44 protein-coding genes and 1 tRNA gene (1 of these 45 only partly in view) are annotated in these 47,852 nt (G+C 56.3%); 22 read left to right on the forward strand and 23 right to left on the reverse strand.

The genetic code is table 11. The features are described from left to right. Window positions 1-436, forward strand: partial view of an ExbD/TolR family protein gene (locus tag ACKVOS_RS11015; protein ID WP_409212052.1) — the 3' portion only. 20 nt of this gene lie to the left of the window's left edge; only the last 436 of its 456 coding nucleotides appear in the window; its start codon lies off the left edge, out of view; the stop codon is at window positions 434-436. Between the two features lie 344 nt (window positions 437-780). Here the strand turns inward: ACKVOS_RS11015 and glnA are convergent, their stop codons facing one another. From glnA to ACKVOS_RS11040, 5 genes are all read right to left on the reverse strand, one after another. Next, window positions 781-2,193, reverse strand: coding sequence for a type I glutamate--ammonia ligase (gene glnA / locus ACKVOS_RS11020; RefSeq protein WP_409212053.1), 1,413 nt, complete (start codon window positions 2,191-2,193; stop codon window positions 781-783). Window positions 2,194-2,239: 46 nt separating this feature from the next. Beyond that, on the reverse strand, window positions 2,240-2,578 hold the full coding sequence (locus tag ACKVOS_RS11025; protein WP_125231011.1) for a P-II family nitrogen regulator: 339 nt from the start codon (window positions 2,576-2,578) through the stop codon (window positions 2,240-2,242). 386 nt (window positions 2,579-2,964) lie between these two features. Next, window positions 2,965-3,579, reverse strand: a complete 615-nt coding sequence (locus tag ACKVOS_RS11030) for a phasin family protein (RefSeq protein ID WP_409212054.1) — start codon at window positions 3,577-3,579, stop codon at window positions 2,965-2,967. Between the two features lie 220 nt (window positions 3,580-3,799). Continuing rightward, window positions 3,800-4,939 (reverse strand): acyl-CoA dehydrogenase family protein, encoded by a 1,140-nt coding sequence (locus ACKVOS_RS11035; protein WP_409212055.1) that lies wholly within the window; start codon window positions 4,937-4,939, stop codon window positions 3,800-3,802. A gap of 143 nt (window positions 4,940-5,082) precedes the next feature. Further along, the gene (locus ACKVOS_RS11040; protein ID WP_409212056.1) at window positions 5,083-6,276 is read right to left on the reverse strand and encodes an acyl-CoA dehydrogenase family protein; all 1,194 of its coding nucleotides are present in this window, start codon (window positions 6,274-6,276) and stop codon (window positions 5,083-5,085) included. A gap of 209 nt (window positions 6,277-6,485) precedes the next feature. Between ACKVOS_RS11040 and ACKVOS_RS11045 the strand changes: the two genes are divergently transcribed. After that, on the forward strand, window positions 6,486-7,253 hold the full coding sequence (locus tag ACKVOS_RS11045) for a CsgG/HfaB family protein (RefSeq protein WP_409212057.1): 768 nt from the start codon (window positions 6,486-6,488) through the stop codon (window positions 7,251-7,253). 96 nt (window positions 7,254-7,349) lie between these two features. On the opposite strand, the gene ACKVOS_RS11050 is transcribed toward ACKVOS_RS11045, so the two are convergent. Beyond that, window positions 7,350-9,017, reverse strand: a complete 1,668-nt coding sequence (locus ACKVOS_RS11050; RefSeq protein WP_409212058.1) for a PHA/PHB synthase family protein — start codon at window positions 9,015-9,017, stop codon at window positions 7,350-7,352. Window positions 9,018-9,089: 72 nt separating this feature from the next. On the opposite strand from ACKVOS_RS11050, the gene ACKVOS_RS11055 reads away from it, so the two are divergent. The 4 genes from ACKVOS_RS11055 (at window position 9,090) to ACKVOS_RS11070 (ending at window position 13,397) form a co-directional block, all read left to right on the forward strand. Beyond that, window positions 9,090-10,913: a DEAD/DEAH box helicase gene (locus ACKVOS_RS11055; RefSeq protein ID WP_409212059.1), complete on the forward strand. Its 1,824-nt coding sequence runs from the start codon at window positions 9,090-9,092 to the stop codon at window positions 10,911-10,913. 81 nt (window positions 10,914-10,994) lie between these two features. Beyond that, window positions 10,995-12,206 (forward strand): LL-diaminopimelate aminotransferase, encoded by a 1,212-nt coding sequence (locus tag ACKVOS_RS11060; RefSeq protein ID WP_409212060.1) that lies wholly within the window; start codon window positions 10,995-10,997, stop codon window positions 12,204-12,206. Between the two features lies 1 nt (window position 12,207). After that, the gene (locus ACKVOS_RS11065; RefSeq protein ID WP_409212061.1) at window positions 12,208-12,660 is read left to right on the forward strand and encodes an acyl-CoA thioesterase; all 453 of its coding nucleotides are present in this window, start codon (window positions 12,208-12,210) and stop codon (window positions 12,658-12,660) included. Then, window positions 12,657-13,397, forward strand: coding sequence for a class I SAM-dependent methyltransferase (locus tag ACKVOS_RS11070; RefSeq protein WP_409212062.1), 741 nt, complete (start codon window positions 12,657-12,659; stop codon window positions 13,395-13,397). Before ACKVOS_RS11065 ends, ACKVOS_RS11070 begins: the two co-directional genes overlap by 4 nt. Before the next feature lie 893 nt (window positions 13,398-14,290). On the opposite strand, the gene ACKVOS_RS11075 is transcribed toward ACKVOS_RS11070, so the two are convergent. Beyond that, a complete protein-coding gene (locus ACKVOS_RS11075) occupies window positions 14,291-14,827 on the reverse strand; it encodes an adenine phosphoribosyltransferase (protein ID WP_409212063.1) in 537 nt (178 codons plus the stop codon). 141 nt (window positions 14,828-14,968) lie between these two features. Here ACKVOS_RS11075 and ACKVOS_RS11080 point away from each other — a divergent pair, with 141 nt between their 5' ends. Continuing rightward, window positions 14,969-15,499, forward strand: coding sequence for a DUF2975 domain-containing protein (locus ACKVOS_RS11080; protein WP_409212064.1), 531 nt, complete (start codon window positions 14,969-14,971; stop codon window positions 15,497-15,499). Then, the gene (locus ACKVOS_RS11085) at window positions 15,499-15,711 is read left to right on the forward strand and encodes a helix-turn-helix domain-containing protein (protein ID WP_409212065.1); all 213 of its coding nucleotides are present in this window, start codon (window positions 15,499-15,501) and stop codon (window positions 15,709-15,711) included. Before ACKVOS_RS11080 ends, ACKVOS_RS11085 begins: the two co-directional genes overlap by 1 nt. Before the next feature lie 169 nt (window positions 15,712-15,880). On the opposite strand, the gene rplL is transcribed toward ACKVOS_RS11085, so the two are convergent. Both rplL and rplJ read right to left on the reverse strand, forming a co-directional pair. Then, window positions 15,881-16,252: a 50S ribosomal protein L7/L12 gene (gene rplL, locus ACKVOS_RS11090; RefSeq protein ID WP_409212066.1), complete on the reverse strand. Its 372-nt coding sequence runs from the start codon at window positions 16,250-16,252 to the stop codon at window positions 15,881-15,883. Between the two features lie 74 nt (window positions 16,253-16,326). Further along, window positions 16,327-16,842, reverse strand: coding sequence for a 50S ribosomal protein L10 (gene rplJ, locus ACKVOS_RS11095; RefSeq protein WP_409212067.1), 516 nt, complete (start codon window positions 16,840-16,842; stop codon window positions 16,327-16,329). A 445-nt stretch (window positions 16,843-17,287) separates the two neighbouring features. On the opposite strand from rplJ, the gene ACKVOS_RS11100 reads away from it, so the two are divergent. From ACKVOS_RS11100 to ACKVOS_RS11115, 4 genes are read left to right on the forward strand one after another with little or no spacing between them, the layout of a single operon-like run. Beyond that, window positions 17,288-17,701: a ketosteroid isomerase-related protein gene (locus ACKVOS_RS11100; protein WP_409212068.1), complete on the forward strand. Its 414-nt coding sequence runs from the start codon at window positions 17,288-17,290 to the stop codon at window positions 17,699-17,701. Further along, window positions 17,698-18,288, forward strand: a complete 591-nt coding sequence (locus ACKVOS_RS11105) for a GNAT family N-acetyltransferase (protein WP_409212069.1) — start codon at window positions 17,698-17,700, stop codon at window positions 18,286-18,288. The genes ACKVOS_RS11100 and ACKVOS_RS11105 overlap by 4 nt, the downstream gene beginning before the upstream one ends. After that, window positions 18,285-19,190 carry a carbon-nitrogen hydrolase family protein gene (locus tag ACKVOS_RS11110; protein WP_409212070.1) on the forward strand — a complete coding sequence of 302 codons (906 nt, stop codon included), beginning with the start codon at window positions 18,285-18,287 and terminating at the stop codon, window positions 19,188-19,190. The genes ACKVOS_RS11105 and ACKVOS_RS11110 overlap by 4 nt, the downstream gene beginning before the upstream one ends. A gap of 39 nt (window positions 19,191-19,229) precedes the next feature. Next, window positions 19,230-20,138 (forward strand): EamA family transporter, encoded by a 909-nt coding sequence (locus ACKVOS_RS11115; RefSeq protein WP_409212071.1) that lies wholly within the window; start codon window positions 19,230-19,232, stop codon window positions 20,136-20,138. A gap of 53 nt (window positions 20,139-20,191) precedes the next feature. Here ACKVOS_RS11115 and rplA read toward each other — a convergent pair whose 3' ends face one another. From rplA to secE, 6 genes are all read right to left on the reverse strand, one after another. Then, the gene (gene rplA, locus ACKVOS_RS11120; protein ID WP_158900449.1) at window positions 20,192-20,887 is read right to left on the reverse strand and encodes a 50S ribosomal protein L1; all 696 of its coding nucleotides are present in this window, start codon (window positions 20,885-20,887) and stop codon (window positions 20,192-20,194) included. Window positions 20,888-20,891: 4 nt separating this feature from the next. After that, window positions 20,892-21,323: a 50S ribosomal protein L11 gene (rplK, locus tag ACKVOS_RS11125; protein ID WP_409212072.1), complete on the reverse strand. Its 432-nt coding sequence runs from the start codon at window positions 21,321-21,323 to the stop codon at window positions 20,892-20,894. Between the two features lie 181 nt (window positions 21,324-21,504). Further along, window positions 21,505-21,720: a DUF2283 domain-containing protein gene (locus tag ACKVOS_RS11130; protein ID WP_409212073.1), complete on the reverse strand. Its 216-nt coding sequence runs from the start codon at window positions 21,718-21,720 to the stop codon at window positions 21,505-21,507. Continuing rightward, window positions 21,717-21,917, reverse strand: coding sequence for a hypothetical protein (locus ACKVOS_RS11135; protein WP_409212074.1), 201 nt, complete (start codon window positions 21,915-21,917; stop codon window positions 21,717-21,719). Before ACKVOS_RS11135 ends, ACKVOS_RS11130 begins: the two co-directional genes overlap by 4 nt. Before the next feature lie 99 nt (window positions 21,918-22,016). Then, a complete protein-coding gene (gene nusG, locus ACKVOS_RS11140; RefSeq protein WP_143774815.1) occupies window positions 22,017-22,553 on the reverse strand; it encodes a transcription termination/antitermination protein NusG in 537 nt (178 codons plus the stop codon). 27 nt (window positions 22,554-22,580) lie between these two features. Next, complete coding sequence (gene secE / locus ACKVOS_RS11145) at window positions 22,581-22,781, reverse strand: preprotein translocase subunit SecE (RefSeq protein ID WP_143774816.1); 201 nt, start codon at window positions 22,779-22,781, stop codon at window positions 22,581-22,583. Window positions 22,782-23,001: 220 nt separating this feature from the next. Here secE and ACKVOS_RS11150 point away from each other — a divergent pair, with 220 nt between their 5' ends. Then, on the forward strand, window positions 23,002-23,907 hold the full coding sequence (locus ACKVOS_RS11150; protein ID WP_409212075.1) for a DUF808 domain-containing protein: 906 nt from the start codon (window positions 23,002-23,004) through the stop codon (window positions 23,905-23,907). A gap of 27 nt (window positions 23,908-23,934) precedes the next feature. On the opposite strand, the gene ACKVOS_RS11155 is transcribed toward ACKVOS_RS11150, so the two are convergent. The 5 genes from ACKVOS_RS11155 to ACKVOS_RS11175 all read right to left on the reverse strand — a co-directional run bounded on the left by ACKVOS_RS11155 (window position 23,935) and on the right by ACKVOS_RS11175 (window position 31,241). Next, window positions 23,935-24,010 (reverse strand) — tRNA-Trp (locus ACKVOS_RS11155). Window positions 24,011-24,176: 166 nt separating this feature from the next. Continuing rightward, entirely contained in the window at window positions 24,177-26,528 is a 2,352-nt protein-coding gene (locus tag ACKVOS_RS11160; protein WP_409212076.1) for a TonB-dependent receptor, read from the reverse strand. A 305-nt stretch (window positions 26,529-26,833) separates the two neighbouring features. Further along, a complete protein-coding gene (locus ACKVOS_RS11165; RefSeq protein ID WP_409212077.1) occupies window positions 26,834-28,207 on the reverse strand; it encodes a glutamate--cysteine ligase in 1,374 nt (457 codons plus the stop codon). A 49-nt stretch (window positions 28,208-28,256) separates the two neighbouring features. Further along, the gene (locus ACKVOS_RS11170) at window positions 28,257-29,168 is read right to left on the reverse strand and encodes a proprotein convertase P-domain-containing protein (RefSeq protein WP_409212078.1); all 912 of its coding nucleotides are present in this window, start codon (window positions 29,166-29,168) and stop codon (window positions 28,257-28,259) included. A 138-nt stretch (window positions 29,169-29,306) separates the two neighbouring features. Further along, window positions 29,307-31,241: a proprotein convertase P-domain-containing protein gene (locus ACKVOS_RS11175; RefSeq protein WP_409212079.1), complete on the reverse strand. Its 1,935-nt coding sequence runs from the start codon at window positions 31,239-31,241 to the stop codon at window positions 29,307-29,309. A gap of 188 nt (window positions 31,242-31,429) precedes the next feature. Here ACKVOS_RS11175 and ACKVOS_RS11180 point away from each other — a divergent pair, with 188 nt between their 5' ends. Beyond that, window positions 31,430-33,295 carry a CshA/CshB family fibrillar adhesin-related protein gene (locus ACKVOS_RS11180; protein WP_409212080.1) on the forward strand — a complete coding sequence of 622 codons (1,866 nt, stop codon included), beginning with the start codon at window positions 31,430-31,432 and terminating at the stop codon, window positions 33,293-33,295. Window positions 33,296-33,304: 9 nt separating this feature from the next. On the opposite strand, the gene ACKVOS_RS11185 is transcribed toward ACKVOS_RS11180, so the two are convergent. Next, entirely contained in the window at window positions 33,305-34,045 is a 741-nt protein-coding gene (locus ACKVOS_RS11185) for a 16S rRNA (uracil(1498)-N(3))-methyltransferase (RefSeq protein WP_409212081.1), read from the reverse strand. 93 nt (window positions 34,046-34,138) lie between these two features. Between ACKVOS_RS11185 and ubiA the strand changes: the two genes are divergently transcribed. Together ubiA and ACKVOS_RS11195 are read left to right on the forward strand one after the other, a co-directional pair. Beyond that, window positions 34,139-35,050 (forward strand): 4-hydroxybenzoate octaprenyltransferase, encoded by a 912-nt coding sequence (ubiA, locus tag ACKVOS_RS11190; protein ID WP_409212082.1) that lies wholly within the window; start codon window positions 34,139-34,141, stop codon window positions 35,048-35,050. 9 nt (window positions 35,051-35,059) lie between these two features. Next, window positions 35,060-36,079 carry an aldo/keto reductase gene (locus tag ACKVOS_RS11195; protein ID WP_160352274.1) on the forward strand — a complete coding sequence of 340 codons (1,020 nt, stop codon included), beginning with the start codon at window positions 35,060-35,062 and terminating at the stop codon, window positions 36,077-36,079. A 140-nt stretch (window positions 36,080-36,219) separates the two neighbouring features. On the opposite strand, the gene ACKVOS_RS11200 is transcribed toward ACKVOS_RS11195, so the two are convergent. Beyond that, the gene (locus ACKVOS_RS11200; RefSeq protein WP_409212083.1) at window positions 36,220-37,686 is read right to left on the reverse strand and encodes a Ppx/GppA family phosphatase; all 1,467 of its coding nucleotides are present in this window, start codon (window positions 37,684-37,686) and stop codon (window positions 36,220-36,222) included. Beyond that, the gene (locus ACKVOS_RS11205; protein ID WP_409212084.1) at window positions 37,683-39,833 is read right to left on the reverse strand and encodes an RNA degradosome polyphosphate kinase; all 2,151 of its coding nucleotides are present in this window, start codon (window positions 39,831-39,833) and stop codon (window positions 37,683-37,685) included. The genes ACKVOS_RS11200 and ACKVOS_RS11205 overlap by 4 nt, the downstream gene beginning before the upstream one ends. 179 nt (window positions 39,834-40,012) lie before the next feature. On the opposite strand from ACKVOS_RS11205, the gene ACKVOS_RS11210 reads away from it, so the two are divergent. The 6 genes from ACKVOS_RS11210 to mmsB all read left to right on the forward strand — a co-directional run bounded on the left by ACKVOS_RS11210 (window position 40,013) and on the right by mmsB (window position 47,683). Further along, on the forward strand, window positions 40,013-42,379 hold the full coding sequence (locus ACKVOS_RS11210; protein ID WP_409212085.1) for a TonB-dependent receptor plug domain-containing protein: 2,367 nt from the start codon (window positions 40,013-40,015) through the stop codon (window positions 42,377-42,379). Continuing rightward, a complete protein-coding gene (locus ACKVOS_RS11215) occupies window positions 42,379-43,410 on the forward strand; it encodes a phytase (RefSeq protein ID WP_409212086.1) in 1,032 nt (343 codons plus the stop codon). The genes ACKVOS_RS11210 and ACKVOS_RS11215 overlap by 1 nt, the downstream gene beginning before the upstream one ends. 44 nt (window positions 43,411-43,454) lie before the next feature. Continuing rightward, the gene (locus tag ACKVOS_RS11220; protein ID WP_409212087.1) at window positions 43,455-43,892 is read left to right on the forward strand and encodes a hotdog fold thioesterase; all 438 of its coding nucleotides are present in this window, start codon (window positions 43,455-43,457) and stop codon (window positions 43,890-43,892) included. An 84-nt stretch (window positions 43,893-43,976) separates the two neighbouring features. Continuing rightward, the gene (locus ACKVOS_RS11225; RefSeq protein WP_409212088.1) at window positions 43,977-45,212 is read left to right on the forward strand and encodes an alpha/beta fold hydrolase; all 1,236 of its coding nucleotides are present in this window, start codon (window positions 43,977-43,979) and stop codon (window positions 45,210-45,212) included. 99 nt (window positions 45,213-45,311) lie between these two features. Continuing rightward, window positions 45,312-46,808, forward strand: a complete 1,497-nt coding sequence (locus ACKVOS_RS11230; protein WP_409212089.1) for a CoA-acylating methylmalonate-semialdehyde dehydrogenase — start codon at window positions 45,312-45,314, stop codon at window positions 46,806-46,808. A 5-nt stretch (window positions 46,809-46,813) separates the two neighbouring features. Beyond that, the gene (mmsB, locus tag ACKVOS_RS11235) at window positions 46,814-47,683 is read left to right on the forward strand and encodes a 3-hydroxyisobutyrate dehydrogenase (protein ID WP_409212090.1); all 870 of its coding nucleotides are present in this window, start codon (window positions 46,814-46,816) and stop codon (window positions 47,681-47,683) included. The last annotated feature ends 169 nt before the right edge of the window (window positions 47,684-47,852 follow it).

Here is a 47,852-nt window from a genome sequence, read left to right on the forward strand (position 1 = left end):
AGATGATGGCGAGCCGATGATGGAAATGAACACGACGCCGTTGATCGACGTCATGCTCGTTCTTCTCATCATGCTTATGATCACCATCCCCCCGGTTTCGCACGCCGTAAACATTGACCTTCCGGTCAACGATCCTAATGCGCTTCCACCGGAAATTCCGATCGATCCGGTGATCAACAAGATCATCATTCTTCCGGACAGCACGATTCAGTGGAATGGCACGCCGGTAACATTGCAGCAGATGGAACAGTTTCTGGTCCGGACGACTTCGATGAATCCGGAGCCCGAGCTTCAGTTCCAGCCCGCGCCGACGGCACCTTATGACACGGTGGATAAAGCCTTGGTTGCGGTGAAGCGGAGCGGAATTACCAAATTCGGTTTTGTCGGCAACGAACAATATCGCGTCTTTGGCAAGGCAGCGCGCGAGGGCCGGTAGCCCTCCGTTCTAAAGCATAATCGACACAGAAGGGCGGTACCGAAAGGTGCCGCCTTTTTCGTTGGTGGGCATAGGCAAATTAATGTCGGTGAACCAACCCCAATATCCGATTTGCAGCGCAAAGGGGGTGCGTGACCGATGCAGGGTCGGATCAGAATGCCGGGCTGTTACAGAGGGTCCGCAGAGTAAGATATCTACAGGTTCAAAGAACAAGTGACATTATCAGGCCGAAATGCGCTGTTCCAAATCAAATCCTACTTTGCAAGCAGTCGTAAGCGAAAGCGCAAAAAAGGCCCGGCGGTCCCCCAACCACCGGGCCTTCAGCTATGATCGGATGCGTTCGATCAGTAGCTGTAATACATGTCGAACTCGACCGGCGAAGGCGTCATTTCCCAACGGGCAACGTCTTCCATCTTGAGGTCGATATAGGAGTCAATCTGATCCTTTGTGAACACATCACCCTTGAGCAGATAGTCATGGTCAGCCGCGAGGCATTCCAACGCTTCACGCAATGATCCGCAAACGGTCGGAACTTCCGCAAGCTCTGCTGGTGGCAGGTCATACAGGTTCTTGTCCATGGCTTCGCCTGGGTGGATCTTGTTCTGGATGCCGTCGAGGCCAGCCATGAACAAAGCCGCATAAGCGAGATAGGGGTTGGCCATCGCGTCGGGGAAGCGCACTTCAACGCGCTTGGCCTTTGCGCCTGCGCCATAAGGAATGCGGCATGATGCCGAACGGTTGCGCGCCGAATAAGCGAGCAGAACGGGTGCTTCATAACCCGGGACCAAACGCTTGTAGCTGTTGGTCGTCGGGTTGGTGAAAGCATTTACCGACTTTGCATGCTTGATAATGCCACCGATGAAATAGAGGCACATTTCCGATAGACCGGCATAACCGTCACCTGCAAACAATGGCGTCTTGCCGTTCCAGATCGACAGGTGGGTGTGCATACCCGAACCATTGTCTTCCTTGATCGGCTTCGGCATGAACGTCGCGGTCTTGCCATAGGCATGGGCTACCTGATGCACGACATATTTGTAAATCTGCATCCGGTCGGCGGTTTGCGTCAGTGTGCCGAAGGTCAGGCCAAGCTCATGCTGCGCGGCTGCCACTTCATGGTGGTGCTTGTCACACGGCAGGCCCATTTCGAGCATGGTCGAAACCATCTCGCCACGGATATCCATGCAGCTGTCAACAGGAGCGACAGGGAAGTAACCACCCTTGGCGCGCGGCCGATGACCCATGTTACCACTGTCATATTTGGTGCCGCTGTTGGTCGGAAGTTCGATATCGTCGATCTTGTAATAAGACGTGTTGTAGCTGTTTTCGAAGCGCACATCGTCGAACATGAAGAATTCGGCTTCAGGACCGACATAGACGGTGTCGCCAATGCCTGTGGTCTTCAGATAGGCTTCGGCGCGCTTCGCGGTTGAACGCGGGTCGCGGCTGTAAAGCTCGCCAGTCGACGGCTCGACGATGTCGCAGAAGATAACGAGCATCGGTGTCGCTGAAAATGGGTCGACATAAACCGCATCGAGATCAGGCTTTAGGATCATGTCAGATTCATTGATCGCCTTCCAGCCTTCGATCGAAGAGCCATCAAACATCAAACCATCTTCGAGCTCGTCTTCGCCGATAACACCCGAGCACATGGTCAGATGCTGCCATTTGCCCTTTGGATCGGTAAAGCGGACATCAACCCACTCGATCTCTTCATCCTTGATACGCTTGATAATATCTTTGGCGCTCGTGCCCATGATGATTTCCTTCTTTGACTTGTCTTTCTTGGATGGCTTTGACTTTTTAGACGGCATCGTTGTCGCGCTCGCCGGTACGGATGCGAAGTGCGGTTTCGACAGGGATGACGAAAATCTTGCCGTCGCCAATGCGGCCTGTCTGGGCGGCGGCGGCGATGGCTTCGACCACGCGGTCAGCCAATCCATCTTCAACCACAACTTCCAATTTCACCTTGGGTAAAAAGTCGACAACATATTCGGCACCACGATAGAGTTCCGTGTGGCCTTTCTGGCGGCCAAAGCCCTTGGCTTCGGTGACCGTAATTCCCGACACGCCGACCTCGTGCAAAGCTTCTTTCACTTCGTCGAGTTTGAATGGCTTGATGATCGCTTCGATCTTTTTCATGGTTTTCCCCTGTATGGCGCGGCGATTTCGGAAATCCGCGCTCTCGGATTATGACATTTCTTTATCAAGTATCGTGCCAGTTGAAATACGCGAATTTGCGGGATTTGCAGGGTAATTCGGCGGGTTTCTCTGCTTAAAAAATAGGCAATTGTGTGATTTGTGGGCAGCATGTTTTTTGGGTCGAACTGCGTTTGTTGACTCGGCTGAAGCTTCGGAACGAAAAAAGGGGTGTTGGTCGGGCGCGAAAAAGCCGCCCTTTCCGTGGAGGAAAGAGCGGCTTTTCTATTTCATTGCGCCGGTTCGCCTTTGGCTTCCTGCCGCCTTTGGGAGGAGGAGAGAGGGCGGCAGGTGCACGTTAGCGCACCGGCACAATATTCAAGCGGTGCTTACGCAGCCTTCTTGAAAAACTCGGTCGTTGCCGCGATGCGGTTCGAAATTGGCTGGAACATGTCGCTTACCAACTTGACCATTGCTTCGGTGTTCTTCGAACCCTGGGCAACTGCAGTGTCAAAGCCCTTGCGAGCCAATTCACCTTGCAACTTGACGAAATCGGTTGGCGACTTGACTGCGGTCAATTCCTTGACGGCAACCTGTACTTCTTCGAAGTTCTTCTTGGCATAATCCATGTTGGTTTTGCCCATGTCCTGAGCGCCCTTGGCAACAATCTTGCCGGCTTCGATCATGGCTTCAACATTGGCCTTGTTGAATTCAACGGCATCAGCAGCCATCTTCTTGCCTTTTTCAGCAGCTTCGGTTGCCTTTTCACGGATGTCTGCGAAGAATTCAGTCGCTTTTTCAGTGGTAGCTTTAACGGTATCGGTCATTTTTGTTACTCCTTGAGCAATCGGGGTTGTTTCAACAGAAACGATCTTTGTAACCAAAGTCTCGGGCTTGGCTGCCGCAACCGGTGCAGGCTTTTCAGCTTGAACCTTAGCAGCAACAGGAGCAACTTTGGCAGGCGTAGCTTTTGGAGCCGCGGGTTTCGCAGGTTTGGAAGTCACGGGGGTAGTTGCCTTGCTGGCCATAATGGGCACCATTTCTGTTGTGTTGCACTGCACAATAATGAGTCGCGTGCGCTATGTCAACAAAAAATGTTGCACTGCACAATAATGGGAAATGGGGGTCAAAGATAAGGGGACAGTCCCTGGAGGGACAGTCCCCGTTGTTGCGCTATCCGGGGACTGTCCCTCCAGGGACTGTCCCTAACAGCTCGGAATAAAATTATGCCGCCAAAGTCAGCTTTTCAAACCGGTCGAAATGGTAATCGGCGGAACCGAACTGGCCTTCGATCATTGTGGCGCGTTTGAAATAATGGCCGATCGCCAGTTCCTGCGTTATGCCGATACCGCCATGCGTCTGGATGGCGTTCTGGCCAACAAAATTGGCGGCCCGCGATACCTTTGCCTTGCAGGCGGATACCGCCGCCATGCGTTCTGCGGCAGGCAATTCGAGCTTCAATGTCGCCATGGTCGTCATGGATTTGCTCTGTTCAACTTCCATGAACATATCGACCATGCGGTGCTGCAGCACCTGGAAGCGCGAGATGGGTTGGCCAAACTGGTTCCGCTGGCGCGCATATTCCAGCGTGCCCTGATGCAGCTTGAATGTGACGCCGCAGGCTTCGGCGCAGACCGATACCGTTGCTTCGTCGACAATCTGTTCGATCAGCGGAAGGCCAGCACCTTCGCCACCGAGCAGAGCGTCGCCGGGGATGGCGACATTTTCGAAATAGACTTCGGATGCCTGGAAACCGTCCACCGTCGGATAATCGCGGCGCACAATTCCGGGCAGATTGGCGTCGATCAGGAACAGCGAAACGCCAGCGGCTTCGCTGCCCGATCCGCCGGTGCGGGCGGTCACCAGCAGGTGGCTCGCCCAAGGTGCAGCATAAACCACGCCCTTATGGCCGTTCAGAGCATAGCCTGCGCCATCCTTCTTGGCGGTGGTCCGCAAATTGGCGAGATTATAGCGGCCCTGCGGTTCGGCATAGGCAAAGGCAATCACGACGTTGCCGCCAATGATTTCGGGAATAACCGCATCGGCAATAGCGCCACCGACCGCTTTCAGCGCACCGCCGCCCAGAACGACCGTCTGCAAATAGGGTTCGATCGCAATGACCTTGCCCAATTCTTCCATGATCAGTGCGTTTTCGAGATGTCCGCCACCCAGACCGCCATGATCTTCGCTAAAGGAAGCGCCCAACATGCCCAGATCCTGCGCGAGCGCCTTCCAGATTCCGGCATCGCGTCCCGTGGCGCTGGCAATCATCTTGCCGCGGCTGTCGAAATCATAGGTGTCGGCCAGAAACCGGCTGAGTGTCTCGCGGATCATATCCTGCGTTTCGGTGTAGCTGAAATCCATTACCTCGCCTCTCTTACAGCTTATTTTGTCATTCCCGCGAATGCGGGAATCCATGATCTGACCGGTGTGCTTGCCCCGAGACCTCAGGCCATGGACCCCCGATCAGGTCGGGGGTGACAAAGTTTTTTGATTTAGATGTTTACTTAAATCCCCAACACCATCTTGGCGATGATGTTCCGCTGGATCTCGTTCGATCCGCCGTAAATCGTCGTCTTGCGCGTGTTGAAATAGGTCGGCGCCGCGCGGTGTGCGTAATCGGGGCCGATGGGGTGTTCATTGTCGCCTTCGCCAAATCCGCGGAAATAGGGCGCGCCATAATGGCCAACTGCTTCCAGCGCGAGTTCGGTGATACGCTGCTGGATTTCCGAACCCTTGATCTTCAGCAAGCTTGATTCAGGACCAGGGCCTTTGCCCGCGGCTTCACCAGCGAGGCTGCGCAATTCGGTGAATTCCAGCGCGGTCAGGTCGATTTCAAGCTCCGAAATCTTGCGCTTGAAAAAGGCATTGGCCAGCAATGGCTTGTCGCCGTCCATTTCGGTTCGGGCGATCTGCTTGATCTTTTCAACGCCGCGCTTTGAACGGGCAACAGCCGCAATGCCGGTGCGTTCATGGGCGAGCAGGAATTTGGCGCAGGTCCAACCCTTATTCTCTTCATAAATACGCTGATCGACGGGAACGCGGACGTCTTCGAGCCAGACTTCATTGACTTCATGTTCGCCGCCCAGCGTGATGATCGGGCGGACGGTGACGCCCGGCGATTTCATGTCGATTAACAGGAAGCTGATGCCTTCCTGCTGCTTCGCATCGGGATCGGTGCGAACAAGGAAGAAGCCCCAGTCGGCATGCTGCGCCATGGTGGTCCAGGTTTTCTGGCCATTGACGACATAGTGGTCGCCATCACGCACAGCTTTTGTGCGCAGCGAAGCAAGGTCGGAACCGGAGCCGGGTTCGGAATAACCCTGACACCACCAGTCATCGCCCGACAGGATGCCGGGAAGGAAGCGTGCCTTTTGCTCGGGCGTGCCGAAGGTGTAGATAACAGGGCCAACCATCGACAGGCCAAAGGGCATGGTGCCGACACAATCGGCAGCCGCCAGTTCTTCGGACCAGATGAAACGCTGCGTCGCGGTCCAGCCGGTGCCGCCATATTCGACCGGCCATGCAGGGGCGATCCAGCCTTTTTTCGCAAGTATGCGGTGCCAGGACAGGAAATCTTCTTTCGAAAGATCATGGCCTTCATCCTGCACGGAGCGCAGGTTTTCGGGGTAATTTTCGGCGATGAAGCTACGTACTTCCTGCTGGAAGGCGATTTCTTCGGGACTGAATTCCAATTGCATGGCGACTCTCCTCTGAAGCGTGTGAGCGTTGTTACCGAACGTTTACGTAAACGTCAACTTGTCGTTTGCGGAAAACATCGTTTTTTGTTCGCTTTTCGGATTGCGCTTTGCATTCAAAAACGGGCAGGGATATAGGTACCGCAAAGGGGTCGCACCACATTTTCTGTTTTTGGGCACAACACAGGATTGCCCGTACCGGAGGGAAAGCGATGCGACTTATTATTTCCACTTTATTGGCGGGTGCCATGCTGACAACAGCGGTTCCTGCACTCGCAAAAGAAGACAAGTCTTCGGCCAAAAAGGCGCAGGACAAGAATATGACCGAAATTCCGGTCTGCACCCGCAAGTTGGGCACCGTCGCTATAACCGAACCGGAAACGCAATGGTGGAACGAACTGGGGCTGTCCAACCCGGAAGCGGTCATCAAATTCTTTGTTCAAAAATCGGGCTGCTTTTCACTTGTTGATCGCGGCGGCGGCCTTGCTGCCCGTGCGGTCGAGCGCGCCCTGGGCGATTCCGGCGAATTGCAGCGTGGGTCGAATATCGGTAAACGGCAGGTCAAGGCAGCTGATTATGTGATCGTGCGTGACATCATCAGCCGTAACAGCAATTCGGGCGGCAGCGGCATCGCGGGCGGTTTGGCAGGGGCATTGGGCGGCCGGTTTATCGGCGGCCTGGTCGGCGGGCTAAAGGTTTCCAAAAAGGAAGCCAGCGTATCGCTCTCGGTTGTCAATGTCCGCACCACCGAAATTGAGGCATTGTCCGAAGGCTATTATCGCAAATCCGACGTCAGCTGGGGTGCAGGCGGCGGCGCATGGTGGGGCGGCGGCCTCGCCGGTGCAGGCGGCGGCAGCTATCAGAACAGCGATATCGGTCAGGTGATCGTGCTCGCCTATCTCGACGCATACAAGAAAATGGTCGGAGAACTGGGCGGCCTTCCGGTAAACGCCAGCGCGGCGGCACCCAAGGCGGAGTGAGCTAAGTGGGGACAGTCCCCAAGGGGACAGGCCCCGGGGTTGCATTATATGGGGACTGTCCCCCCCAGGGGACTGTCCCCAACGCTTCAGCCGTCCTCAACGCGCCTTCACATAACTGCCCGGCGCGGATTCCAGCGCCTTTAGCGTACCTTTGCCGGGCACGCGCGCGCCTTTCACGGCGACCGTTTTGTCGCTGCCCTGTTTCAGCCACGTTAGCCAATCGGGCCACCAGCTTCCTTTGGTCTCCGTCGCGCCTTCAATAAATTCTGCCAGCGTCGCGGTATCTTTTTCGTTGGCCCAATATTGGTATTTTTGCAGGACCGGCGGATTGACTACGCCTGCGATATGCCCGCTGCCAGCCAATATAAACCGGATTGGTCCGGAAAAATGATCCTTCAATTTCCAGACGCTTTCCACAGGCGCAATATGGTCTTCGCGGCCAGCCTGGATATAGGTTGGCGTATTGACTTTGGTCAGATCTATCGGCGTATCCAATGCCGATAGCGCGCCTGGAACCACCAGCTTATTGTCGCGGTACAGGTCGCACAAATACTCACGGTGCCATTTTGCGGGCAGGTTGGTGACATCGCCATTCCAGTGCAGCAGGTCGAAAGCCGGATATTCCTCACCCAGCAAATAATTTTTGACAACCGTCGACCAGATCAGATCCTTGCCGCGCAGCATGTTAAAGGTGAGAGCGAGAAAACGCCCGTCAAGATAGCCCTGCGGCGCGGCCAAAGCTTCGATCATTTTGAGCTGATGTTCGTCAATGAAATTGAGCAATTCGCCACTTTGGCTGAAATCGACCTGCGCCGTGAAGAAGGTCGCGCTTTTGACCTTCGCTGCTTCACCGTTCGCCGACAGAATGGCCAGCGTTGCTGCCAAAGTGGTGCCGGCGACGCAATAGCCGATGGCATGGACATCGTCGACGCTCAGGCCCGCACGGACCGTGTCGATGGCGTCAATTTGCGCCGCAATGTAATCGTCCCAAACGACATCCGTCATCGAACTGTCGGCGGATTTCCAGGAAACGACGAATACCGTTATGCCTTGGTCAACACACCATTTGATAAAGCTTTTCTCCGCCGTCAGGTCAAGGATGTAGAAACGGTTGATCCACGGCGGGAATATGATGAGCGGGGTTTCCAGAACCTTTGGGGTGGCCGGTTCATATTGCAGCAACTGGTATAATGGCGTCTGGTGCACGACCTTGCCGGGCGTTGCCGCAATATTTTCGCCGAGGCGGAACGCATTCGGGTCGGTGTGGGTCAATTGGCCGCGCTGCATATCGTGCATCAAATGCTGCATGCCGGACATCAGGCTGGCGCCTTTTGTCTCAACCGCTTTTTCGAGCGCAACAGGGTTGGTAAAAGGCGAATTGGCGGGGCTCATCGCTTCAACCACGGTACGGATCGCAAAACCGATTTTTGCTTTTTCGGCCTGAGGAATGTTGTCAAGCTGTTCGGCAGCACCCATCATATAATCGGACATCACTTGATAACCCTGACGGACAAGGTCGAATACCGGATGCTCCCATTGGGGCCCCGAAAAACGGTGGTCTTTTGGATCTATTTTATCGCGCCCGGCCTTTGCCAAAGGTGCGAGCACCTCGCCCCAGGCGTCCAGCGCCTTTTGATAGGCGGTCAACGGATCGGTGGACACCATGCCGGTTCCGTCTATCATTTTGGTGAATTGCTCGGGGTCCATGAAGGGCGGGATATGTGATGAATCGACCATGTCACTTGCATAACTATTGCAACGCATTTGTCGATGCCTCCTTTTATTGTGCGGCGCAGCATGGACATTGCAGCAAAAAGAGCGCAATGGGCAGATTATATGACATTTGAAAACATCCCGCCGCTTCTCGACGAAGCGCTTACCGCGCGTGGTTATACTACGCTGACCCCTGTTCAATCGGCCGTAATCGCAACCGAAGCCGAAGGTCGTGACCTTGTTGTTTCGGCGCAAACCGGCTCTGGCAAGACCGTCGCTTTTGGTCTGGCGATGGCGCCGCAAATATTGGACGGCGGTATCGTCAGCCTGGCGCGTGAGCCTGCCGCACTTATTATTGCACCCACGCGCGAGCTTGCGCTGCAGGTCAGCCGTGAACTGATGTGGCTTTATGGAAAAGCGGGGGTTCGGATTGCGACCTGTGTTGGCGGCATGGATGCCTCGAAAGAACGGCGCAACCTGAGCCAAGGCGCACAGATCGTGGTGGGGACGCCGGGACGGTTGCGCGACCATCTGGAGCGCGGCGCGCTTGACCTGTCGGCACTTAAGGTCGCGGTTCTGGATGAAGCCGACGAAATGCTCGACATGGGCTTTCGTGAAGAGCTTGAAGAGATATTGAACGCGACGCCGGAAGACCGGCGTACATTGCTGTTTTCGGCAACTATGCCCAAGCCCATCGTGTCTTTGGCAAAGCGGTACCAGAGCGACGCGCTTCGGATTTCGACCGTGGGCGAAGATCGCGGACATGGTGATATCAGTTATCAGGTGGTCACGGTCGCTCCGCCGGACATCGAGAATGCTGTGGTGAACCTGCTCCGTTTGCACGAAGCGGAAACGGCGATCCTGTTTTGCGCGACGCGCGAAAATGTTCGGCATTTGCATGCCAATCTGACCGAGCGCGGTTTCAACGTGGTCGCCTTGTCGGGTGAGCACAGCCAAAGCGAGCGCAACCAGGCGCTGCAGGCGCTGCGTGATCGCAGGGCGAGGGTGTGCGTTGCGACCGATGTTGCCGCGCGCGGTATCGATTTGCCTAACCTGTCGTTGGTGGTCCATGTCGAACTGCCCCGCGATGCCGAAGGTTTGCAGCACCGTTCGGGACGCACAGGCCGCGCCGGACGCAAAGGTACGGCGGTTCTTATCGTGCCCTATCAACGCCGCAAGCGGGTCGAATCGATGCTGCGCGGCGCGAAGATCGAGGCGGATTGGATCAAGGTTCCTACCGCCGCCGATATCCGCGCAAAGGATCATGACCGTCTGCTGGAAACGCTTCTGACCCCGGTCGAGGTCGAGGACGAAGACCGCACGCTGGGTGCCCGTTTGCTCGAAACCATGTCGGCGGAAGATATTGCCGCCGCTTTGGTCCGCGTCCATCGCGCCCGTATGCCGCAAGCCGCCGATATGCTCGATGACGGCAGCCGCGAACAACCGCGCGACAACCATCGCGCCGGTTTTGATGACTCGGTCTGGTTCACGCTTAACATCGGCCGGCGCAACAATGCCGATCCCAAATGGATTCTGCCTCTGCTGTGCCGCCGTGGCGGTGTGACCAAGAACGATATTGGCGCAATCCGCATCGCCGCCAATGAAACCCATGTCGGGATCGCGGCCGCCGCCGTTGCGAAATTTGCCAAGGCAATTGCGCAACCGGGGCATGATGAAGACAATGATGTCGAGATCGTCCAAGCCAGCGGCCCACCCCGCGAAGCCGCGCGTGAAAACAAACGGATGGGCCGGGACGGTGGACGGCCCCAGAGGCCACAGCTCGGCGTGAATCCCCGCGGCGATAAACCGCGTGGCGATCGTCCGCGCGGCGATGGCCCACGCGGCGGCCCGCCCCCGCGCGACGGCGCGCGCCCATTCCGCAAAGACGGCCCTGCACCTTCGAAACATGGGGTCAAGCACAAGGCGAAGGGCAATCGTCCGCGTTAATCGGTATAGTTTTTCTGGAAATGGGCGGAAAGTTCGACCATGAAGGTCGGACTTGAAACCTCAAACCGGAAACGGGAGCCAATGTCCGAAGAATTCTACCGCATTAAGCGTTTGCCGCCTTATGTCATCGCCGAAGTCAATGCGATGCGCGCGGCGGCCCGTGCGGCGGGTGAGGACATTATCGACCTTGGCATGGGCAATCCCGATCTGCCGCCGCCGCCCCATGTGATCGAGAAACTGTGTGAAGTGGCGCAAAAGCCGAACGTCCACGGCTATTCCGCGTCCAAAGGCATCCCGGGCTTGCGCAAGGCGCAAGCCAATTATTATGGCCGCCGCTTCGGTGTCGATGTCGATCCCGAACATGAAGTCGTCGTCACCATGGGTTCAAAAGAAGGTCTGGCGAGCCTTGCGACGGCCATCACCGCGCCGGGTGACGTCGTGCTCGCCCCGAACCCCAGTTACCCTATTCACACATTCGGCTTTATCATCGCGGGCGCAACAATCCGGTCGGTGCCAACAACGCCGGATGAGAATTACTTCCGGTCCCTGGAACGGGCCATGGCCTTCACCGTGCCGCGCCCGTCTATTCTTGTCGTGAACTATCCGTCCAACCCGACGGCCGAGACCGTCGATCTGGCCTTTTACGAGCGGCTGGTTGCTTGGGCGAAAGAGAATAAGGTCTGGATCCTGTCCGACCTTGCCTATTCCGAACTCTATTTTGACGGCAACCCCACACCTTCCATTTTGCAGGTGAAAGGTGGCAAGGATGTTTCGGTGGAATTTACCTCTTTGTCCAAAACCTATTCCATGGCCGGATGGCGGGTTGGTTTTGCCGTGGGCAACCGGCAGTTGATCGCCGCGATGACGCGGGTCAAAAGCTATCTGGATTATGGGGCCTTCACTCCGATACAGGCCGCTGCCTGCGCTGCGCTCAACGGACCGCAGGACATTGTCGAGCAGAACAGGGAATTATATCATAAACGCCGCGACATCTTGGTCGAATCCTTTGGCCGCGCTGGCTGGGACATTCCGCCGCCACGCGCTTCGATGTTTGCATGGGCACCTTTACCACCCGCGCTTGCCCATCTGGGAAGTCTCGAATTTTCAAAGCAGATGTTGACCCATGCCAAGGTCGCGGTGGCACCCGGTGTCGGCTATGGCGAAGATGGCGAAGGCTATGTCCGCATTGCGATGGTGGAAAATGAACATCGCCTGCGTCAGGCAGCCCGCAATGTGAAACGATATCTGCAATCGATGGGTGTCAACACACCCGGTCAGTCGAAGGCGATTTGATATGGCACGCGCCGAATATGCCTTTAACCATCGTTTCAGGGTGCGTTGGTCGGAAACCGATGCCCAAGGCGTCGTGTTTAACGCCCGCTATCTGGACTATGCCGATATTGCGATAACCGAATATTGGCGCGAGACGAAACTGCGCGAACAAGCCGGCGGCGATCCTTTGGAGTTTCATGTGAAGAAGGCCACGGTGACATGGTTCGCGCCGATTTTGCCCGATGAAATGATCGACGTTATGGCCCGGACAATCTCCACGGGCCGGACAAGCATGACGCAAACGGTCGAAATTCATGGCGCGCGCGATGATGGATCAGAAGATTTGCGCGCCACGGTAGATCTGGTCAGCGTCTATGTTGATCTGGAAACGCACCGGCCCATGCCTTTGCCGGACTGGGTGGGCCCCGCGTTTGCAGAATTCGACGCAAAGGCAACGCAACCGGTACCGGCATGAGTGCGCGCCACTTAGCCTTATTGTCTTCTCTCGTCATTTTGGGTGGATTGGGCCTCGCGTCTTGCCAGCAAACCGTGCCGGAGAATGGCCGGTCCGGCGCCGCCGGTGAATTTCCCAGTCCCTATCGTCCGGTTTCCGAAGCTGGAGATACCCAATTTTCCAATGAGGCCGCACGCGACGAAGCGGGTGAGGCGCAGTTTGTGATGGACTGGGCCGGGATAAAGCTTGGAACAACTGTCGCGGATATCGGCGCGGGCGAGGGATATTATACGATACGCCTTGCAGAGCGCGTCGGCCCGAAAGGGCGCGTGCTGGCACAAGATATAAACCGTGGGGCGCTCGATCGGCTGGGCGAACGGGTCACACGGGAGCAATTGGACAATGTGGCGATCAAGGAAGGCGCGGTTGACGACCCCCGCCTGCCGGAAAACAGCTTTGATCGCATTTTCATGATCCATATGTATCATGAAGTCGATGAACCTTATGCCTTTTTGTGGCGATTGCGACCTGCTTTGGCAAAGGGTGGCGAGGTTATTGTGGTTGATCGTGACCGCGCCACAGACCAACATGGTATTCCTCCCAAATTGCTGTTCTGCGAATTTGCGGCGGTCGGATATCGCTTGACCGGCTTTAGCGAAGAATTGAAACTCGGCGGCTACATCGCCCGGTTCAGCCTATCAGGGCCACAACCAGCGCCTGCCGAAATCAAAACCTGCGGCACACCGCCGCAAAAATAACGATCACAAAAAATGCCCTCTACCCCGGTTGCGGGGCGGAGGGCCAAAGGCGGATTGCCTGCTTGGGGTGTCGGGGTATGGCAATCCGAAAAACGAAACTCGCAAATGAATCGGGAGAGGGGCTAGGGGGTATGGGATCCACTTTACGAGTCGTAACAAAGTAACACTTTCATTTTACAATTTTACGTCAGCAGGAAAAAGGCAAGAAGGTGCCAAGGGCCGAATTTCCACACATGAGACGATTTTGGCTCGCACAAAGACACTAAGACGCGAAGCAACTTCTTTGTGCCTTTGTGCCTTTGTGCGAATCCTATTTCCGAAAAGTCACGCCATGGATTCCCGCCTGCGCGGGAATGACAAAGTGTGTGACCGGGTTTTGGAATGTTCAAACGCAACCCGATATTGTCATCCCCGCGAAGGCGGGGATCCATGGTCTGATATTTCCACACATGAGATGATTTTGGCTCGCACAAAGACACTAAGACACTAAGACACGAAGCACCTTCTTTGTGCCTTCGCGCCTTTGTGCGAACCCTATTTCCGAAAAGTCACGCCATGGATTCCCGCGTGCGCGGGAATGACAAAGTGTGGGACCGGGTTTTGGAATGTTCAAACGCCACCCGATATTGTCATCCCCGCGCAGGCGGGGATCTATGGTCTGATGTTTCCACACATGAGACGATTTTGGCTCGCACAAAGACACTAAGACACGAAGCAACTTCTTTGTGCCTTCGTGCCTTTGTGCGAATCCTATTTCCGAAAAGTCACGCCATGGATTCCCGCCTGCGCGGGAATGACAATGGAAGGTTACGGGAATGACAATGATGAGTTGAGGTTGGCAAAGACGGGCTGGCGGAACTTTTACGAAAGCGCGGCCTAAAAGCGATGGGTCATCAATCGCCTTCAAAATCGATCAGGCAATCAACCCTGATACCCTGCGCGCGGAGTTTTTCGGCGCCGCCGAGGTCAGGCAGGTCCACAATAAACAATGCCTGTTCGACAATACCTCCGCCCCTCGTGATCAGATCGACCCCGGCCAATGCGGTTCCTCCGGTCGCAATCAGATCATCGACCAGCAGCACTTTTTGCCCTTCGCGCACATGGCCGACATGCATTTCTATCCGGTCGGTGCCATATTCGAGGGCATAGTCTGTGCCGATCTTCTCACCGGGCAACTTGCCGGGTTTGCGCAACATCAATTTGCCCAGTCCCAGCGCATAAGACAGGCCAGCCGCGACTACAAAACCGCGCGCTTCTATTCCGGCGATCAATGTCGTGTCCGGGGCGACCATCGCCGCCATCCGGTCGATTGTGGCGCGAAATCCGGGGCCGTCGAGCAATAATGTCGAAACATCCCGAAACAATATCCCCGGTTTGGGATAATCGGGGATCGTGCGAATCAGCGCGGCAAGGTCGGCATTGTCAGTCATGATGGTTGAGTGCCTTGTCCCCCAAAAAGTTTCAAAGGAAAAGCGCAGCACAGCACCGATTTATCGAAAAACAATAATGTTCTTGACGATATTCGAATCATCTCATATTGATAAACAATAATTTCAATATTGGAGATCGATATGACTAAAATTGCCGACAACCGTATTTTGCGGATAACCAGATGGCTGGTGTATCTTATCATGGGCCTGGTTGCCGCTGTGGGTATTCTTCTCGCGGTGATGAGCGTTGTCTTGCCCTTTCATTGGACAGAGGCGATGGCAGAACTCGCCAAATCCTATCCCAAGCTCGACCCGGCGACGCTGTTGCCGCACCTGCTCTCGATTTTCGCATTGGGTATCATGGTCCTGGGTATGTTGTGGACGATCATGCGAAAGCTTTTGGCGATTGTCGCCAGTGTCGAATTGGGCGATCCCTTTGTGCGTGCCAATGCGGTCCGGTTGAAAGCGATCGGATGGCTGATGGTCGGCTTGCAAATTGTCGGTGTGCCTTTGGCACTTGCCGCTAGCGAGGCAGCTGATCTTTTCGGGGAATCGGATACGGGTCTTGATATTTCGCTGAACGGAATTTTGTCCATCCTTCTGGTGTTCATCCTTGCCGGCATATTCGAACGCGGCGCTGAAATGCGCGAAGAGCTGGAAGGAACCGTCTGATGCCGGTCACTGTAAAACTGGACGACCTGCTTTATGCCAAGCGCATGACGCTGACCGAGCTTGCCGAGCGTGTCGACATTACGCTTGCCAACCTGTCGATCTTGAAAACCGGCAAGGCCAAAGCGATCCGTTTTTCCACATTGGAAGCGATCTGCAAGGTTCTGGAATGCCAACCCGGCGATTTGCTGGGATTTGAAGAAGGAGAAGGATGATGCAACTCGCGTTCAAAATTTCGATACCCCCACGCCTGTTGATGATAGCGGCCCTGGTTATCGCGGCGGCCATCCTATTTGGGTGAGAGTCATTCGGACCACACGGTACAACAAAAAGGGCGGCCTATCGCTAGGCCGCCCCTTTTTTGTCCTGTGAAGGAAAACCGAATTACTTCAGCTCGACGGTGCCGCCTGCTGCAAGGATCTTCGCCTTGATTTCTTCGGCTTCGGCCTTGTTTACGCCTTCCTTGATCGCCTTTGGCGCGGACTCAACAAGAGCCTTTGCTTCAGTCAGACCAAGAGCAGTGATGGCACGAACTTCCTTGATGACAGCAATCTTGTTGCCGCCGTCGCCGGTCAGGATTACGTCAAATTCAGTCTGCTCTTCAGCAGCAGGTGCAGCAGCAGCGGCAGGGCCGGCTACAGCAACAGCAGCAGCGGCGCTAACGCCCCATTTTTCTTCCAAAGCCTTTGCAAGGTCAGCCGCTTCAAGAACGGTCAAAGACGAGAGCTGCTCAACGAGCTTTTCAATATCAGCCATTTTAATAACACTCCGATTTTCTGGTATATCTGTAGGGCCCGCCCATCAGGACGCAGCCGGTTTAATTTAAAATATTAAGCTGCCTTCTGGTCAGCATAGGCACCAAATACCCGTGCCAATTTCGCAGCCGGTGCGGTCGTGAGCTGGGCGATCTTCGTTGCCGGTGCTTGTACAAGCCCGATAAGTTTAGCGCGCAGTTCGTCGAGCGATGGCAACGAAGCCAGCGCCTTTACACCGTTTACATCGAGGAACGTGTCACCCATCGCACCGCCGACAATTTCAAGTTTGTCATTGGTCTTGGCGAACTCGACCGCAATCTTTGCAGCGGCGACCGGGTCCGACGATGTGGCGAGCGCCGTAGGTCCGGTGAGCAATTCTGCTACCGCACCATATTGCGTTCCCTCAAGGGCGATTTTGGCAAGACGGTTCTTGGCAACCTTGTAGCTTGCGCCCGCATCGCGCATCTTCAAACGAAGGTCGGTCGATTGTGCAACCGTCAACCCGAGGTTCCGGGTCACGACAACAACCGCCGCTTCGTTAAAAGTGGCGTTCAGCGATGCAACTGTTTCGGTCTTTTCAGAACGGTTCATGCATTACTCCTTTTTCGGGTCTTTCCGGCGAACCGAACAAACCCAACACGAAATTCGAACCACGCAGATGCGGGGCTCGTAACTTAGTCCGTGGGGAAGTTTCATGCCGAACTCGCGACAATGAACGTCGGGAGTGTTTGGCGAAGGCAGGCACAAGGGCCAAACCTGAAATCTCTATCCCCGTCTAGGCTGGACATTAAGATGGGCAAATTCCCATCACCAACTGTCTCGGACGGTTGTCCGGAAAGGCCGTCGCCTCACCGAACGTCGCCGCCACTAGCAGGATCGGGGGCAGAGTCAAGGCCGTTGCGGAACTCCACGCTGTTCAAGGCCGTGCAAATCCCGAAATCTTGTGCGGCTTTGGACAATTTATCTTACTGGACAATCTTTGTCGCGCTGACCTAATCCCGTCGCTTCAAACAGCCAAGGCAAGATAGGAACAGATATGCCAGATGTCCGTGAAACCTCTATGGCCCTGATCGAACATTATTATGCCGCATTCAATGCCATGGACATTGAAGGCATTTTGGCCTGCCTTACCGATGATGTTGCCCACGACATCAATCAGGGCGATCGCGAAAGCGGCAAGGACGCATTCCGCGCTTTTCTGGGCCGGATGGACCATGCCTATAGCGAGCAGCTGAAGGACATCGTTATCATGACCAGCCCGGACGGCGCACGCGCAGCCGCCGAGTTCATGGTGCATGGCATTTACAAGGTTGCGGACGAAGGTTTCCCGGCGGCGCACGGTCAAAGCTACACCTTGCCTGCTGGCGGCTTCTTCGAAATCCGTGACGGAAAGATTGCGCGCGTTTCGGTCTATTATAACCTCGCCGACTGGATCGCCCAGGTTTCATGACCGTAGACGTCCGCACGTTGACGGATCTGGGGGAGCGCCGCGCTGCCATTCCGGCGCTGTCCGATCTGCGTATCCGTATCTTTCGGGGCTGGCCCTATCTCTATGACGGGACCGCGGACTATGAGGCGGAATATCTCGCCGAATTTATCCGCGAGCCCGGCTCGGCGTTGGTCGTGGCACAGGATGGCGACGCGATTGTCGGTGCGGCGACGGCATCCCCGATGGCGGGACAAAAGCCCGAGTTTCAGGAACCCTTGCGGCGCCATCGGCTGGATATCGCGCGTATCTTCTATTTCGGGGAGTCGGTCTTGCTGCCCGCCTATCAGGGGCAAGGCATCGGCCATCGCTTTTTCGACGCCCGCGAAGCTGCTGCCCGCGCGGCAGGGGCGGTCCAGACGGCCTTTTGTGCCGTGTTCCGCCCTGACGATCATCCGATGCGGCCCGCTAGCCCCCGCGATCTGCATCCATTCTGGCGCGCCCGCGGCTATGCGCCGGTGCCGGGTTTGACCGGAACGCTCGAATGGCAGGATGTGGGTGAAACGTCTGAAAGCGCGCACCAGATGCAATTTTGGATGCGCGACCTGTGACCGACCCGGTCCGCATCGCCGCCGCCCAATATACCATCGGGCAGCCCGACAGCTTTGCCGCTTGGCAGGCCAAAGTGGCGCAATGGGTGGCCGATGCGGCAAGGCAGGGTGCGCAGCTTTTGGTATTTCCGGAATATGCCGCGATGGAACTGGCCGCAATCGACAGCGCAACGGCGAGCGACCTGCATGCGTCCTTACGCGCGGTGGTGGCCTTAGGTCCGCAGATCGACGCGCATTATGCCAATCTCGCACTGCGCTTTGGCGTCACGGTGCTTGGCGGGACGCGGCCGCATGAGGTGGGCGACGGGCGGATCGTCAACCGGGCAACGCTATACCTACCCGACGGGCAAAGCGGGCATCAGGACAAGATCATGATGACGCGCTTTGAACGGGAATCCTGGGACATAAAGGGCGGTACCCGCCTGCGTGTTTTCCGGACGCCTCTGGGGATGCTGGGCATTTCGACCTGCTATGATGTTGAATTCCCGATGATAGCGCGCACGCAAGCCATAGCCGGCGCGAAGGTCGTCCTCTGTCCATCCTGCACCGACAGTCTGCAGGGCTATTACCGCGTCCGGATCGGGGCGCAGGCACGGGCACTGGAGAACCAGATTTTCGTGGTGCAGGCACCGACCGTCGGCATGGCACCCTGGTCACCTGCGCTCGATGAAAATTACGGTGCAGCCGGGATGTTCGTTCCCCCTGATGGCGACAGCCCCGACGATGGTGTGGTTGCGATCGGCACCGAAGGGCAGGGGGCGTGGGTGGTTACTGACGCGGATCTGGCCCGTGTCGAGCGGTGGCGGACCCAAGGGTCGGTGCGTCCTTTTGCGCATTGGCCCGAACAATATTGTGGGGCCAAGGCCGAAGACCTTCCCGTCGAGATTGTCCCGCTGGATTAAACTGTTCGCAAATCGGGTCGGAGCGGCTAGGGCGCTGGGATGCCGCACAATTCCGCCCTGCCACGCCTGCATCTGCTGCTCGCCCTGGCGGTGATGGCGGTATGGGGCACGAATTTCGTCGTTATCAAATTGGCACTGGCGCATCTGCCGCCCCTGTGGCTCGCGACATTGCGCTTTGCCTGCGCCTTTCTGCCCGCCGCATTCTTTCTAAAGCGCCCGTCGATGCCTCTGGGCAATCTCGCCGCTTATGGCGTGCTGATCGGCGCGGGGCAGTTCGGGCTGCTCTTTCTGGCGATGAAAAGCGACATTACGCCGGGCCTCGCCTCACTGGTTGTCCAGATCCAGGTGTTTTTCACCATCGCCCTGTCGATGCGCCTGACCGGCGAGCGGGTGCGCGGGTTTCAATGGGCGGCGCTTGCGCTAGCGACCAGCGGGCTCGCCGTTATCCTGACCCATTCGGACGGCAGCGCCACGCCCTTGGGACTGGGCCTTGTCGTCACCGCCGCCTTTTGCTGGTCGAGCGGCAATATGGTGTCGCGGGCCGCAGGCAAGGTCGACATGCTCGCTTATGTGGTCTGGGCCAGTATCTTTGCCGCCCCTCCCTTGCTCCTCCTCGCCCTGCTGTTCGAAGGCGCACCCGCTTTGATCGCCGGTGCACAGGAGGCGACTGTGACGACTTGGGCCGCCGTGGTGTGGCAAGCGGTGGGCAATACGATGTTCGGCTATGGCGTTTGGGGTTGGCTGCTCGCGCGGCATCCCGCGGCGACGGTGGCGCCGATGGCGCTGCTGGTGCCTGTGTTTGGCATGGGCGCGTCGGCGTTATTTCTCAGTGAGCCCTTGCAGAGCTGGAAGCTATTGGCTGCCGCGCTGGTCATGGGCGGTCTGGCGCTCAGTCTGCTTTGGCCGCGTTTTGCCGCAAAGCGGAGCACCGCGAACAGCGGACAATGAAAAAGGGCCGGAGGTTTCCCTCCGGCCCCTTATACTAATCTAAATGTGCAGGCTTATGCGCCAGCTACGTCGGCCAGATTGACCTTCAGGCCAGGGCCCATTGACGAGCTGATGGCAACCTTGCGGAGGTACTTGCCCTTGGAACCGCTTGGCTTGCTCTTGATAACCGCATCGACCAGCGCGTCGAAATTCTTGCGCAGATCGGCGTCGGAGAAGCTCTTCTTGCCAATGCCGCTGTGGATGATGCCCTGCTTTTCAACGCGGAACTCAACCTGGCCAGCCTTGGCAGCCTTGACGGCTTCGGCAACGTCCATGGTAACCGTGCCCAGCTTCGGGTTTGGCATCAGGCCCTTGGGACCCAATGTCTTACCGAGACGGCCAACGATACCCATCATGTCCGGTGTCGCGATGACGCGGTCATAATCGAGGTTACCGGCCAGCATGTCTTCCATCAGGTCTTCGGCACCTACCTTGTCGGCACCAGCAGCGGTCGCAGCGGCGGCCTTGTCGGCGCGTGCGAACACGGCAACCTTCATTTCCTTACCGGTACCGGCAGGAAGCGAAACCATGCCACGGACCATCTGGTCGGCATGACGCGGATCAACGCCCAGGTTCAACGCAACTTCGATGGTTTCGTCAAACTTGGCAGTTGCCAGTTCCTTGATGGTCTTCAGCGCTTCGTCAACGCCATACAGCTTGTCAGCATCGAGATGTGCAAGCGACTTTGCTTTCTTGGTCAGCTTGGCCATTGGTTCAGCCCTCCACGATTTCGAGGCCCATGGCGGTAGCCGAGCCTGCGATGATTTTTACAGCCGCGTCCATATCGTTCGCGTTGAGGTCTGCCATTTTCAGGGTGGCGACTTCTTCAAGCTGCTTGCGGGTGATCTTTCCTGCCGAAACCTTGCCGGGTTCTTTCGAACCGGACTTCAGGCCGAGAACCTTCTTGATCAGATAGGTTGCTGGCGGCGACTTCATCACGAAGGTGAAGCTCTTGTCCGTGAAAACGGTGATCTTGGTTGGAATCGGCGTGCCCTTTTCCATGTCGCCGGTGGCGGCATTGAACTGCTTGCAGAATTCCATGATGTTCACGCCGCGCTGACCCAATGCAGGGCCAATCGGCGGGGAGGGGGTGGCAGAACCTGCAGGAACCTGCAGGCCGATATAGCCGTCAATCTTCTTGGCCATGAGTGGCCTCCTTTCATTCTTTCTCCGCCTTTGCGCGCGCGCATTGGCGGATCAAATTAAGCGGTCAAACGGCGATTCCGAAGAAAGCCTCCCGCACGGTTTTTCCCTGATTCTTGACCGGGAAGCGGCGCGCTTAGGGGAAATAAGCGCATAAAGCAATAAGAAGTAAGATTGGAGGGATTTACGCAGCTTTACGCTTCGCTTCAGGAAGTCCGTCGATTTCGAGTGTCGAAAGGTCAAGTGTTGTCGAGGCATGGTCAATATCCAACCCGACTACTGCCCCGTCCGCGCCAATATCAGCATTCAAGCCGTCAGCGATTTCACGGACTTCAACGCCGGTTCCCGGCTTTAGCTCAATATATAAGCTATCGGTTTCCGGATAATAATGCAGCTTCATTTTTCGTTCTCGCGGTAATTGCGGTCGATAAAGGCGTTGTGCAGCGTAACCCCGTCATCCAAGGTCACGACCCTTAAAATGCGCTCTTTATGGTCATTTGGCAACATAACTTTACCCCAATGACGAATTCGGCCATCGGCTTGATGGTCCCTACGCAGAGGATTTTTCAGGACGTGAATACATAGCTCTGAAGTCAAGTAAGGCCGCTTACGCAGAACCTGTTCGCGAAAATAGCGTGTTTCGTAATAAATTGCGACACACTCCAAAGACCCCCGCCTTTGCGGGGACCACGCCTTTTACTTCATCAATTCGACTTCTTCGAAGTCCAGTTCGACCGGTGTCGCACGGCCAAAGATCGATACCGATACCTTGACGCGGTTCTTGTCGAAGTCGAGTTCTTCGACCAGACCGTTGAAGCTTGCGAACGGGCCGCCCAAAACCTTGACCTGATCGCCGATTTCATAGTCGACCGAAACGCGCTTCTTGGGCGCAGCTTCTAGCTCCTGCTTTGTGTTCAGGATGCGTGCGGCTTCGGCTTCGCTGATCGGCTGCGGCTTGTTGCCCGCGCCCAGGAAACCGGTGACCTTCGGCGTGTTCTTCACAAGGTGATAAACATCGTCGTTCATGTTCAGCTTGGCGAGCACATAGCCGGGGAAGAACTTGCGTTCCGCCTTGATCTTCTTGCCACGGCGCACTTCGGTGACCTGTTCGGTCGGAACCTCGACGGCTTCCACCAATTGCGAGAGGCCAATGCGCTCTGCTTCGGCGAGAATCTGGTCACGGACCTTGTTTTCAAAACCCGAATAAGCGTGAATGATGTACCAGCGTGCCATATCTTCTATTCTTTTCTCTTGCCGCGCTTAGCCTTGGGCCAGCGACAGCAGCCCCTTCACAATCGCGGCAAAAACCGCGTCGACGCCCAGGAAGAAGAAGGCAAGTATGATCGTCATGATCAGCACCATGATAGCGGTCTGCACGGTTTCAGCCCTCGTGGGCCATACTACCTTGCCGATTTCGGTCCGTACCTGACGGATGAACTCACCGGGGCTTGTCTTTGCCATATCACTTCTTCCTGTTTCACTTCCGAGGGTAGCCGCCAGCGCTCCGACCGGCGGGGTCGAGAGCGATATAGGTTCCGATTTCGGAAAGACTAGGCCTTTAGCCAGAGATTCGCGCGGAGGCAAGTAGCATTAGGCAGGAGGTATCCCGTCGAACGGCCTTGAACTCTTGGCGAGTTTGGCTATCCCCGGCATTAGAGCCAATCACAGGAAACCCTCATCCATGCCATCCGGTCTTGCCGCCTTACTCGACGATATTGCAACCATCACCAAAGTCGCCGCCGCCTCTATCGATGATGTCGCCGCGGCGGCTGGCAAGGCAAGCAGCAAGGCCGCGGGCGTGGTGATCGACGATACCGCTGTGACGCCGCAATATGTGACCGGCTTCACCCCCGACCGCGAATTGCCCATCATCTGGCGCATTGCGAAGGGGTCGCTGTTTAATAAAATCGTTGTAATTCTTCCTGTTGCGCTCCTCCTCAGCCTCTTTTTGCCATGGGCGATTACCCCGCTGCTAATGCTGGGCGGCGCGTATCTCTGTTTTGAGGGGGCAGAGAAAGTCATCGAAAAACTACGACCGCATGAAGAAGAGACGCTCGCTGAAGAAGTGGCTGAGTTGACCAGCGCCGAGCATGAAGAAAATATGGTCAAGGGTGCGGTGCGTACCGATTTTATACTGTCTGCCGAAATCATGGCCATTGCACTCAACGAAGTTAAGCAACTGGCAGAGACGTCGATCTGGCTTGAAGGTGCGACATTGGCTCTGGTGGCCGTGGCGATTACGATTGCAGTTTACGGCGTGGTCGGTCTGATCGTGAAGATGGACGATATCGGCCTGCACATGGCGCAGCGGGAAAACGGAGGGACACAGGCCATCGGCCGCGCTATGGTCCGCGGCATGCCGAAGCTTCTGACGGCGCTGTCGACTATCGGCACCGCGGCCATGCTGTGGGTCGGCGGCCAGATCATCATCCACGGTTTCCACATCCACCCCGCCGAATATGTCGGCCTGCACGAAGGCGCGCTGGCATGGTTCGTCGACGCGGCGCTCTGCGGCGTTTTCGGCTTGGCGTTGGGTGCGATCATTGTCTGGGTGCACCACAAGGTCGCGGGTGCGAAGGGGCATTGAGCCCGGGCCATTATTGATAAAAGAAAATGGCAGGAGTTGGGGGACTCGAACCCACGACCCTCGGTTTTGGAGACCGATGCTCTACCAACTGAGCTAAACTCCTGCACTTCACGTTTCCGCGAAGAGATGCGCCTTTAACGCTGTTGGCGTGGCGGGGCAAGTATCAATGTAGCGCTTGCGGCCCATGTGTTGGGGACAGTCCCTGAAGGGACTGTCCCCATAGCCGTCCTGCGGGGACTGTCCCTTCAGGGACTGTCCCCAACCTCCGATCAGAACTTGAACGCGGCTTCAACGCCCCAGATGCGCGGTTCGTTGACGAAGCCGGTCAGGTTGTTGAAGTCGATGCCGCCCACCGCAGATGTATCCTTGGTGATGTTGCGGACAAACGCGGCAAAGTCATATTTGTCGGTTTTATAGCCGACGCGAAGGCCGCCTTCGAGCATGCTCTTGTCCTGGAATTCAACCGATTCATACAGGAAGAAGTTGATCTTCGACCGATATGCCCAGTCGGTATAGGCATAGACTTCGCCGCTGCCGACAGGGATGCTGTAACGGGCTGTCCAGTTTGCAATCCACTCGGGGCTTTGCGGCAGGCTGTTGCCGTTGATGTTGACGATGGCTGGCCCTGCGCCGGCTGGCGTTACGATCGGGTCAAGGATCGTGCAGATCGAAGGATCAACCCCGCCCAACTGTGCGCCGCAAGCAGCTGTCGTCAGGCCTGCATCGCGGATGCTGGTGTTGTTGTAGCTAATGCCAGCGGTCAGCAGCAGCGCAGATATAGGCTTGAACTCGACCTCCGCCTCAAAGCCATAGCCGCGTACCTTGTCCGCGTTGAGCAGGCGATTGGCATTCACGCCGCCGCCAACAGCGGTTAATTGCGCGTCTTTCAGCTCATAATAAAAGCCGTTGAGGTTGAACCGTGCACGGCCGTCCAGCAGATCGGATTTGATCCCGGCTTCGTAGGATGTGATCGTTTCGGAATCGCCGACGGTTACGCCATCTTCAAGTGGTGTCGCTGTCGAAGGCGGGAACAGCAAGCGTCCCTGGATCGATGGCGCGCGATAGCCACGGGCAACCCGTGCATAAAGATTGATATCGTCTGTCGCTGCATAATTTGCACTGACATCCCAAGTGATGTTGTCATCCTTGGTCTTGCGCGTGACCGTGCCGAGGAGCGGTGGGGCGAGGAAGCTATCAAACGGGAACGAATCGAAATCACGTGATGCGGTGAAATCGCGCTTGTCGTCATTGTACCGAATGCCGCCGGTCAGTTTCAGCGCATCGGTTACAGCAAATGTTGCCGATCCGAACACGCCCCAGGCCTTGCTCTCCTGACGCTGGCTGGCAATGATGTTGACGCCGCCCGCAGGGGTAAACAGGCCAACGCCACCGACAAAATCGCCCAAAGTTGAAAAATTGTCCGATACGATTTCCAGCGTTTCATCGAAGTAGAACACGCCTGCCTGATAGCTCAATGGACCGTCACCGTTGCTGGCGATACGGAATTCCTGGGTGAACTGTTGAAGCTTGGGAACGCTGTCACGCGTTTCGGCAGTGAAGGGGATTAGACCCGGGCCGGTCAATGCAGGTGGCAGAAAAGCCGCCCCAAAGCCGCCATCGACGTCGCCAACCGAACTGCTCGTGCCATCCCAAATGCTGGTGACCGAAATCAAGGAAACCGGACCTGCATCATAGGTAATCCGTGCTGACGCGTTCTGGGTTTTGACGGATTGTTCATTCTGTCCATCGGTGGAAACGCTGTAGCGGTTAAAATTGCTGTTCAGCCCACGCTGGCCTTTGGTGAAAACATTGGCGCGAAACAGGCGCGCGGTGCCGTCCAATGACCGGAACTGACCAGTCAACAGAATGTCGAGATCATCGCTCGGCTTGATCAGGAACTGCAGACGAGCGGCATATTCTTTATAACCTTCGAATGCGTCCTTGGTGGTGCCCGATGGCAGGACATTGTCGACATAATCATCCTGACGCTGATACATGCCCGACAGGCGCACGCTGACTTTTTCACCCAGCGGGCCGCCAACAGCGCCTTGCGCGTTGATCGCGTTGAACCGGCCATATGAGATTTTGCCATAGCCGCCAGCGATGTCGCTTGGCTTCACGCTATCAAATTTCACAATACCGGCAGGGGTGTTGCGACCAAATAGGGTGCCTTGCGGACCACGTAAAACTTCGACGCGCTCCAGATCGAAAATCGGAAAGCCTTTGAGGATCGGGTTTTCAAGGACGACATCGTCATAGACCAGGCTGACCGGCTGCGATGCGTTGAAATCAAAGTCGGTGTTGCCAAGGCCGCGAATGTAGAAACGCGGGAAGGTGCGTCCGAACGACGATTCCACCAGAAGGCTGGGCACACGACCCGAGATTCCGCGGATGTCCACGCCGCCCGCCGATATGGCGTCCAGCTTGTCACCGCTGACTGCCGTGACCGACAAGGGAACATCCTGCAAATTTTCTTCGCGGCGCTGCGCCGTGACGACGATTTCGCCAAGTCCGGCTTCTTCTGCGGCTTCTTCCTGACCATAAGCAGGCGCGATAAGGAAACTGGTCGATGCTATTGCGATGGCAACGCCCGATGCTAGTGTTGAACGGAAAGTACGCATGGAAACTCCCTGATTGTCAGTAGGTCGATAGAGAATCGGGGCACTTCTGGTCCCGTTATCGCCGCCATCATTCTTCCCGGCAAACGGGTCAACACCGCTTTGCAATTCTGTGACGTTTTTGTGTCGCCTGTGGCAGTTTTGCACCGAAACGTTGTGACAGGATGGGGGAGCTCGGGAATCGCCTTCTCTTTCCCATCCGTCACCCTGAACTTGTTTCAGGGTCTTATTTTTCAACGTCGCGAACTAAGACCCTGAAACAAGTTCAGGGTGACGGTGTTTTAGAGTTTCGGTCTTAGGTCCTAACCCTAAAAGCTCATTTCATCATAAATCCGGCGGATATCGCCGCCCCACTCGCCGTGATAGCGGTCCAGCAACTGTTCCGACATGGTCTTGCCCGATTGTACAATTTCGCGCAGCGGGTCGAGATATCCGGTTTCATTGTCACCGCTGCTGTTCAGGCAATTGCGTGCGGCAAGGCCGGCAGAAGAAATGTCGAGAATGCGCCCGGCCAAATCGAGCAGTTTGCCGCCACCGGGAAGCGCGGCGTTCAGACCCTGCGCGGGAACAGCAGAGCGCAGGGCTTCGCGTTCGTCCATCGTCCAATGTTTGACCTCATCCCAGGCGGCGTCGAGCGCACCTTGATCGTACAGCAGGCCGACCCAGAAGGCGGGCAGCGCACAGATACGGTTCCACGGGCCGCCGTCGGCACCGCGCATTTCCAGGAAGCTTTTCAACCGGACCTCGGGAAAAGCCGTCGACATATGGTCTTCCCAATCGGAAACCGTCGGCTTTTCACCCGGTAGAACAGCCAGTTCGCCTTTCAGGAAATCTTTGAAATCGAGGCCTGATGCATCGATATATTTGCCGTCGCGGTACACGAAATACATCGGTACATTCAGCATATAGTCGACATAACGTTCATAGCCAAAGCTGTCGTCGAAAACGAAGGGCAGCATCCCGGTGCGATGCGGGTCAGTGTCTGACCAGATATGGCTGCGATAGGATAGGAACCCGTTGGGCTTACCTTCCAGAAATGGGGAGTTGGCGAACAAGGCGGTGGCCAGCGGCTGGAGCGCCAAAGAGGTACGGAATTTGTGCGCCATGTCGGCTTCGCTCGAAAAGTCGAGATTGACCTGTATGGTGCAAGTCCGCAACATCATGTCGAGGCCCATGTCCCCCACACGCGGCATATGGCGCAGCATGATTTCATAACGGCCCTTGGGCATAATCGGCAATTCTGCGCGGGTTTTGTCGGGCCACAATCCCATGCCCAAAAAGCCCTTGCCGGTTTTTTCGCCAATGGCCTTGACCTGTTTGAGATGTCGTCCGGTTTCGGCGCACGTCTGGTGCAGATTTTCAAGCGGAGCGCCCGACAATTCCAATTGACCCGCGGGTTCCAGGCTGACGGCGCCGTCAGGGCCGCTCAGCGCGATAACATTTTCGCCCTCCATGACGGGAGTCCAGCCGAATTCAGTCAGCGCCATCAACAGATCGCGAATGCCGCCGGGTTCGTCATAAGAAGGCGCACTGAAATTTTTGCGGCAATATACGAATTTCTCGTGCTCGGTGCCTATCCGCCAACGGTCCTTGGGCTTTTCACCCTTTGCGATCGCCGCAACCAGTTGATCGCGGTTCTCGATGATAGGTTCGTTGCGATTCGAAACTGTTTTAGTGCTCATGGCGCGGGTTTAGAAATGTCGCGGCACGAATGCCAGCAATTTCATACGGTCAGTTTAGCGTGACCAAAAATGCAACGGCAAAACTGTCGGCGTTGGGCATGGATGTTGCAGATACAATTATTGAGGACCCCAAAAACGATGCTCCGTGCGGGTCGGTTTCATCGGCGCCCGATGCGTCGTCATCTTCAGGGGTCAGTGTGCTGGTACAGGTTACGCCGGAACGCAGGGAATTGGGGACGTAGACGGTATTCGCCGGAATGGCGTCCGTTCCCACGATCGCTGTGACTAGTCCCGGACCATCGTTGGTTATGGTAATGCAATAACGCACGCGTGCGCCCGGCAAGGATTTGGGATTGATGCCGCTCAATCCGTCAAACAGTACCGAGCTGGCTTTCGATACGCTCAAGGTTGCCCGCAGGGGCGTGATGAACAGGTTTGCATGGAAAAAAGTTCCTGAATTCCCTGTGACGTTGTCACAAATTGTCAGGGTCCATGTGCCGTTCGCATTCTGTCCGTTGAATGCGCTGAGATTTTGTAAGGGAAAGAAATTGCGCTGATAGGGCGGCACCACAAGGGCGTTATTGGCGGTATCATTGGCCGTCGTGTGGGTGTTTATCGATGTCGTAAAGGCGCTATCAAGCAACACGTTCAAATTGCTGCGCGTTCCACCGGTGTTGCGGAACAATGTAACGGTCGTGCCAGCGGGCGACGTCAGTGAAATTACAAGATTATTGCGGCGCGTATGCGACAGCAAAACGCCGACATTTATGTCGGCAATGGTATAAACTTCGGGAACGAAAAAAGTGCGCGTCAATGCCAGATTACAGCTTGTACCTGCATCGGTAATGGGGGCATTTACTGTGTTTTCGTAAGTAATAACGGTTTGCGCGAAGCCGGGGCTGACCGCAAAGCCGCAATATAATATCGCAGCGCACAGCACGCCGAAAGCCGCGCGTTGCATTTGACGTAATCGAACCCGGAATATAACCATAGATATAGTCTAGCAGACTAATGACACCTATTTCCACGACTTTTTTTGATGGTCTTTTGGCGAAGGAAAGGCGCAACCTGTCGCGTAAAGGCACGCATTTTGCCTGCCTCAATTAACGGTGGCGTTGAACACCATCGCAAAACTTGCCGCAGGCCCAAGCGATGCCGCCCGACCGGTTACGGTAGAACCGGCAAAGTCCATTCCGAACGGATCATTTTCATCCGCGCCCGCATTATCATCATCTTCCGCATTTGTTGCACCCGCACAAGTTGATCCCGTCAGCATGCTGCCGGGAACGAACGTAACATTTGCCGGAATGCTGTCGGTTGCAACAACATTGCTGCTGGTTGCGCTGCCGGAGTTTGACAACAGGATGCAATAGCGCACGATGGCGCCGGGCAAGGCTTTGGGATTGCTGCCGCTGACACCGTCGCTTAAGACACTGCTCAACTTTGTTACGTTCAACGTGGTTTGCGGGTTGCAAAATGTGAAATCATTGATGGCAATTGCCTGACCATCGGGGTCGGCTGGCGCGGTTGTGTGGTTGCCATAGATTATCGTGATGGTATCGACGGGCGATGCAAATGTTGCAATGACCGTGCCCTGGTTGGTCGTGTCGCTGGCGGTAACGTCCCCTATGGCGACATTTCCAAACACATAGTTGGTGATGCCATTGGTCAAGGTAGGTGTGACCGTTGATCCGTTGAAGCTCCCGATAATTGTCATTTTGTCGGCAAAATCATTCGCCGCATAATCGACGTCAAAGATCGTAAACTGGGTGCCGGGGACAGCAGTAGGCAACGTAACGACAGTAGTGGTGGTTTGCGTTTTGGTCGAATATTGCACATTCTGGTATAATGAATTCTGGCCCGTGGTGCCGCCGGTGATCGTGGCATTCAATTGCAGCGGAACCGAAAAAACGCCCTGCGTTGTGACGTTAAACCCGATCGTTCCGATATTGGCCACATTGGCGGTTCCGGTCGCGCTCCCGCTGGTCCAACTTTGTGCGTTCCAGTCCAGCAATGTAGTGCCGTTTGGACAGAATAATATGGGCGGTGTTCCGGCGGTTCGGGTTCCGGTCGTGGTAAAGCTGACGGCGGCGTCGTCATCTTCATTCGTGGAATTATTGCCCGGTGTGGAATCAAGATCGATGATCGAAGACGCGTTGATCTCCGCATCATTCTGGATCGTGGTGCCAAGACCGGCGGTGATTGTCACATTGATCGTCAGCGTTCGGGTCGTGCCGACCGGAATGCTGCCAACGGTCCATATCCCGGTTGCACTGTCGTAACTGCCAAATCCCGTTGCGCTGACAAAAGCCACGCCCATCGGCAAAATATCGCGGACTGTTACACCAGAGGCGGACGAAGTTGAACTGGCCGAATTGGTAACGGATAATGTGTACGAAATGGCATTGCCGCTGGCCGGTGTTGCGTTGCTGACCGTTTTAGTGAGCGACAAATCGGCATAGCTGGCGGGCGCCTGGGTTAAATAAAGATCCGCACGCGAAAAAGTACCGACATCCGCGCCGACCGAATCGCATATCACCATCGTCCAAGTACCGAGCGCATTTTGCCCGTCAAACGAGCTCAACACCGACGTCGGACGAAATGTGCGTTGGTAAGGCGGGGCTGATCCTGCGGTATCATCAACGCTATGGCTGCTGATCGCGGCGGCCGCTTCATCGTCATACAGGACGTTAAGGTTGTTCGCCGCCCCGCCCACATTGGTCATTATTTGGACCGTCGTTCCCGCCGGTGACGTCAACGTAATGCGAAGATCGGACCGATAGGTGTGGCTCAGCAACACGCCAAAATTGACATCGGACAGCGTAAAGCTGGTCCCGACGTTGAATGTTCGCGTTACGGTTGTCGCGCAATTGGTGGAATCGACGATGTTGCCCGATGTGGTGTTGCTGTACTGATTTACCGTCTGGGCAAAAGCCGATGTTGGCAACGAACACGTCATAAAGATCATCATCACCAACGTGGCGACGATCCGCAACAAAGTTGCTTTGGCACAAGGAAGCGACTCAATTTTCAATTTCGTTTTGGTCCGAAAGTTATCGCAAAACGGGTAATTGAAAGGGCTTAATTAATAATAAATAGCAGCAGAATTGCGCGCTTCTAATTTGTAAAATTCTATAAATTTTGCGTGAGGGTTAACACTATTACCGAACGTTAACCTCATCGCGGTAAACATGCTTGGACGCGTTACGACCAGGACCGCCATTGCATAGACTATCAATCAAACGGCTTCGGCTTTTATTGGCGATGATATTCGCCCTGTTCATCGGGTTGGGATCGACGTCGGCCCAAGCCCAGTCGTGCGCGTCGGCAACATCGCAGGGGACCGCACCGCAAGGGTGGGAAACTTACTGTTGGTTGGATTTTTCGGCCTATAATGACGCAACGGCGCGTTCGGGCGCAGGGCAGAATTTCTCGTTCAACCTGAGCGACGGTTCAACCTTGTCGTTCAATATGCGGGTAACGCCGTCCGCTGCAGCTGCGTTCAACGCCATCGCGGCCCCGTCATGGACGGGCGCAGCGGTTGGCAATACCGCGTTTCTGGGCATTCCCGGGCGGCCAGTGCTCTACACCGCATCGGCCGGAACCAAATCGATCACCTTTTCCGGAATAACCATAACGCCCCCGCCCGGTGCACCTGCAGTCACAGCCTATTCTTTTGTGGCCGCCGATGCCGAATCCTCAAATAATGGGGAAAATCTGCAATTTGTAACCAATGGATCAGGTTGGCAGATATTGGATCAGGTTAATCCAATCAGTGGAAACACATATCCGACAATCACGGGTACCGGTACATCGACATTTACAGAAACGGGTGTGGCGGGAACCGTTGGCGGATATATTGTTGGATCGAACAGTCCGACGACGGTCACCACAAATATGACGGCGGGCGGTTTGCAGGGCGCGATGTTCGCGGTTCGCTTTGCGTCGATACGCTTGCGAAAATCTATAACGGGGGCACGGATAGACCCCGCTGACCAATTCAACTTCAATATTCGCGCGACAGCCACCGGAACGGCGCTCGCATCGGGAACGACAAACGGCACCGGCAATGGCCCGTTTGCGGCGACGCCCTTGTCTTTGGCATCCGGCATTCCGTTGACGTTGTCGGAGACGATGGCGCCGGGCAGTGTCAGTGCGCTCGCCAAATATGAAAGCCGTCTTAGCTGCACAAATACCACGACAAGCTCGACAACGCCGTTGCCCAATAACGTGCTGGCCACAAGTTACAATTTCGGTGCCTTGCAGTTCGGCGATGCCGTGATTTGTGTATTCAACAACGCGGCCTATCCACATATTCGTTTGACCAAGGCGCTCGGTACCGGTGGCCGCAGGTTTAGCAGTGACCAGTTTACGGTGCGGATAAATCAAGGAACAATGGTGGTTGCGTCGGCAACCACTGCGGGAACCGGCACGACAGTTACGGGTGGCAATACCGCTTTGGTGCAAGTAGCGGCCGGTACATCCTATACGCTTGATGAAATCATGTCGGGACCGGGCAGCCTGTCACAATATAGCGCGAACCTAGCCTGCACCAACGCCACAAACGGCGTTACCACAAGTTTTCCGACATCCGTGCCGGCAAGCATTACGCCTGTTTTGGGCGACGTTATCAGTTGCACGCTGACCAATACGCGGCTCGCTGGCAACGCAACGTTGATCGTATCGAAAACCTCGACGGTGCTGTCAGATGGTGTCAGCGGGTCCAACCCCAAATCTATTCCGGGTGCTATGGTGCGTTATACAATCACGGTCCAGAATACCGGAAATCTCGCGGTGGACGCAAACAGCATCGTCATCGTCGATGCTTTCCCGGCGAACTTCACGCTGGATGCATCGACGCCGTTTACATTCACCAATGGCCCGCGCGCCAGCGGATTGAACACGTTTAATCAGGCAACGATGGTCACCTATTCTAATACGGGCAGCGCGCCGTTCACCGCTTCGCTGGTCAGCGGATTAAATCCTGCTATTCTCGCGTTCCGGTTCGCGCCAACAGGAACCATGCAAAATGCAAATGCATCCGGACCTTCAAGTTTTTCGATCTCTTTTGTCGGGCGCTTGAATTAGGCTTGGATCCTAACCCCAGTCGCCCTGCGCCGCCATCCAGACCGATAGCGCCGCCACCGCCGCCGTATCGGCGCGCAATATCCGCGGGCCAAGGGACACGGCCACCGCCGCCGGATGCGCGCGAATGGCGCTATTCTCCGCATCGGTAAAGCCGCCCTCCGGCCCGATCAGCAGCGCGGCTGGTCCGGTCTTGATAGCCGATCCGAACGGTACGCCCCCGCGTTCGTCACAGAAATAGAGCGCGCGTTCCGCCGGCCAGTCGCGCAGCAGGGCATCGAGTTTTGCCAGCGGCGCAATCTCCGGCAAGGCCGTCCGCTCGCACTGTTCGGCAGCCTCGATCATATGCGCGCGCAGCCTGTCTTCCTTGACCTTGTCCACGACGCATCGCGCCGTCAGCAAGGGGACAAAGCGCGCCGCGCCCAATTCGCAGGCTTTCTCCGCGATCCAGTCAAAACGGTCCTTTTTGACCAGCGCCTGACACAACCAGATATCCGGCACCGCCTCGCGCGGGCGCAAAAGGTGCGCCACGTGCAGGGTCAGGTCGCGCTTCCCCGCGCTCGCCACATGGGCGAGATATTCGCCGGTTTGATCATCGAACAGGACAACGGGCGCGTCCACTTTCAGCCGCATGACCCCGATCAGATAATGCGCCGCGCCACCGGATACGGCAACATCCTGCCCCTCGGCCAGCGCCTGTTCGACAAACAGACGGGGCGTGGATTTTGGAGGCCAGGCGGGGGTTGCGGGCATGACGGTTCCCTAACCCCAAATAGACCGCGCGTCATCCTGCTTTTGGAACAAGTTCGGCGTGACGACGGGCGGATTTTTGTGCAGAGCGTCATCATGGCGATTCAAACGGTTCCGGACAGTGAATATAGCGGCTTCATGGGCCTGTTGCCTCCAAGGCTCCGCGCCTTTGCCCTGCTCGCCCGTTTTGACCGGCCGATTGGCTGGTGGCTGCTCTATTGGCCTTGCGTTTATGGACTGGCGCTGTCGGGCGGACTGATTGCGCAATGGGATCTGGCGCTGTGGATGCTGCTCGGCGCCATTGCGATGCGCGGCGCCGGGTGCGTGTATAACGACATCGTCGACCGCGACCTCGACGCGCAGGTCGCGCGCACCGCGCTGCGGCCTTTGCCAAGCGGCGCGGTCAGTGTGAAGGCGGCGTGGGCGTGGCTGCTGACCCTGTGCCTCGTCGGTCTCGCCGTGCTCATGCAACTGCGGTGGGAGGCGCAACTGGTTTCCCTGGCCAGCCTTGGGCTCGTTGCGGCCTATCCCTTCATGAAACGTATCACCTGGTGGCCGCAACTCTGGCTCGGACTGGTGTTCAGTTGGGGCGCGCCGGTCGGATGGGTCGCGATTACAGGCCAGATCGATGCGACGATGCTGTGGCTCTATGCGGGCACCATTTTCTGGGTCATTGGCTACGACACCATCTATGCCATGCAGGATCGCGAAGATGACGCGCTGGTCGGCATCAAGTCGAGCGCCTTGCGGTTGGGCGGTTATATCCGCAGCGGCGTGGCGGTCTTCTATGCGTTGGCGATTGCAGGCTGGGGCATGGCGATCTGGAGCATCCGCCCCGAAAAGCAGGCGCTCGTCGCGCTGGTGCCCGTTGCTATTCACTTGATGCTTCAGCTTTTCTCGCTCAAACGTGATGGCAGCAATGCGCTTGGCCATTTCCGGTCCAACCGGATGGCGGGGCTGTTGGCGGCCCTGGCCTTTCTGGTCGTCGGGGCTGCAGGGACATTTTAGGAGAGTAATATGGAACATCGCCGTCTTGGAAAAAGCGCCGTTGTTGTTTCCGACATTTGCATGGGAACAATGACCTTCGGATCGCAAACCGAAGAGGCGGAGGCGCATCGCATCTTGGACAAATGCCTCGATGCCGGGATCAACTTCTTCGACACGGCAGAGGGTTATCCTGTTCCACCCGACATCAAATGGGTCGGCCGGACCGAGGAAATTGTCGGGCGCTGGATGAAGGGCAAGAACCGCGATGCGATCATCATGGCGACAAAGGTGTCCGGCCCCAGCCATGTGTGGTTCAAGTCCCCCAAGCGCGGCGGCATGACGGCGCTGGACCGGCATAATATTACCGTCGCGGTCGAAGACAGCCTGCGCCGGTTGCAGACCGACTATATCGACCTCTACCAAACCCATTGGCCCGACCATGACACCGCCTATGACGAGACCATGGAAACGCTGGATGAACTGGTGCGCGCCGGAAAAGTGCGCGTGCTGGGCTGCTCGAATGAAACCAGCTATGGCCTGATGAAGTCGCTTGCGACGTCGGAACGGCTGGGCACGGCGCGTTACCATACGATCCAGAATAATTATTCGATCAACAACCGCCGTTTCGAAGATGAACTGAAGCAGGTCTGCCGTCAGGAAGGCGTGTCGTTGCTGCCCTATTCCCCCTTGGGTGGCGGCGTGCTGTCGGGCAAATATCTCGACAACCAGCGGCCAGAAGGCGCGCGTTTTTCCCGATATCTGGAAATGCAGGGGGAACGCCAGTTTGAAATGGCACAACGGTTTGCAGGGCCAAGGGCGCTGGAATCGACGGCGCGGATTGTCGCCATTGCGAAAGAGGCCGGCATGTCGCCGATCACGCTGGCAACCGCTTGGTCAAAACAGAATGACTTTGTGGCATCGACCATCGTCGGCGTCAGCCGCGAAGACCAATTGGACGAGATTTTTGCCGCGATTGACCTGAAGCTGAGCAAGGAAGTGATGTCGGCGGTGCATAAGGTTACGAAAGAAATTCTGTACCCGATGGGGTGATGGATCTGAGGGAATATTTTCGTCAGAAGGAAAAAGGAAATAAGGAAGAAGAGTGGAATCTCATTCCGGGCAACTGTGTGCCTTATTCCTTCTTTTTCTTTTTCCTTTTGACGAAAAAAGGCCAGCCCGTCCGTGAAATTTCAATCCGTAACAATTTCCGACCGACCATAGCCCAGGGCTTCTGCCAGCGCCTGCAATCGCCGTTGAACCGAATTGGATTGTAACCGAACGGCCTGACCGTTCAGCCGTAAACGCAGGATATTGTCATCCCCCTCGATCCGGCTGTCAGCCAGTGCACCGCCTGTGCCGCCGTCAAGCCGTTGGGCCAGGCGGATCGCGAGGCCCCAGACAACAGCCTGAGCCAATGCACCGGGCTTGGCCAAATTCGAGAGCATTTCGGGCAAAGTCCGCTTGCCGGCGTGAACTGTCCACAACGCCGCGGCGATGATTGCCCGGTCACCTGCCACCACACCCGGCCAGCTTCCGTCCAGGGCAAGGTCCAAAGCATGGTCGGCACGATATTCCGGATTTACGTTCCAAACGCTGTCGGACAACAGGCACGCAGCGCGGCATAATCGGGAGTCACCGTCGCTTTGTCCTGCGAAAACCGGCGCAATCCAATCGGCGAGTGCATCGCCGTGGAACGGGAAACGGGCAAGGCGCTCGCCTTCAAAGCGGGTCGCGGCAATTAAAGGGTCTTCGCGGCGCTCGGCGTCAGACAGCTGGTCGAACAAAAGTCCTTCGCGCAGTCCATAGATACTGGTCACAAGTTCTTTCGGATCAAGCAAGCGGACGACACCCGCCAAAAGAGCGGTCGCGCCCGGCAATGCTGCGATCCGCGCCGATGCCAGAACCTTTGTTTGTGCCAATGCAGCGGCATCATTGACCAGCGGCATCAACCGTGTCGCCGCATCGGGAGGCATTTGATAATTGGACAGGATCGTGAGCGGATAGCCGATGTCATGCATATGCAGTCGCGCAAACGACCGCCATGATCCGCCGATCATATAAAATGGCAAGCCGGTTTCGATGGGAAAGCCGTCAACACCCTTTAATGCTGCAATATCGTCGCGTAACATCTGGGTGATCTGTTTGGTGGTTTTACCTTTCAGCACCGCATGGCGCAACGTACCAAGCGGTAATGATATCCGGTCCCCCAGTCGGCCATCGGCCACGCGGATCAGTTCGAGGCTGCCCCCGCCAAGGTCGCCGACATAGCCATTGGCATGCGGGTTATCGCTGATGACGCCAAGACCAGCCGCCGTTGCCTCGGTCTCACCATCGAGCACGTCTACGCGAATGCCCAGTGCCGCCGCCCGTTCGACCAGTTGCGCCCCGTTCTTTGCCTCGCGCGTCGCAGCGGTCGCTACTACACGCAATGTGTCGACTTTCATCGACCGCGCAAGCGTTTCAAACCGTGCCAAGGCGGCCAGCGCCTTTTTCATCGTTGCGGGACTGATAACGCCGTTTCCGGCAAGGCATGCGCCCAAGGCTACACGACTTTTTTCATTGTAAATCGGCATCGGTGCGCGCGGCAAGCCGGCGTAGACCACAAGACGAATAGTATTTGAGCCGATATCGATTACGGCCTGACGGACCGATTTCATCTCCGCCGGACAAGGTTCAGTGTCGGTATCTTTTTGTCATCGGCCAATGCGCCGCCGCGCCCGGAAAGCGAGGCGTTGGTCATGAAATAATGGTGCAGATTGAACGGCATATCGCCTGCCTTGACCCTTTCATAACGGCCATCGGACCGCAACATCCAGCTTTGCTGATTGTCGAGCAGGTTTGCAACCATAACCTGATCGAGAATCTGGTCATGGACGGTCGGGTTTTCAATCGGCAGCATATATTCGACGCGCCGGTCAAAATTGCGCGACATCCAGTCGGCGGACGAAATGAACACTTTGGCATTAGGGTTGGGAAGATCGGCACCATTCCCCATCGCCCAGATGCGGCTATGTTCCAAAAAGCGCCCGACAACGGATTTCACGCGGATGCGCGACGACATGCCCTTGACGCCGGGACGCAGACAGCAAATGCCGCGCACGACCAGATCGATTTCAACCCCGGCTTCGCTCGCTTCATACAGCTTATCGATAACTGCCTTGTCGACCAACGAATTCAGCTTTGCCCAAACCGCGCCGGGCTTACCAGCCTGCACATTGGCGATTTCCTGATCGATCAATGCCATCACCTTTTCGCGCAAGCCAAGCGGGCTCATGGTCAGCAGTTTCAGGTTGCTGGGCGGGATATAGCCGGTGATGTAATTGAAAATTTGCCCGGCATCATGTCCGACGCGAGGATCGGCGGTGAAGAAGCTGATGTCGGTATAAATCTTGGCGGTGATGGGGTGATAATTGCCGGTGCCAAGATGGCAATAGGTGCGAAAACCATCGGCTTCGCGGCGGACGACAAGCGAGATTTTGGCGTGGGTCTTCATGTCGACAAAACCATAGACGACCTGAACCCCGCTATTTTCCAGCTGCGAGGCCCAATGCAGATTCTGCTCTTCATCAAAGCGTGCTTTGAGCTCGACGATAGCCGTCACCGATTTTCCAGCTTCGGCGGCTTCGCACAGCGCGCGAATAACGGCTGATTGTTTGCCTGCGCGGTACAAGGTCTGCTTGATGGCGACCACATCAGGATCGAGCGCCGCCTGCTGCAGGAAAGCCAACACCACGTCAAAGCTTTCATAAGGGTGGTGGATGACAATATCTTTTTGCCGGATGGCGGCAAAACAATCGCCGTCATGTTCCAATATGCGTTCAGGAAAGCGCGGTGAATAGGGCGGGAATTTTAACGATGGGCGGTCTTCATCAACCAGTTGAGCCAAGTCCCCGATGCCCAGAAACCCCACGGTTTCTGCGACCAGAGAGGAACCGGCACCCAATTCGGTGCGGATCAATGTCGACAGTTCCAGCGGCAAGCCTTTTTCCAGTTTCAACCGGATGATTTTGCCGCGCCGACGTCTTTTGATTGCGCTGCGGAAATAGCGGACCAGATCTTCGGCCTCTTCTTCCACTTCAATATCGCTGTCGCGGATCACCCGGAACGCGCCCGATGCGATCAATAAGTAATCGGGGAACATTTGCCCGACAAAATGCCGGATAAGGTCTTCGATTGTAATGAAGCGGGTGCCCGCACCGGGCAGGCGGACGAAGCGGCGCAGCGACGACGGTATCATCACCAATTGCCGCACGACTTCGCCGTCATCCTTGCGGCGCATATCGAAAATCAGGCTGATGCCCTGATTGGGGATGAAAGGAAAGGGATGGGCGGGGTCCAGCGCCTGCGGTGTCAGCACGGGGAGAATTTGCTCCCGAAAATAGCGTTCGACTTCGGTCTGATGGGTTTTGCCGATCGCGGCTGGTTCAACAACCTTTATGCCTTCGGCGGCCAATTCCTTGATCAGTTTCTTCCACAATTTTTGTTGCTGGGCCATCAACGCATCGGCCGCGGCAACGGTTTCGGAAAGCTGTTCCGACGGGGTGCGGCCATCGATGGACAATTCCTCGATCCGCCGTTGCTGCTGCCCCCGCAATCCGGCGACCCGGACCATGAAAAATTCATCCAGATTCGTGCCCGAAATGGACAAGAAACGAAGACGTTCCAAAAGTGGATGCGCCGCATTTGCGGCTTCTTCGAGGACCCGCTCGTTAAACTTCAGCCAGGAAAGCTCGCGATTGAAATAGCGGCTCGCGGCCAGGTTTTTCTGTTGCTCGATTGTGCTTAAACCTGGGGCGGGGTTCACAAAATTTGTCCTTTCATATGCTTTCCTGCGCGGTGCCACGGAAACATTACCTTTTTACGGCATTTATGCACCCAAATTGTAATATTATTGGCACCAAAATGTCATGGATAGAACGCAAGCATGTCACACACCCTGCCTAATGCGCCCTCAATCTTCTTGGTCATAATAGGGGCTATCCAATGCAAAAGCGCTCAAAAATATCAACAAATATCTTCAAGCTATCCATGCTCAGCGGCGCTGCTTTGCTGGCAATTTTGCCAACGGGCGTTTTGGCGCAAGCGGCCCCTGCCGACGAAGACCAGGCGCGTGAAGACGAAATTTCGACTGCGAATGAAATCGTGGTTCAAGGTCAAATCACCTATCGTAACCGCAGCGAAGCCGCGGAGCCCGTGCTGGTCTATGATGCCGACTATTTTCAACGCTTTGAACCTTTGACAGCTGGCGACGCGCTGAAGCGCGTGCCTTCTGTTACGTTCCTGTCCGACGTGATTGAAAGCGACGGCGCACGGTTGCGCGGGCTGGAACCGGGCTACACGCAGATATTGATCAACGGCGAAAAAGTTCCCGGTTCGAACGCCGACCGCAGCTTTTTCCTCGACCGCATTCCGGCCGAGTTGATCAAGCAGGTTGAAATCATCCGTTCGTCTTCGGCGCGCCGCACCGGCGATGCGGTTGCCGGCACGCTGAACATCGTGCTGCGCGATGGATATCAGCTTGAAGGCGGCTATGTCCGCATGGGTGTTTTGCGTTTCGACGACGCCGAAGTGAAACCTAGCCTTGGACTGGTTTACGGCGGTGCCCTTGGGCCAGGTCGTATTCTCATCGGCGGCAATATTCAGGGACGGTATAATCCAAAGCTGAAGACAAGCTTCCGCTTTGGGGATTCACCTGAAAACAATCCGAATTTTGAAACCGATGATTTCGACAATCGCGAAGACCAGACCGATACCCGCGATGGGACCGATTATGCGTTCAATGCGACCTACGACATAGACGGTGAAACCACGGATTTTGAACTGAGCGGCTATTATGTCCGGACAGACCGGATCGAAGATGAGCGGTCGTTTGAATATGATGATCCCACCGCGATCACCGGCCCTGTGCGGACCACGCCGGTTGCCGGAAACCTGCTGACCGACAATGCGAATTTCAACAGCATCAAACAGGAAAGCTACAGCCTTGCCGGAAAGCTGGAGCAGGAATGGTCGGCGGGTGTTACCAAGCTCAAGGTCGGCTATTCACGCTTTTCTGACAAGCAGGATGAAACCGAATTTGAAATTGACTTTGACCGGTCAACGCCGCGCTTTACCGGTGATTTGACGGATGTTGATATTGTCGACAAGGAACTGTCGGTCGGGTTGGAACATGTGTTCAAACTGGGTTCGGATATCGAACTGGCAATCGGTGGATTTGCCCAGAACAAGGATCGCGACACCAGCATATTGTCCATCCGTGACCGGTTTAACCTGACAGCAGCTGATCGCGCTTACGACCAGTTTGGCCGTAACCCCGAAGAATTTGCACGTCCCTTTGGCGCCCCCGTATTCACGCCCGGCAGCCTGAATACAATCGAAGAAGACCGGCGCGACCTTTTCGCGGAAGTCGAAGGAAAATCGGGCGGCATAAGCTGGGTCGCCGGTGTGCGGTATGAAACCACCGACTTTGCGGTCAATGACCTGACGGTTCCTGCCGCTTCGGCGGTTCAGGAAAATGACTATTCGTTCCTGTTGCCTTCGGCTTCTGTAAAGATCGAGGTCGGCAGCGGTGGACGGATCACGGCTTCGGCGGCACGTACCAATCGTCGCCCGCGCCTTGATTTCCTGTCACCTGCGTTGCTTGAGGCGGAATTGGGTGACAATGACTTGTTGGGCAATCCAGCGCTTCGTCCCGAAACTTCATGGGGCGGTGACCTTGGCTATGAACAGCGTCTTGGCCGGACCGGTGTGATCGGTGTCAACCTGTTTTATCGCAAGATCAAAGACCTGATCGAAGTTGCAAATACCGGTGTTGAAGGTTCGGAAGGGCCGGGCACTTTTGTATTGCAGCCACGAAACACCGGCGATGGTGAAGTCTATGGTATTGAATTTGACCTGTCGACCGACCTCGGCTTTCTGGGCCTTCCCGACACAGGCGTGTTCGGTAACGTGTCGTTCCTTGACAGCGACATTACCGATTTCGGTGGAGCCCGCCGCTTTAACGGCCAATCCAAATATGTTTACAATGCGGGCTTCATTCAGGACATTCCATCGGCTGGCGTCGCATTCGGCGCGACCTATCGCAAACAGGGCGGCGCGTTTGACCGGATTGTGGGCGAAGAAATCACCACGACTTATGGGGCCGATCTGGAAGTCTTCATCGAAAAGCGTTTTGGCAACAAATTGACGATCCGTGCGGTGGGGTCAAACCTGCTTAATGGATCAAAGGACGAGGTGTTCAACAAATTCAACACGATTGATGAACAGCTGGCCCGGGATTTCGATGAATTCGAACTGGAAAGCGAAGAAGCAGGGCCTGTGTTCCAGATTATGGCACGGTACGCATTCTGATGCGTCAGGTCATCTGGGCATTGCCATTGCTCATCGCCGGTTGCGCCACGCCGCCGCCGGTGATGAGTCCTCTGGCAACGGCGACCGTTTCGGCCAAGGTTGAAACCCAGCCGGTTGCGTCGATGGACGATGCCGCCGATGACCCTGCGATCTGGCACAATGCGGCCAATCCTGCGGAAAGCCTGATCGTTGCGACCGACAAGCAGGCGGCGATCCATGTCTATGACCTGAACGGGGCAAAGCTTCACTCCGCGCCATCCCCCCGGCTGAACAACGCCGATTTGCGGGACTTGGGCGGGGCGAGCGGCGTATTGGTCGCGGCAAGCGACCGGCAGGATATCGCCAATGCAAAGATGGCAATGTTCAGGCTGGATACGGTTGCAAAACGGCTGGTGCCACTGGGCAGCATCGCGGTCGGACCGGGCGAGGCTTATGGCATGTGCCTGTGGCAACGTGCGTCGGACAAGGCGTTGTTCGGCTTTGTCGTGATGAAAGATGGCCGCATCGATCAAGTGGCGATGGACCTGACCGGCCCGGTTCCCACAGGCAAAGTTGTCCGCAGCATGAAATTGGGCACGCAATCCGAAGGATGCGTGGCCGATGACCGCACCGGTATTTTATATGTCGCCGAAGAAGATGTCGGCCTGTGGAAATTTGATGCATCGCCCGATGGCCCGGTAACGGCGACGGCCCTTGCGAAAGCGGATGGCCAGGAAATTGTCATGGATGCCGAAGGCGTGGCGCTCGCCCCTTCGGGAACCGATGGCGGCTATGTCATTGTTTCCAGTCAGGGTGACAATGCCTATGCGGTCTATAAATTACCGCAAGCCAGCTATGTCGGGCGCTTCCGCATAACCAACGGCATCGTCGACGGCGTGCAGGAAACCGATGGCATTGAATTGATGCTGGGCAATTTTGGACCGGATTTTCCGGCTGGCCTCTTTGTGGCGCAAGATGGCGACAATCTGCCGCAGACCCAGAATTTCAAGTTGGTCAGCTGGGCCGATGTGGTTGCTGCGCTGGGCCTGTGAAAAGACGGGGTTGCAATAGCGTGCCTGCGGGGTAATTGCAGCGCATGACAAAAATCTGGTTTCACGACACGCTTGATCTGAATGCGCTCACTGCCAACGGCGACAACTGTATGCCGGGCAATGTTGGCATCGAATTTATCGACTTTGGCGATGACTGGATAAAGACGCGCATGCCGGTCAATGAACGCACGAAGCAGCCCTATGGCCGGTTGCATGGCGGCGCGTCGGTTGTTCTGGCCGAAACCATTGGCTCGGTCGGCGCGGCGATGACCATTGACCAGAGCAAATTTGCCGTGGTCGGCATGGAGATAAACGCCAATCATATTCGTCCGGTTAAGGACGGCTATGTTTATGCGGTGGCGCGGGCGGAATCGATGGGGCGGACAACGCAGATCTGGTCCATTCGGATTGAAGATGAAGCAGGCAAGCTGGTCTGCATTTCGCGCATTACGATGGCGGTGATTTCGATCGAACGGGCCTAGCGCCGTGTGTTTATATTATCCGTTGACGGGACATGATGCTATACGCAATATGACACCGCTGGACAGAAATGGGATTTTACGCATATGACGATTAGGTACGTCCGCGAATTCAAGGGGTTTGCAGGCATCCGGCTCGAATCGGATGATATCGGCACGGCCGACGACCCTTCGATCATATTGCTGCATGGTTTCGGCCAGACCCGCAAAATCTGGGAAGATGTCGCAGTTGGGCTGGAACAGGCCGGGCGGCATGTCATCAATGTCGATTTGCGCGGGCATGGCGGCAGCGACTGGCCGAACGACGCCCGTTATGATTTTAACGCCTATGTCGAAGATTTGCGTGCGGTGTTGGGCCAGATGCGGACCCGGCCGGTTGTCGTTGCCGCCATGCATAGCGGCTGGATCGCAACTGCGGCATTGGCAGAGGATGCAGCTACATTGGCGTCTGGACTTATTCTGGTTGATCCGCCGGCCGAAAGCGACGCGCATTCGGTTCGGGAATCGGCCGAAGCGATGTCGGCCGCAATCGGGCAGGGGCTGACGCAGTCCGACTATGATGCCCGGTTGCTGGATATTTTCAGCGTGGACGGAAATGGCGCGCATGTGTTGGGCGCGGCGCCGCACATCAATATTCCGGTGCTGGTCATCCGGGGCGCACTTGGCGCAGGAACCGCTAATGTCGGACCATCGGGCTACGCCGAGGCGTTTCCCAATGTCGAGGCGATAGATGTCGATGGCGGCGGATTGCTGGTCAATGCCGAACGGACCGAGGCGTTTAACGGCTTGCTGATTGATTTTCTGGAACGCAAACAGCCGCGCTTCATTCCGGAATATCGGTCAGGTTCCGATGCCCGCACGTTGCGCGACGCAATGGGGTGTTTTGCCACCGGCATCACGATCATTACCGCGCATGACGCAGATGGGAAACCGATAGGCTTGACCGCCAACAGCTTCACCAGCGTATCGCTCGACCCGCCTTTGTTGCTGGTGTGCATCGCGAACAATGCGGGTAGCGCCGAAACGTTGCGATCGGCCGATAGCTTTGCGGTCAATGTGCTGCAGATAGGGCAACAGCCCGTGTCGAACCTGTTCGCGGGTAAAGGCGAGGACCGCTTTGCCGGTACGCGCTGGGAAGTGGGCGAATATGGTGCACCGATATTGCCCAGCTCGCTTGGCATTTTCGAATGCACGCGGAATGACCTGCATGAAGCAGGCGACCATTTTCTGCTGGTCGGCAAGGTTGAAAAGGCCAGTTTTGAACCAAGGCGCGATCCTTTGCTCTATTTCCGTGGCAAATACCGGCGGTTGCATTTCACCTAAAATCTACCAATCGGGCTGAAATATTTCAGCTAGCCTATTCTTGCCTGTACTATGAGTTTGGCCCAAAGGCGGAGAATATATTCTGTCAGGAGAGTCGAGATGCGGCAAATAGATCATTTCATCAGTGGTGGCGCTGGTTCGCCCGGGTCGCGCTTTGCCGACATCATGGACCCCAATAATGGCGGAGTTCAGGCCCGGGTTGTATTGGGTGACCGCAATGTTCTGGACGCCGCTGTGGCCGCTGCACAGGCCGCGCAACCGGCATGGGCCGCCATGAACCCGCAGCGCCGTGCCCGCGTGATGTTCGATTTCAAATCGCTGATCGAAAAGCATATGGACGAACTGGCGCATATGCTCTCCGCCGAACATGGCAAGGTGATTGCCGACAGCAAGGGCGATATCCAGCGCGGGCTTGAAGTTGTTGAATTCTGCTGCGGCCTTCCCCATGTCATGAAGGGCGAATATAGCCAGGGCGCTGGCCCCGGCATTGACGTTTATTCGATGCGGCAGCCTTTGGGCATTGGCGCCGGGATTACACCGTTCAACTTTCCCGCGATGATCCCGCTGTGGATGGGCGCGGTGGCGACCAGTGTCGGCAATGCCTTCATTCTGAAGCCTTCGGAACGTGACCCCAGCGTGCCTAACCGGCTGGCGGAACTCTTTTTGGAAGCAGGCATGCCTGCCGGGATTTTCCAGGTCGTGCATGGCGACAAGGAAATGGTCGACGCGATCCTCGACCATCCGGCGATCAGCGCGGTCAGCTTTGTCGGCTCTTCGGACATCGCGCATTATGTCTACAATCGCGGCGTGGCCGCCGGCAAGCGCGTGCAGGCCATGGGCGGCGCGAAGAACCACGGCATCGTGATGCCCGACGCCGATCTCGACCAGGTGGTCAACGATCTGACCGGTGCTGCCTTTGGTTCAGCCGGTGAACGCTGCATGGCGTTACCTGTTGTCGTACCTGTGGGCGACGACACCGCAGAACGATTGAAGGCCAAGCTGATCCCGGCGATTGCTGCGCTGCGCGTAGGAATCTCGACCGATGCCGACGCGCATTATGGCCCGGTGGTGACCGCACAGCACAAGGCCAAAGTCGAAGGCTGGATCCAGACCGCCATTGATGAAGGTTCCGAACTGGTCATCGATGGCCGTGGCTTCACGCTTCAGGGGCATGAAGAAGGCTATTTTGTCGGACCCACGTTGCTCGACCATGTCACCACGGACATGGAAAGCTATAAGGAAGAAATCTTCGGCCCGGTTCTGCAAATTGTCCGCGCACCCGATTTTGAAACGGCACTCGCGCTGCCCAGCAAGCACCAATATGGCAATGGTGTCGCAATCTTCACACGCAACGGCCACGCCGCGCGCGAATTTGCGGCGCGGGTGAATGTCGGCATGGTGGGCATCAACGTGCCGATCCCCGTGCCCGTGGCCTATCACAGCTTCGGCGGCTGGAAACGCTCGGGCTTTGGCGACACTGACCAATATGGCATGGAAGGCATCAAATTCTGGACCAAGGTCAAGAAAATCACTGCCCGCTGGCCTGATGGTTCGCCAGACGGCACCAACGCCTTCATCATTCCGACAATGGGGTAAGCTCCATGAAAATCGCGTTTATCGGATTGGGCAATATGGGCGGCGGGATGGCTGCGAACCTTGTGAAAGCAGGGCATCAGGTCAACGCGTTCGACCTGTCGCCCGAGGCGCTTGCCCGGGCGATGGAGAATAAATGCGCTGTTTATGACACGGTGCAAGGCGCGGTTGCCGGTGTGGACGCGGTGGTGTCGATGCTGCCCAATGGGGCGATTGTCGATTCCGTATATAGCACGGATGTTATCGGCCATGCGCCGCAAGGTGCGGTGTTTCTCGATTGTTCGACCATTGATGTGGACACCGCACGCAAGGTGACGGCCGCAGCCGTGGCCGCAGGCTATGCCATGGTCGACGCCCCGGTATCGGGCGGAATCGCCGCAGCCAATGGCGGCACGTTGACCTTCATGGTCGGCGGCACCGACGAAGCGTTTGCTCGGGCTGAACCGATCCTGGCGGCGATGGGCAAGGCGGTTATCCACGCCGGAACCAGCGGCGCGGGGCAGGCGGCCAAAATCTGCAACAATATGCTGCTGGGCGCGTCGATGATCGCGACATGCGAGACGTTCAAACTCGCGGAGAAGTTGGGTCTTGACCTGCAAACTTTTTACGACATTTCGTCGAAGGCATCGGGCCAGAACTGGTCGATGACCAGCTATTGCCCCGTCCCCGGCGTGGGCCCGCAAAGCCCCGCGGATAATGGCTATCAAGGCGGCTTTGCCACGGCGTTGATGCTGAAAGACCTGAAACTGGCGATGGCGGCGGCACAATCGGTCGATGCCGAAGTCCCCATGGGCGAAAAAGCCGCCGCACTTTACGAAGCCTATGCCGACGGCGGCGCAGGCGGCATGGACTTTTCAGCGATTATCAAGACGTTGTAAATTTGCAGGAAGTCGCCGGAATGACCGACGTTAATCGGTCGCGCCGACATTTTTTCGCCGTTTAAACTATGATATTCCGCGCTGATCGCCGCGCATTTGCGTAATTTACATCCATTATGGATATAGTTTTGCCACGAGCAATATATGTCTCAAGTTATATTATGTTTGT

It is taken from the genome of Sphingorhabdus sp. (genome assembly GCF_046154385.1).
Taxonomy (GTDB): domain Bacteria; phylum Pseudomonadota; class Alphaproteobacteria; order Sphingomonadales; family Sphingomonadaceae; genus Sphingorhabdus_B.

Bases quoted from the DNA above. Each gene is read 5' to 3' on its own strand.
- glnA (WP_409212053.1), bottom strand. From the start codon at position 2,193: ATGGGCACGAGCGCCAAAGATATTATCAAGCGTATCAAGGATGAAGAG.
- ACKVOS_RS11025 (WP_125231011.1), bottom strand. From the start codon at position 2,578: ATGAAAAAGATCGAAGCGATCATCAAGCCATTCAAACTCGACGAAGTG.
- ACKVOS_RS11035 (WP_409212055.1), bottom strand. From the start codon at position 4,939: ATGGATTTCAGCTACACCGAAACGCAGGATATGATCCGCGAGACACTC.
- ACKVOS_RS11040 (WP_409212056.1), bottom strand. From the start codon at position 6,276: ATGCAATTGGAATTCAGTCCCGAAGAAATCGCCTTCCAGCAGGAAGTA.
- ACKVOS_RS11045 (WP_409212057.1), top strand. From the start codon at position 6,486: ATGCGACTTATTATTTCCACTTTATTGGCGGGTGCCATGCTGACAACA.
- ACKVOS_RS11050 (WP_409212058.1), bottom strand. From the start codon at position 9,017: ATGCGTTGCAATAGTTATGCAAGTGACATGGTCGATTCATCACATATC.
- ACKVOS_RS11055 (WP_409212059.1), top strand. From the start codon at position 9,090: ATGACATTTGAAAACATCCCGCCGCTTCTCGACGAAGCGCTTACCGCG.
- ACKVOS_RS11060 (WP_409212060.1), top strand. From the start codon at position 10,995: ATGTCCGAAGAATTCTACCGCATTAAGCGTTTGCCGCCTTATGTCATC.
- ACKVOS_RS11065 (WP_409212061.1), top strand. From the start codon at position 12,208: ATGGCACGCGCCGAATATGCCTTTAACCATCGTTTCAGGGTGCGTTGG.
- ACKVOS_RS11070 (WP_409212062.1), top strand. From the start codon at position 12,657: ATGAGTGCGCGCCACTTAGCCTTATTGTCTTCTCTCGTCATTTTGGGT.
- ACKVOS_RS11075 (WP_409212063.1), bottom strand. From the start codon at position 14,827: ATGACTGACAATGCCGACCTTGCCGCGCTGATTCGCACGATCCCCGAT.
- ACKVOS_RS11080 (WP_409212064.1), top strand. From the start codon at position 14,969: ATGACTAAAATTGCCGACAACCGTATTTTGCGGATAACCAGATGGCTG.
- ACKVOS_RS11085 (WP_409212065.1), top strand. From the start codon at position 15,499: ATGCCGGTCACTGTAAAACTGGACGACCTGCTTTATGCCAAGCGCATG.
- rplL (WP_409212066.1), bottom strand. From the start codon at position 16,252: ATGGCTGATATTGAAAAGCTCGTTGAGCAGCTCTCGTCTTTGACCGTT.
- rplJ (WP_409212067.1), bottom strand. From the start codon at position 16,842: ATGAACCGTTCTGAAAAGACCGAAACAGTTGCATCGCTGAACGCCACT.
- ACKVOS_RS11100 (WP_409212068.1), top strand. From the start codon at position 17,288: ATGCCAGATGTCCGTGAAACCTCTATGGCCCTGATCGAACATTATTAT.
- ACKVOS_RS11105 (WP_409212069.1), top strand. From the start codon at position 17,698: ATGACCGTAGACGTCCGCACGTTGACGGATCTGGGGGAGCGCCGCGCT.
- ACKVOS_RS11115 (WP_409212071.1), top strand. From the start codon at position 19,230: ATGCCGCACAATTCCGCCCTGCCACGCCTGCATCTGCTGCTCGCCCTG.
- rplA (WP_158900449.1), bottom strand. From the start codon at position 20,887: ATGGCCAAGCTGACCAAGAAAGCAAAGTCGCTTGCACATCTCGATGCT.
- rplK (WP_409212072.1), bottom strand. From the start codon at position 21,323: ATGGCCAAGAAGATTGACGGCTATATCGGCCTGCAGGTTCCTGCAGGT.
- ACKVOS_RS11130 (WP_409212073.1), bottom strand. From the start codon at position 21,720: ATGAAGCTGCATTATTATCCGGAAACCGATAGCTTATATATTGAGCTA.
- nusG (WP_143774815.1), bottom strand. From the start codon at position 22,553: ATGGCACGCTGGTACATCATTCACGCTTATTCGGGTTTTGAAAACAAG.
- secE (WP_143774816.1), bottom strand. From the start codon at position 22,781: ATGGCAAAGACAAGCCCCGGTGAGTTCATCCGTCAGGTACGGACCGAA.
- ACKVOS_RS11150 (WP_409212075.1), top strand. From the start codon at position 23,002: ATGCCATCCGGTCTTGCCGCCTTACTCGACGATATTGCAACCATCACC.
- ACKVOS_RS11160 (WP_409212076.1), bottom strand. From the start codon at position 26,528: ATGCGTACTTTCCGTTCAACACTAGCATCGGGCGTTGCCATCGCAATA.
- ACKVOS_RS11165 (WP_409212077.1), bottom strand. From the start codon at position 28,207: ATGAGCACTAAAACAGTTTCGAATCGCAACGAACCTATCATCGAGAAC.
- ACKVOS_RS11170 (WP_409212078.1), bottom strand. From the start codon at position 29,168: ATGCAACGCGCGGCTTTCGGCGTGCTGTGCGCTGCGATATTATATTGC.
- ACKVOS_RS11185 (WP_409212081.1), bottom strand. From the start codon at position 34,045: ATGCCCGCAACCCCCGCCTGGCCTCCAAAATCCACGCCCCGTCTGTTT.
- ubiA (WP_409212082.1), top strand. From the start codon at position 34,139: ATGGCGATTCAAACGGTTCCGGACAGTGAATATAGCGGCTTCATGGGC.
- ACKVOS_RS11195 (WP_160352274.1), top strand. From the start codon at position 35,060: ATGGAACATCGCCGTCTTGGAAAAAGCGCCGTTGTTGTTTCCGACATT.
- ACKVOS_RS11200 (WP_409212083.1), bottom strand. From the start codon at position 37,686: ATGAAATCGGTCCGTCAGGCCGTAATCGATATCGGCTCAAATACTATT.
- ACKVOS_RS11210 (WP_409212085.1), top strand. From the start codon at position 40,013: ATGCAAAAGCGCTCAAAAATATCAACAAATATCTTCAAGCTATCCATG.
- ACKVOS_RS11215 (WP_409212086.1), top strand. From the start codon at position 42,379: ATGCGTCAGGTCATCTGGGCATTGCCATTGCTCATCGCCGGTTGCGCC.
- ACKVOS_RS11220 (WP_409212087.1), top strand. From the start codon at position 43,455: ATGACAAAAATCTGGTTTCACGACACGCTTGATCTGAATGCGCTCACT.
- ACKVOS_RS11225 (WP_409212088.1), top strand. From the start codon at position 43,977: ATGACGATTAGGTACGTCCGCGAATTCAAGGGGTTTGCAGGCATCCGG.
- ACKVOS_RS11230 (WP_409212089.1), top strand. From the start codon at position 45,312: ATGCGGCAAATAGATCATTTCATCAGTGGTGGCGCTGGTTCGCCCGGG.
- mmsB (WP_409212090.1), top strand. From the start codon at position 46,814: ATGAAAATCGCGTTTATCGGATTGGGCAATATGGGCGGCGGGATGGCT.